This window comes from Nocardia sp. NPDC051750, assembly GCF_044453135.1.
In the GTDB taxonomy this organism is placed as follows: Bacteria; Actinomycetota; Actinomycetes; order Mycobacteriales; family Mycobacteriaceae; genus Nocardia.
In genome coordinates this window covers 267,368-320,070 of sequence record NZ_JBITCK010000009.1, presented here as the reverse complement: position 1 = coordinate 320,070, position 52,703 = coordinate 267,368, and the positions used below count along the sequence as shown (strand labels likewise).

Annotated in this window: 45 protein-coding genes (1 of these 45 cut by a window edge); 31 read left to right on the top strand and 14 right to left on the bottom strand. The window is 66.6% G+C overall.

Going from position 1 to position 52,703, the window contains the following annotated elements:
• Positions 1-187: 187 nt before the first annotated feature.
• Positions 188-1,984, bottom strand: coding sequence for a type VII secretion protein EccE (gene eccE, locus ACIA75_RS34950; protein ID WP_397111349.1), 1,797 nt, complete (start codon positions 1,982-1,984; stop codon positions 188-190).
• Between the two features lie 149 nt (positions 1,985-2,133).
• Between eccE (ACIA75_RS34950) and eccB (ACIA75_RS34945) the strand changes: the two genes are divergently transcribed.
• Positions 2,134-3,630: a type VII secretion protein EccB gene (eccB, locus tag ACIA75_RS34945; RefSeq protein WP_397111348.1), complete on the top strand. Its 1,497-nt coding sequence runs from the start codon at positions 2,134-2,136 to the stop codon at positions 3,628-3,630.
• Between the two features lie 202 nt (positions 3,631-3,832).
• On the opposite strand, the gene eccA is transcribed toward eccB (ACIA75_RS34945), so the two are convergent.
• The gene (gene eccA, locus ACIA75_RS34940) at positions 3,833-5,671 is read right to left on the bottom strand and encodes a type VII secretion AAA-ATPase EccA (RefSeq protein WP_397111347.1); all 1,839 of its coding nucleotides are present in this window, start codon (positions 5,669-5,671) and stop codon (positions 3,833-3,835) included.
• A gap of 279 nt (positions 5,672-5,950) precedes the next feature.
• Between eccA and eccD (ACIA75_RS34935) the strand changes: the two genes are divergently transcribed.
• Genes eccD (ACIA75_RS34935) through eccCa (ACIA75_RS34925) form a run of 3 tightly spaced genes read left to right on the top strand, consistent with a single transcriptional unit; the run spans position 5,951 to position 12,947 of the window.
• Entirely contained in the window at positions 5,951-7,438 is a 1,488-nt protein-coding gene (gene eccD, locus ACIA75_RS34935; RefSeq protein WP_397111346.1) for a type VII secretion integral membrane protein EccD, read from the top strand.
• Positions 7,435-8,835, top strand: coding sequence for a type VII secretion-associated serine protease mycosin (mycP, locus tag ACIA75_RS34930; protein WP_397111345.1), 1,401 nt, complete (start codon positions 7,435-7,437; stop codon positions 8,833-8,835). Before eccD (ACIA75_RS34935) ends, mycP (ACIA75_RS34930) begins: the two co-directional genes overlap by 4 nt.
• A 44-nt stretch (positions 8,836-8,879) precedes the next feature.
• The gene (eccCa, locus tag ACIA75_RS34925) at positions 8,880-12,947 is read left to right on the top strand and encodes a type VII secretion protein EccCa (protein ID WP_397111344.1); all 4,068 of its coding nucleotides are present in this window, start codon (positions 8,880-8,882) and stop codon (positions 12,945-12,947) included.
• 69 nt (positions 12,948-13,016) lie between these two features.
• Here the strand turns inward: eccCa (ACIA75_RS34925) and ACIA75_RS34920 are convergent, their stop codons facing one another.
• Positions 13,017-13,631 carry a GNAT family N-acetyltransferase gene (locus tag ACIA75_RS34920; RefSeq protein ID WP_397111343.1) on the bottom strand — a complete coding sequence of 205 codons (615 nt, stop codon included), beginning with the start codon at positions 13,629-13,631 and terminating at the stop codon, positions 13,017-13,019.
• Positions 13,632-13,634: 3 nt separating this feature from the next.
• Positions 13,635-14,441, bottom strand: a complete 807-nt coding sequence (locus ACIA75_RS34915) for a GntR family transcriptional regulator (RefSeq protein WP_397111342.1) — start codon at positions 14,439-14,441, stop codon at positions 13,635-13,637.
• A 171-nt stretch (positions 14,442-14,612) separates the two neighbouring features.
• On the opposite strand from ACIA75_RS34915, the gene ACIA75_RS34910 reads away from it, so the two are divergent.
• Positions 14,613-15,113 carry a DUF4254 domain-containing protein gene (locus ACIA75_RS34910; RefSeq protein WP_397111341.1) on the top strand — a complete coding sequence of 167 codons (501 nt, stop codon included), beginning with the start codon at positions 14,613-14,615 and terminating at the stop codon, positions 15,111-15,113.
• Between the two features lie 274 nt (positions 15,114-15,387).
• On the opposite strand, the gene ACIA75_RS34905 is transcribed toward ACIA75_RS34910, so the two are convergent.
• Positions 15,388-18,096, bottom strand: coding sequence for an AAA family ATPase (locus ACIA75_RS34905; RefSeq protein WP_397111340.1), 2,709 nt, complete (start codon positions 18,094-18,096; stop codon positions 15,388-15,390).
• A 320-nt stretch (positions 18,097-18,416) separates the two neighbouring features.
• Between ACIA75_RS34905 and infA the strand changes: the two genes are divergently transcribed.
• The 9 genes from infA to ACIA75_RS34860 all read left to right on the top strand — a co-directional run bounded on the left by infA (position 18,417) and on the right by ACIA75_RS34860 (position 24,493).
• Positions 18,417-18,638, top strand: a complete 222-nt coding sequence (gene infA / locus ACIA75_RS34900; RefSeq protein ID WP_003418601.1) for a translation initiation factor IF-1 — start codon at positions 18,417-18,419, stop codon at positions 18,636-18,638.
• Positions 18,639-18,743: 105 nt separating this feature from the next.
• Positions 18,744-18,857 carry a 50S ribosomal protein L36 gene (rpmJ, locus tag ACIA75_RS34895; RefSeq protein WP_025347279.1) on the top strand — a complete coding sequence of 38 codons (114 nt, stop codon included), beginning with the start codon at positions 18,744-18,746 and terminating at the stop codon, positions 18,855-18,857.
• Positions 18,858-19,046: 189 nt separating this feature from the next.
• Complete coding sequence (gene rpsM / locus ACIA75_RS34890) at positions 19,047-19,418, top strand: 30S ribosomal protein S13 (protein ID WP_030522614.1); 372 nt, start codon at positions 19,047-19,049, stop codon at positions 19,416-19,418.
• 10 nt (positions 19,419-19,428) lie between these two features.
• The gene (rpsK, locus tag ACIA75_RS34885; RefSeq protein WP_030522613.1) at positions 19,429-19,842 is read left to right on the top strand and encodes a 30S ribosomal protein S11; all 414 of its coding nucleotides are present in this window, start codon (positions 19,429-19,431) and stop codon (positions 19,840-19,842) included.
• Positions 19,843-19,864: 22 nt separating this feature from the next.
• A complete protein-coding gene (gene rpsD / locus ACIA75_RS34880; RefSeq protein WP_397111339.1) occupies positions 19,865-20,470 on the top strand; it encodes a 30S ribosomal protein S4 in 606 nt (201 codons plus the stop codon).
• A 99-nt stretch (positions 20,471-20,569) separates the two neighbouring features.
• Positions 20,570-21,628, top strand: coding sequence for a DNA-directed RNA polymerase subunit alpha (locus ACIA75_RS34875; RefSeq protein WP_397111338.1), 1,059 nt, complete (start codon positions 20,570-20,572; stop codon positions 21,626-21,628).
• Between the two features lie 124 nt (positions 21,629-21,752).
• On the top strand, positions 21,753-22,268 hold the full coding sequence (gene rplQ / locus ACIA75_RS34870) for a 50S ribosomal protein L17 (RefSeq protein ID WP_397111337.1): 516 nt from the start codon (positions 21,753-21,755) through the stop codon (positions 22,266-22,268).
• 258 nt (positions 22,269-22,526) lie between these two features.
• On the top strand, positions 22,527-23,348 hold the full coding sequence (gene truA / locus ACIA75_RS34865; RefSeq protein WP_397111359.1) for a tRNA pseudouridine(38-40) synthase TruA: 822 nt from the start codon (positions 22,527-22,529) through the stop codon (positions 23,346-23,348).
• 317 nt (positions 23,349-23,665) lie between these two features.
• Positions 23,666-24,493: an LLM class F420-dependent oxidoreductase gene (locus ACIA75_RS34860; protein ID WP_397111336.1), complete on the top strand. Its 828-nt coding sequence runs from the start codon at positions 23,666-23,668 to the stop codon at positions 24,491-24,493.
• A 33-nt stretch (positions 24,494-24,526) separates the two neighbouring features.
• Here ACIA75_RS34860 and ACIA75_RS34855 read toward each other — a convergent pair whose 3' ends face one another.
• Entirely contained in the window at positions 24,527-24,868 is a 342-nt protein-coding gene (locus tag ACIA75_RS34855; protein WP_397111335.1) for a metal-sensitive transcriptional regulator, read from the bottom strand.
• A 120-nt stretch (positions 24,869-24,988) separates the two neighbouring features.
• Here ACIA75_RS34855 and ACIA75_RS34850 point away from each other — a divergent pair, with 120 nt between their 5' ends.
• The 3 genes from ACIA75_RS34850 to ACIA75_RS34840 all read left to right on the top strand — a co-directional run bounded on the left by ACIA75_RS34850 (position 24,989) and on the right by ACIA75_RS34840 (position 27,404).
• A complete protein-coding gene (locus ACIA75_RS34850; protein WP_397111334.1) occupies positions 24,989-25,798 on the top strand; it encodes an S-methyl-5'-thioadenosine phosphorylase in 810 nt (269 codons plus the stop codon).
• Positions 25,799-25,811: 13 nt separating this feature from the next.
• Positions 25,812-26,399 (top strand): NADPH-dependent FMN reductase, encoded by a 588-nt coding sequence (locus tag ACIA75_RS34845; protein ID WP_397111333.1) that lies wholly within the window; start codon positions 25,812-25,814, stop codon positions 26,397-26,399.
• Positions 26,400-26,651: 252 nt separating this feature from the next.
• Positions 26,652-27,404 carry a hypothetical protein gene (locus tag ACIA75_RS34840; protein WP_397111332.1) on the top strand — a complete coding sequence of 251 codons (753 nt, stop codon included), beginning with the start codon at positions 26,652-26,654 and terminating at the stop codon, positions 27,402-27,404.
• Positions 27,405-27,431: 27 nt separating this feature from the next.
• On the opposite strand, the gene eccE (ACIA75_RS34835) is transcribed toward ACIA75_RS34840, so the two are convergent.
• Positions 27,432-29,150, bottom strand: coding sequence for a type VII secretion protein EccE (gene eccE, locus ACIA75_RS34835; protein ID WP_397111331.1), 1,719 nt, complete (start codon positions 29,148-29,150; stop codon positions 27,432-27,434).
• Positions 29,151-29,257: 107 nt separating this feature from the next.
• Here eccE (ACIA75_RS34835) and eccB (ACIA75_RS34830) point away from each other — a divergent pair, with 107 nt between their 5' ends.
• The 4 genes from eccB (ACIA75_RS34830) (at position 29,258) to ACIA75_RS34815 (ending at position 33,105) form a co-directional block, all read left to right on the top strand.
• Entirely contained in the window at positions 29,258-30,727 is a 1,470-nt protein-coding gene (gene eccB / locus ACIA75_RS34830; RefSeq protein WP_397111330.1) for a type VII secretion protein EccB, read from the top strand.
• Positions 30,728-30,817: 90 nt separating this feature from the next.
• Entirely contained in the window at positions 30,818-32,059 is a 1,242-nt protein-coding gene (locus tag ACIA75_RS34825; protein WP_397111329.1) for a hypothetical protein, read from the top strand.
• A gap of 66 nt (positions 32,060-32,125) precedes the next feature.
• Positions 32,126-32,590 (top strand): hypothetical protein, encoded by a 465-nt coding sequence (locus tag ACIA75_RS34820; RefSeq protein WP_397111328.1) that lies wholly within the window; start codon positions 32,126-32,128, stop codon positions 32,588-32,590.
• Complete coding sequence (locus tag ACIA75_RS34815) at positions 32,578-33,105, top strand: DUF3558 domain-containing protein (RefSeq protein ID WP_397111327.1); 528 nt, start codon at positions 32,578-32,580, stop codon at positions 33,103-33,105. The genes ACIA75_RS34820 and ACIA75_RS34815 overlap by 13 nt, the downstream gene beginning before the upstream one ends.
• A 79-nt stretch (positions 33,106-33,184) precedes the next feature.
• Here the strand turns inward: ACIA75_RS34815 and ACIA75_RS34810 are convergent, their stop codons facing one another.
• The 3 genes from ACIA75_RS34810 to ACIA75_RS34800 form a co-directional block, all read right to left on the bottom strand.
• Positions 33,185-33,715, bottom strand: coding sequence for a hypothetical protein (locus ACIA75_RS34810; protein ID WP_397111326.1), 531 nt, complete (start codon positions 33,713-33,715; stop codon positions 33,185-33,187).
• Positions 33,716-33,841: 126 nt separating this feature from the next.
• Positions 33,842-34,420, bottom strand: a complete 579-nt coding sequence (locus ACIA75_RS34805; RefSeq protein WP_397111325.1) for a hypothetical protein — start codon at positions 34,418-34,420, stop codon at positions 33,842-33,844.
• A complete protein-coding gene (locus tag ACIA75_RS34800; protein WP_397111324.1) occupies positions 34,417-34,731 on the bottom strand; it encodes a hypothetical protein in 315 nt (104 codons plus the stop codon). The genes ACIA75_RS34805 and ACIA75_RS34800 overlap by 4 nt, the downstream gene beginning before the upstream one ends.
• 279 nt (positions 34,732-35,010) lie before the next feature.
• Here ACIA75_RS34800 and ACIA75_RS34795 point away from each other — a divergent pair, with 279 nt between their 5' ends.
• Positions 35,011-35,493 carry a hypothetical protein gene (locus tag ACIA75_RS34795; RefSeq protein ID WP_397111323.1) on the top strand — a complete coding sequence of 161 codons (483 nt, stop codon included), beginning with the start codon at positions 35,011-35,013 and terminating at the stop codon, positions 35,491-35,493.
• Here ACIA75_RS34795 and ACIA75_RS34790 read toward each other — a convergent pair.
• Positions 35,488-36,930 (bottom strand): hypothetical protein, encoded by a 1,443-nt coding sequence (locus ACIA75_RS34790; protein ID WP_397111322.1) that lies wholly within the window; start codon positions 36,928-36,930, stop codon positions 35,488-35,490. The genes ACIA75_RS34795 and ACIA75_RS34790 overlap by 6 nt on opposite strands.
• A gap of 257 nt (positions 36,931-37,187) precedes the next feature.
• Between ACIA75_RS34790 and ACIA75_RS34785 the strand changes: the two genes are divergently transcribed.
• From ACIA75_RS34785 to ACIA75_RS34760, 6 genes are all read left to right on the top strand, one after another.
• Positions 37,188-38,078 (top strand): helix-turn-helix domain-containing protein, encoded by an 891-nt coding sequence (locus ACIA75_RS34785; RefSeq protein ID WP_397111321.1) that lies wholly within the window; start codon positions 37,188-37,190, stop codon positions 38,076-38,078.
• On the top strand, positions 38,075-38,281 hold the full coding sequence (locus ACIA75_RS34780; RefSeq protein WP_397111320.1) for a DUF397 domain-containing protein: 207 nt from the start codon (positions 38,075-38,077) through the stop codon (positions 38,279-38,281). Before ACIA75_RS34785 ends, ACIA75_RS34780 begins: the two co-directional genes overlap by 4 nt.
• Before the next feature lie 163 nt (positions 38,282-38,444).
• Positions 38,445-39,026: a DUF3558 domain-containing protein gene (locus ACIA75_RS34775; RefSeq protein WP_397111319.1), complete on the top strand. Its 582-nt coding sequence runs from the start codon at positions 38,445-38,447 to the stop codon at positions 39,024-39,026.
• A gap of 68 nt (positions 39,027-39,094) precedes the next feature.
• A complete protein-coding gene (locus ACIA75_RS34770; protein ID WP_397111318.1) occupies positions 39,095-39,490 on the top strand; it encodes a hypothetical protein in 396 nt (131 codons plus the stop codon).
• A gap of 2 nt (positions 39,491-39,492) precedes the next feature.
• Complete coding sequence (locus ACIA75_RS34765; protein ID WP_397111317.1) at positions 39,493-40,719, top strand: hypothetical protein; 1,227 nt, start codon at positions 39,493-39,495, stop codon at positions 40,717-40,719.
• Positions 40,716-41,666: an ESX secretion-associated protein EspG gene (locus ACIA75_RS34760; RefSeq protein ID WP_397111316.1), complete on the top strand. Its 951-nt coding sequence runs from the start codon at positions 40,716-40,718 to the stop codon at positions 41,664-41,666. The genes ACIA75_RS34765 and ACIA75_RS34760 overlap by 4 nt, the downstream gene beginning before the upstream one ends.
• A gap of 45 nt (positions 41,667-41,711) precedes the next feature.
• Here the strand turns inward: ACIA75_RS34760 and ACIA75_RS34755 are convergent, their stop codons facing one another.
• From ACIA75_RS34755 to eccD (ACIA75_RS34745), 3 genes are all read right to left on the bottom strand, one after another.
• Entirely contained in the window at positions 41,712-43,709 is a 1,998-nt protein-coding gene (locus ACIA75_RS34755) for an NACHT domain-containing protein (protein ID WP_397111315.1), read from the bottom strand.
• Between the two features lie 199 nt (positions 43,710-43,908).
• Positions 43,909-45,315 (bottom strand): type VII secretion-associated serine protease mycosin, encoded by a 1,407-nt coding sequence (gene mycP, locus ACIA75_RS34750; RefSeq protein WP_397111314.1) that lies wholly within the window; start codon positions 45,313-45,315, stop codon positions 43,909-43,911.
• Complete coding sequence (gene eccD, locus ACIA75_RS34745) at positions 45,312-46,754, bottom strand: type VII secretion integral membrane protein EccD (RefSeq protein WP_397111313.1); 1,443 nt, start codon at positions 46,752-46,754, stop codon at positions 45,312-45,314. The genes mycP (ACIA75_RS34750) and eccD (ACIA75_RS34745) overlap by 4 nt, the downstream gene beginning before the upstream one ends.
• Positions 46,755-46,952: 198 nt before the next feature.
• Between eccD (ACIA75_RS34745) and eccCa (ACIA75_RS34740) the strand changes: the two genes are divergently transcribed.
• The 3 genes from eccCa (ACIA75_RS34740) to ACIA75_RS34730 all read left to right on the top strand — a co-directional run.
• Entirely contained in the window at positions 46,953-50,987 is a 4,035-nt protein-coding gene (gene eccCa, locus ACIA75_RS34740) for a type VII secretion protein EccCa (protein WP_397111312.1), read from the top strand.
• Positions 50,984-52,420, top strand: coding sequence for a type VII secretion-associated protein (locus ACIA75_RS34735; RefSeq protein WP_397111311.1), 1,437 nt, complete (start codon positions 50,984-50,986; stop codon positions 52,418-52,420). Before eccCa (ACIA75_RS34740) ends, ACIA75_RS34735 begins: the two co-directional genes overlap by 4 nt.
• 132 nt (positions 52,421-52,552) lie before the next feature.
• Positions 52,553-52,703, top strand: partial view of a WXG100 family type VII secretion target gene (locus ACIA75_RS34730; RefSeq protein ID WP_397111310.1) — the start only. 185 nt of this gene lie beyond the right edge of the window; only the first 151 of its 336 coding nucleotides appear in the window; the start codon lies at positions 52,553-52,555; its stop codon lies off the right edge, out of view.

Sequence of the window (52,703 nt, the reverse complement as noted above, 5' to 3'; positions counted from 1 at the left end):
CACAAGCTCGATCAGCTCGCCATCGCGGTGGAGAACGCGCTGAACCGCGCGCTGGAAACCGATAAGAAGATCGGCGACGGTTTCGCCGCCTTCGCGTGAGCGGTTTTCGGTAAGCACTACGAAACGGCCGGTTGGATCGGGTGAGGATCCAACCGGCCGTTTTCGTATATCCGGTTCCGGTTCCGGTTCAGCGGGCGGCGAGAGATTCGCCGATGTAGTGCATTTCTTCCCGGGTGGTCACCATGTTCACTGTGGTCGTCACCGCCGGGGTACGCACCGTGACCCGGTTCGGCGCCGCGGGGTCCTGGATCAGCGACACGTCGGCATCGATCGACCCGGCCGGTTCGTGCGGTTGCCGGACGTGCACGATCGTCGCGCCGCCCGCATGGGAAACCGGCGGGACACCGTCGAATACGAGCACCGTGGTACTCGGATAGGGCGCCGTGGGCAGCGGCGGCGGACCGGGCGGATGGTAGGTGGCTCCCGCGGCGCGCGGTGCGATGGTGAGGACCTGCGGGGCGTCGAGGTTACGCACGATGGTCTGCCACGCTTCCGGCCGGGAGGTGTGCACGACGGCGTGCGCGCCGAGGCCGGTGGCCCGCAGAATGACCTGTTGCGCGAGGTCCAGCGAACCGATCACCTCCAGCTGGCGGGTTCCCTCACCGACCAGCGGCACGGCGATACCCTGCCCCAGATCATCGGCGCCGATGAGCTGTCCGCAACCGGCCGTGGGAACGGTGAATTCGCTCAGCGCGGCGAGGGTGCCCCGGTATGCCACATCCCGTCCCCAGCGGCCGGTATAGCCGACCGGAAGCGTATCGAGCAGGATGCGCAGTTGATTGCCGTAGAGCTCACGGAGTCCGGGCAGTGGCGGTTGCTCGGGCGGCTCGACGGTGTCGAACCGGACCACGGCATTGAGGACCACGGTATCCGCGAGTTCGGTATGTGGGTCGTTGCGGTTGATACCCGGCCGCAGTCGCAGCGTGACCGTGGTCGACAGGCTGGGTACCGCCCAGACATCGGCCAGCCCCCGCGGGCCGACCATATCGGCGCTGATCTGGTACTGCGCGAGGTGCCTGCCCTGGGATTCGAGCCATTTCGGTGACTCGGTGATCTGGTCCACCGCGATCCCGTGGGTGAGTTCCCGGACGGCCGTGTTCATTTCGGTCGCTGTCAGCACCGATGCGGCGATATCGTGGGCGGCCAGCCGGTTCGCGACTCGCCGGGTCGCGATGATCGCGGCGCGCAGCGCACCCGTGCCTCCGCCACCGCGGTTGTCCACGGCTTCGGCGTTCGCCAGCGGATCCAGGCGCAGCACCAGCCAGCAGGTCCGGTGCGCGATGGCCGGCAGCGGTCCGAGGATCCGGTCGTAGAGATGCGCGGCGATACCTGTTCCGGCGGTGCGGGCACCGGTGCTGACCACGTCGATACCGGCGAGGGTCAGATCGAATTGGTCCAGGCAGCGGGCGATTTCGGGAAGCGGCAGCAGTTGCTCCGTACTGAGCGAACCGGGGCGCAGCAGCGTCAGGGTGTCCGGGGGTGGATCTATCCGCAGCATGGTCAGCAGCAGATCGCCGTCCCAGCGCACGCCGTAACCGCCGCCCTCGGGTAGCGGTACATCGAAGGCGGCAGCCTGCTCCAGTCGTCCGGCCGAGATCCGCCCGCTCCGGGTAGCGATCCCGCCGATGCGGGCGATGAGGGTCCGGCCGCCGAGGGGGGTGAGGCCGATCAGGCCGACCGCGACTCCGGCGCCGAGCGAGTACCAGCCCGAATCGGTGAACGCCAGGACGACCCACGCGACCGCGGCCGCGGCCAGCACACCGGGGACGACTATGCGAAGGGGGAAAATACGGAACAACCAGAATTCGGGATCCCGCAGAGTGTCGTAGGCGGACGTCCGAATATTTACCGAATCCGAAGAAATCGGCGGCTCCGGATTTCCGGCCGCAGGTGGTGCGTCACCGGCCGCTCGATCAGCGTTCATCGTATCGTTCACAATTGTTCGTTCCTGCCTCGGCTGCATTCGGTTACCGATGTGCCGGCGGCGATTCCACCGATATGGGCCGACGTAACCGTCGGGAATTACGGTACCGTGTCGAAAGAGATTGCGGTCGATAGCGCGATGGAGTCCCAGTGCCAGCACAGCTGACTACCCGTGCCCAGGTGAACGGGTACCGTTTCCTGCTACGCCGTCTCGACCACGCCCTGGTACGCCGCGATGTGCGGATGCTGCACGACCCCATGCGCTCCCAGATCCGGTCGCTGCTGGTCGGTCTGGTCCTCGGAATCCTCATCACCGCCGGTGCGGCGATCCTGGCCTTCCTGCGTCCCCAGGGCGCGATCGGCGACGCCCTCATCGTTTCCGGCAAATCCAGCGGGGCGCTGTATGTGGTTGTCAAGAAAGAAGACGGTAGCCAAACCCTGCATCCGGTCCTGAATCTGGCATCCGCTCGGCTGATCACCGGCAGCAATGCCGAACCGCATGCGGTCAAAGACGACAAACTGGGTACGCTGCCGCGCGGCCCGCTGCTCGGTATTCCCGGGGCCCCCGCCGCGCTCCCGGGCTCGGCGCAGGACGGTGATTCCCATTGGTCGCTGTGCGAATCCATCCAGTTGTCCGCGGGAGGTAGCGCGGCATCGGCGGCGGGGGCGACCACCACGGTGGTGTCGGGTACCCCCGAACTCACCGACCGGGTCCGTGCCGCCGGGCCGGCCGAGACCCTCCTGGTGACCCGCGACGACAAAACCTACCTGGTCTACGACGGCAAACGCGCCGAGGTCGATCCGAAGGATTCGGTACTTTCCCGCGCTCTCGACCTGCCGGCTCATCGCCCGAGGCCGGTGGGTACCGGATTCCTGGGTGCCACCACACAGGTCCCGGCGCTGCGGGCCCCGGCCATCGACCGCGCGGGCGAACCGGGCCCGGGGCCGCTGTCCGAGGTGCCGATCGGCGGGATCATCTCGGTCGCCGGCGGTGCTACCGGCACCGAAATGTATGTCGTGCTCGCTGACGGAGTCCAGCCGGTGTCGCCCTTCACCGCCGAAGTGATCCGGTATGCCGACTCGCACGGGATGAGCGAGGTCGCGGTACTGCCACCCGACGTCCTGGACGAGGTCCCGGTGGTACATCGGCTGCCGGTCGATGATTTCCCCGGGCAGATCCCGGAGATAGTCGACGCCGAAGACGGCCCGGTCACCTGTATCACCTGGGCGAAATCTCCGGGGACCGCACCGGTGGAGACGGGGCCCGGCGACGGTCCGGGGGAGCGGGCCTCGGTGGGCCTGTTGATCGGGACCAGACTGCCGATCGCGGAATCGGCCGAACCGGTCCGGCTGGCGACTGCGGACAGCAGCGGTGACCGGGTGGACCAGGTGTATATCGAACCCGCCCACGGTGAGTACGTCCAGATCACCGGTCTGGAACCGGGCAGCCCCCGGCGCGGCAGCCTGTTCTACGTTGCCGATAACGGCATCCGCTACGGCGTACCCGATCCGGCGACCGCGAATGTCCTCGGCTTGGGTAACACCCCGCACCTGGCACCCTGGGCCATCATCGGCCAGCTCGTTCCCGGCCCCACACTGGATCCGCAAGAGGCGCTGGTGAGCCACGATTCATTGACGGAGGGCTGAGCCCGCCGGAGAACGGACCGGTTTCGCCGATCGGCCCCGAACACGGCCGCAAGATCCGCCGATTCGGTCGCGGACGGCTCGGTCGATCCAGCACCGCGCCGGGTCCCGGGGTGAGGGAGCCGGCGCGAACCGATCGGCTCGAACGGCCTATTTTCTTCGCGGCCGGGTCGATGCGACGCTTCGCCGGGAACTCCGGAGTTTCTCAGCCCGGGTCTGTCCACCCGATATTCAGCGATTCCAGGATGGTTGCCAGGGCGAGCCGCATATCCGGTTCCTCGATACGCCGCAGTACCGCCTCGTCGATCTCGGTGAGATCCAGGGATTCGTCGTTTGCCAGGCGGAACTCACGTTCCTCCTCGGCGGCTTCGATCACATTGCGGATGAACCGGCCGTTACCGGCGAGGTCCACGCCGCGGCGCGGCTGCCCGCTCTGATCGGTGCTCTCCATCGCGTACAGCCGGTCGCACGCCCGGACGAGAACCTTCAGCGCTTCCTCGGAAAGATCCGAATCGCGCTTCTTCGCGATGACCTCACCGATCTCGCCGAGCTCGGTCGCGCTGTACGACGGGAACTGCAAACGTTTGGCGAAACGTGAGGCGAGACCGTCGTTGGCGGCCAGCAACCGGTTGATCTCGCCGTCGTAGCCGGCGATGATGACCACCAGGCGGTCCCGGTCGTTCTCCATCCGGGCCAGCAGGGTATCCACGGCCTCGCGGCCGAACGCGTCACCGCCGGACAGGCCCGTCTGGATCAGGGTGTAGGCCTCGTCGATGAAGAGGACACCGTCCATCGCGCTGTCGATCAGCTTGCCGGTTTTGATGGCGGTGCTGCCCAGATGCTCGCCGACGAAATCCGCGCGCTTGGCCTCGACCATCTTCTCGGTCTGCAGCAGCCCGAGACCGCAGTAGATCTTGGCGACGACCCGGGCGATGGTGGTCTTACCGGTACCGGGCGGCCCGGTGAACGCCAGGTGCTGGCCGCGTGGTGCGCTGGCCATCCCCTTCTCGGCCCGGATCTTGGCCAGCTGGGCCGTCGACTGCAGCTTGGCCACCTGGGTTTTCACCGAGGCGAGGCCGATCTGGGAGTCCAGTTCGGCCCGGGCCTCGGCCAGCGTCTCCTTGGCCCGGTCCTGCACCTCGGCCCGGTTCATCTGCTCCATCGTGGGCGAGGAGGCCGGGTCCCATTTATCGGTCCGGGCCTCGATCACCTCGCGGTTGGTGACGGTGATCCGGTAGGTGCGGTCGCGCAGGGCCGCAGCATTGGCCTCGAAATCCGGCGCCTGGGAGTACACCTTCTCGAACAGGGCCTGCGCCTCGTCCTCGTTGCCGGTTTCGCGTAGGCACAGACCACGGCAGAACATGGCGGTGGAACGGGCGGCGGGGATCGGTCCTTGTTCGGCCGCCTGCATCCGGCGGATCGACTCCGCGAACAAACCCAGCTGGGCGCAGGCCGTCCCCGTCATGACATGTGCGCCGGCGGCGAGGTACGGGTCGTCCCATTCCGCCGATCCGGCCAGTACGGTCATGACATCGGGCCAGCGCTGCGTCGTGTAGTGCAGCACCCCCCGCACATACGCGATGATCCGGTTGTCGGGCTCGCGCTCGGCATCGTTGAGCTGGCCCCGGCGATACGCGTCGAGCTGGTCCAGGACCCGTTCGGCCTCGTCGAAGTCCTTGTCCCCGATCAGTTGTGCGGCCCAGGCCAGTGAGATCTCCGTCCGGCTGGCCAGCGGGTAATCGATGTAGAGGCCCGGCTGGAAGCGGCCCGCGAGCTCACGCGGTCGCAACCCCACCCGCCGCTGCTCGCGATACAGCGTGCTGTCACAGGTCTTCTGCAGGTTGAACAGCACATCCTTGGTGAGCTCGCCCGCGGCCGCCCGGCCCAGCCAGGCGTCGCACATGCCCGGATCCCATTCGGTGGCGCGTTGGAACGCCAGCTTGGCGTACTCGAGGTCGCGGGTGGACTCCTGGCCTTCGATGGCCAATCCGAGCGACAGGACTCCGGCGTCGAATGCGCGTTGAGCTTGGCGGTTGCCGGTCATTGCAGGCGCTCCCCGAATTCTTGTCTAGGCGTAAAGAGAACGATTATCTGGATACCAGACTACCGATCGCGCGCGCCTCGGCGCTCCGTTACATTAGGTTCGGTTGCCGGGAGGACGCAACGTGACGCCAGCCAGCTGAGAGTGCTCGACAATTGCCGAAGTTACTGATACAGAACGCGTTCCGCAGTGCGGTGTATCTCCGCAACATACCATTGATTGCGGGAATATGAATTGTCAATTGCTCAGGCATGAACTGTTGATCGGGACGTGGGTGGGGAGATGAGTACCGTGGTCGAAACGCCGAGTGCCGCCCGTGCGCAGGAGCCGGAACTGTGCCGGGTCTCGGTTATCGGAGGTAACACACAGGTCGATGTCGGGCTGCCGGCGACGGTGCCGATCGCGAGCTTCATCGGTGATCTGGTGGCTCTGATCGATTCGCGCAACCCCAACCTGCCGGAATCCGACGAGGATACGGGTCCGCTCGACGCCCAGCACTGGACTTTGGCGCGGCTGGGCCGGGACGCGATCGCACCGAGCCGGACGCTGACCGAGGCCGAGGTCTACGACGGTGAGCTCCTGGTCCTGCGTTCGGTCGGCGCGAAAGAAGCCCCCGCACTGTTCGACGATGTGATCGACGCGGTATCGCGTCTCACCGCAGAGGAGTTCACCGGTTGGTCCGGCGCCTCGGCACGCTGGATGGGACTGGTCGTCTCGGCGATCACGGTCCTCACCACTCTGGTCGTGCTGGTCGTCTCGCGGGGCGACGGCGATCCCCTCGCGCCGGGTCTGGCGTTGCTCGGCTCGGGTGTGGCCGCGCTGGTCGCCGCGGGTATCACCGTGCGCAAATACGGCGACGAGCTCACCGGTTCGTGGTTGTCGGCCGACGGGCTGATGTTGTTGTTCGGTGGCGCCGCGCTGGTCGTGCCGGGTGCGCTGGGCAGTCCCCATCTGCTGCTGGGCAGTTCGGTTCTGCTGGTGGCGGCGATACTCGGCTATCGGCTGACCGGGGTCGGCGCCACCCTGTTCTCCTGCGCCGCGGCGTCCGCGGTGATCGCGATGGTCACCGCCGGGATCTATCTGATCTGGCATCCGGGACTACCGAAGGTGGGTGCCGGACTGCTGGTCGCGGGGATCATGATCCTGTCGATGGTGCCCCGATTGGCCGCCCTCCTGGCGCGGCTGCCGGTCCCGCCGGTGCCGACCGCCGGGGCCGCGATCGACCCGGCCGATCACGAACCGCGGCCCACCATCGAGGGGATCGGTGCTATCGGCGCCACCGCGCTGCCGTCCGCCGCCGGACTCGGTGAGCGCGCCCGGGCCGCGAACCGATTCCAGACCGGCCTCATTGCCGCATGTACCGCCAGTACGGTGATCGGGGCGTTCGGCGTCGCCGACCCGCTGGGGCCCTATCGGTGGCAGGGCATCACGCTCGCGGTGATCACCGCGGTCATTCTGTCGCTGCGCGGGCGGTCGTTCGCCGATATCACCCAGGCCGCGACTCTGATCGGCGGTGCCTGCGTCACCTTTGTGATGTTGATCGTCGGATTGTCTTTCGGCGACAGCGATCTCATGCTGCTCTGCGCCGCGATCCTGCTGGCCTTCACCCTCGGGGTGGTCGGGTTCGGGGTGATCGGTCCGCATATCGAGGTCACCCCGGTGGTCCGGCGCGGGATCGAACTCTTCGAGTACGCGCTGATCATGGCGGTGATCCCGTTGGTGCTCTGGATGATGGGCATCTACGGTATGGCCCGGAACCTGAGCATATGAGTGCTCGCCCGCTGCTGCGTCTGGTCTGTGCCGCCACCGTCCTGGGGGCGGCGGTGGCCCTGCCCGACTCGTACGCGGCGGCCGTACCGCAGCCCGCGATCGACCCGGGTGCGCTCGCCGCGGCGCAGGCCATCAGCGGCCGGCCCGCACCATTGGAGCCCACCGAGCAGAGCGCGGTCTGTGCCGCACCTGTACTCACCGGTGCGCCACCGAGTGCCCCTCCGGTCTCGCAACAGGTGCTGAACCTGCCGGCGGCCTGGCAGTTCAGTCGGGGCGCCGGTCAGAAGGTGGCCGTGATCGATACCGGCGTGAACCGGCACCCGCGGTTACCGCGGCTGCAGCCGGGCGGTGACTATGTCTCCGATACCGACGGCACGGTCGACTGCGACGGGCACGGCACCCTGGTCGCCGGGATCATCGGCGCCCAGCCCAGCCCGGACGACGGGTTCGCCGGTGTCGCTCCCGACGCGGAGATCCTGAGTATCCGGCAACTGAGCCTGGCCTACGAGAAGAAGGACAACAACAACCGCGACGCACCGGGAAAGATCAGCACCGAGGGCTATGGCACCGTGCTGACCCTGGCGGGTGCCGTTGTCCGCGCCGTGGACCTCGGGGCCACCGTGATAAATATCTCCGAAGTCGCCTGTACCCAGGCCGGACTCGATACGGCCGACGGTGCGCTGGGTGCCGCTGTCAAATACGCCTACGACCGCAATGTGGTGGTGGTCGCCGCGGCCGGAAACCTGCAGAGCGACGGTGCCTGCCAGAACCAGAACTCCGGCTCCGGCTGGTCGTCGGTGGCCACGGTGGCCAGCCCGGCCTGGTTCTCGCCCTATGTGCTCGCGGTCGGCTCGGTGGACCCGACCGGGCAGGTTTCCGAACTCTCGCTGCACGGGCCGTGGGTGCGGGTGGCCGCGATCGGCCGCAATATCGTGTCGCTGGACAGTAAACCGGGTGGTACCGGCCTGATCGACGGTGTGCAGACGTCCGAGGGTGTCCGCTCGGTGGAGGGGACGAGTTTCGCCGCGCCCTATGTCGCGGGGCTGGCGGCGCTGGTGCGGTCGCGCTTTCCCGAACTCACCGCCCCCCAGGTGATGGACCGGATCACCCGCACCGCGCACGGCCCGGGCACCGGCCGCGACGACAAGATCGGCCACGGTCTGATCGACCCGCTGGCCGCGCTCACCGCCGAACTACCGGTCGAACCGGTCGGTGTCGGCGCCGCGGCCGGTGAACCCATTGCCGCACCGTTCCAACCGCCCGGCCCCGACCCGCGGCCGCGCTTGATTGCGATCATCGGCTCGGTGGTCTGCTTGTCCGGGCTGGGCCTCGGCGCGGCGGTCGCCTACCCGTTCCGCCGGCAACGGCGCGGACTGGACCTGGAATTGGACCCCTGACACGACCCGTTATCGACCGCCGGCTGCCGATCGAAGAAGGAACCATGGCTACCGAAGGCTTTGTGCGCCGCCCCCGTATCGCCCCACCCCGGGCTCCGGGTGGTGAGGTCGCACTGACGGCGCCGCCGGAGGTCCCGCGCGCCATCCCGGCGCCGCTGATGATGAAGATCATGCCCGTGGTCATGGTGATCGCGGTGATCGGCATGATCGCCATGATGGCGATGATGGGCCGAAATCTGCTGGCCAACCCGTTCATGATGATGTTCCCGATGATGATGATCATGTCGATGGTCGGCATGATGGCCGGGTATCGGGGCGGCGGCGGTAAACGCGCGGTCGAGTTGAACGAGGAACGTAAGGACTACTTCCGGTATCTGGATCAGATCCGCAAGGATGTCCGCCGCACCGGCGGTAAGCAGCTGGAATCACTCGGCTGGAGCCATCCCGAGCCCGCCGATCTGCTGTCGCTGGTCGGCACGCGGCGGATGTGGGAGCGCCGTCCCAACGACCCCGATTTCGGCCATGTTCGCGTGGGGTTGGGCAGCCACCGGCTGGCCACCAAACTCGCCCGTCCGGAAACGGGGCCGCTCGAAGACCTCGAACCGGTATCGACCGTGGCGTTGCGCCGGTTCGTGCGCACGCATTCGGTGGTGCACCGGCTGCCGACCGCCGTCTCGCTGCGGGCGTTTCCGGCGGTCAATATCGGCGGGGACGCGCGCGAGGCACACAACCTGGTGTGCTCCATGCTCATGGAACTGGCGACCTTTCACGGCCCGGATCATCTGTCCATCGCCGTGGTCTGCAGTGATCCCGACGGCCCGGTCTGGTCGTGGGCGAAATGGCTACCCCATCTGCAACATCCGGTCCAGCGTGACGGTATGGGGTCGGTGCGGATGATGTACCAGTCACTGGGCGAACTGGAGACCGCGCTGTCGGCCGAGTTGATCGAGCGCGGCCGGTTCATGCGCAATCCGCAGCCGACCCAGGGGCGGCTGCATCTGATCGTGGTCATCGACGACGGCTATGTGAGCGGTAACGAGCGGCTGGTCGCCGAATCGGGTCTGGATTCGGTCACCGTTCTGGACCTCACCGCCCCCGAGCACGGGCTGGCCGCCCGCCGTGGTCTGCAGCTGGTCTGTTCGGACGGTGAGATATCGGCGAAGAGCGCCGCGGGTACCGAGCGGTTCGCCACGGCCGATTCGGTGAGTATCTCGGAAGCCGAGGCGTTTTCGCGCGCGCTCGCCCGATACCGGCTCGCGACGGCCGCGCAGATCGTCAGCCTCGGCGAGGGCACCACCTCCGACCCGGGTCTGATGGCACTGCTGAAGATTTCCGACGCCGCTCAGATCGATCCGGCGCGGGTGTGGCGGCCGCGGACCGCCCGCGAGCGGCTGCGTGTCCCGATCGGCATCACTCCGGACGGGACGCCGGTGGAGATCGATATCAAGGAATCCGCCGAGAACGGTATGGGCCCGCACGGCCTGTGCATCGGGGCCACCGGGTCGGGCAAGTCGGAATTCCTTCGCACACTGGTACTTTCGCTGGTCACCACGCACTCACCCGACGCACTGAACCTCGTACTGGTCGACTTCAAGGGCGGTGCGACATTCCTGGGGCTGGATCCGCTGCCCCATGTCGCGGCGGTGATCACCAACCTCGAGGACGAGCTCTCCCTGGTCGACCGGATGAAGGACGCCCTCGCCGGTGAGATGAACCGGCGCCAGGAACTACTGCGCTCGGCCGGCAATTACGCCAACGTCAACGACTACGAGAAGGCGCGCGCTGCGGGCGTGCCGTTGGACCCGCTGCCCGCGCTGTTCGTCGTGGTCGACGAGTTCTCCGAACTGCTCTCGCAGAAACCGGATTTCGCGGAGTTGTTCGTGATGATCGGCCGGCTGGGCCGCTCACTGCATGTCCATCTGCTGCTGGCGTCGCAGCGGCTCGAGGAGAACAAACTCCGCGGCCTGGAATCGCATCTGTCCTATCGGATCGGTCTGCGTACCTTCTCCGCCAACGAGTCCCGCGCGGTCCTCGGTATCACCGATGCCTACCACCTGCCCGGCGTCCCCGGATCCGGTTACTTGAAGAGCGACGCTTCCGATCCGTTGCGGTTCAATGCCAGCTACGTATCCGGCCCGTACGAGGCACCCCAGGGCACCGCCACCGAAGACGGCAGCCCGGTGGCCCGGCAGCGACCGGCCCTGTTCACCGCGGCGCCCGTCGAGGCTCCCGAATCGGCGGATTCCGAGGTCGAACCGGACGAGGCAGGGGCAGCCGCGTTCAATCCGCTGCTGGAACTTCCCCCGCCACCGTCGGCGGTGGCCGCGACGCCGTCGCCGGAGAGCGAGGGCGTGCCGGACTCTCTGCTCGATGTGGTGGTCAAACGTCTCACCGGGCACGGCCGCCCCGCGCACGAAGTGTGGTTGCCGCCGCTCGAAGAATCGCCGACGGTGGATATGCTGCTGCCGGACCCGGATTGGCGCTCCCCGGTCAACCGGCACGGCCAGCTGTGGATGCCGATCGGCGTGATCGATAAACCGTACGAGCAGCGGCGTGATGTCCTGACCATCAATCTGGCGGGTGCCCAGGGCAATGTCGCGGTGGTCGGCGGCCCGCAATCGGGTAAGTCGACGGCCCTGCGTGCCATCATCATGGCCACGGCCGCCACCCACACACCCGAGCAGGTGCAGATCTACTGCCTGGACTTCGGCGGCGGCAGTATGGCCGGTCTGGTGGGTGTTCCGCATGTCGGGTCGGTGGCGGGCCGGCTCGACGTCGACCGGGTGCGCCGGACCATCGCCGAACTCACCTCGCTGATGCGCCAGCGGGAGGAGCGGTTCGCCGCGCAGGGTATCGAATCCATGGCCGAGTACCGCCGGCGCAAATTCGCCGCCCTGCAGCAGGGTATCGCCGATCCGTTCCCCGAAGACGCGTTCGGTGACGTGTTCCTGGTGATCGACGGCTGGGCCGCGATCCGCGAAGAGTTCGACGTCCTGGAACCGCAGATCCATGCCATTGCCGGACAGGGACTGTCGTTCGGTATCCACCTGCTGATCGGCGCGTCGCGCTGGGCGGAGATCCGCCCGGTGGTCAAGGATCAGATCGGCACCCGGATCGAGCTGCGGCTCGGTGACCCCACCGATTCGGAGATGGGCCGCCGGGTTGCGCACCAGGTCCCGGTGGGCCGCCCGGGCCGCGGTCTCACCGCCGAGCATCTGCATATGCTCATCGCCCTGCCGCGATTGGATTCCAACTCCGATCCGTCCGGCCTGGCCGAGGGTGTGGCGCGGGCGCGGACCGAATTGGCGCAGTTGTATCCGAACCGCCGTGCCCCACAGGTGCGGATGCTGCCGTTGCAGTTCGAGCGGGCGGAACTGCTCGAACAGGCGCGGGCGCGCGGTATCGAGAACAGCGCGACCAAGATCGTGGTCGGGCTCGGCGAATCCGAATTGCAGCCGCTGGTCATGGATTTCACCACGGAACCGCATTTCATGGCGTTCGCCGACGTCGAATGCGGCAAGACCACGCTCTTGCGCAATATCGTCATGGGGATCACCGAGAATTCGACCGCCGAACAGGCCCGGGTGATCATGATCGACTATCGCCGCACCATGCTCGGGGTCATCGAGGGCGACCAACTGGCCGGATATTCGACCTCCTCGCAGACCTGCGGCCCGATGATCAAGGAAGTGGCCGGCTACCTGGCCAAACGCATTCCCGGCTCGGATATCACACCGCAGCAGTTGCGGGAACGCAGCTGGTGGACCGGTCCGGAGATCTACATCATCGTCGACGATTACGATATGGTCGCCGCCGGCAGTGCCAACCCGTTCCAGCCGCTGGTCGAATTTCTGCCGCAGGCCCGCGATATCGGGATGCATCTCGTTGTCGCCCGCCGGATCGGCGGGGTGTCGCGCGCCCTGTTCGACCCCATCCTGGGCACGATGAAGAACATGTCGGTGGAAACGCTGATCATGAGCGGGTCCAAGGACGAGGGCAAACTCATCGGCGATGTCCGCCCGACCAAGTTGCCGCCCGGTCGCGGTGCCCTCGTATCACGCAGTCGCGGTATCGAAATGGTGCACATCGCGCACCTCGACCCACTCGGATAGCCCGGCCCGGTAACTCGGTTCGGTATCGGATGTCCGGCCGCCGCGGTCTCGCGGCGGCCGGACATGTGGTCAGCCGAGGACCGGCAGACCGATCGGGTAGTGGGCCTGCGCTGAAATCGGGAAGGTTTCCGGCCGGGAGCCGACCAGACCCTCGTCTCGCAGCCAGCCGTTGACATGCCGTTCGAAAAGCGCGCACGACGGACTCGGCCGGTCCGGGACGGCGACCCGGACCAGCCGGAACCCCGCGCGCCGGTAGTAGGCGTGGAGGTCGGCATTACCGGTCCAGGCGTCGAGCCGGACCCAGTGGCGTCCGCGGGTCCGGGCCAGTGCGGCGGCATGGGCGAGCAGTCGTCGTCCGATGCCTTCACCCGCATAGCGCAGATCCACGATGAGATAGTGCACGATCAGCGCATCGGCGAGTTCGGCCTCGGTCCACAGTTCGTTGTCGGCCTGATCGTTGATCGTGATCGTACCGGCCGGCTCGCCGTTCATCTCGGCGATCCAGGTCTCCCCGGCTGTTACTGCACGGTCGACCACATGCGCGAAATAGTCGAGCGATAACCCGGATGCCTCGGTGGACCATTGATCGGAGCCGCGGGCGGCTAGCCATAAGGCGCGTTGTTGCCGCAGGCGACAGATCAGGGACAGATCATCGAGGGCGGCCGGCCGAATCTGCACGGTCATGGGCTAGAACCATAGCCCGGACCGATCGGTCTGTTCCACTGTGCCACGAATTACTGTGGTGCCGGGGGCGTCACCGAGTTCATAGGCCAGCCGATTGCTGGTGGCGATGGACCGGTGCCGGGTCACCCGGGTGATCCGATCGTGGTTGGCGCCGATGCGCAGATGATCCAGCAGTACGGTGCCGCTGGCAACTCCGAGCACGGTCGCCTCCTCACTACTTGCCGGGCGGGCGACGATCGTATCCCGGTGTGCGGTCTCCCCGTAACCTCGGTCGGCCAGGCGCCGGGTCGTGCCCTCGGCGATATCATGGGGTGAATCAATCCCGGTGGCCTCGGCGAGATCTCGCGGATAGAAAGTCACCTCCCACGACCACGGCTCGTTGTCCAGGAATTGGACGACGGTGCGGGCGAGGACCCACGAATCCACCGGGACTCCCAGCAGAGATGCGATCGGCTGATCCGCCGGTTCCATCCGGGCGCTGAATTCTTTGGTCGGTGTGCGACCCGCGGCGCGCGCGATCTCTTCGAAGATATCGTGGGACGCGCGGGGCCGGTCGGGGCGGATATGGTCGGTTACCACGGATTCCAGAACTTCCCGGCTGCGCACGATCGTGCCCCGGGAAGTAGCCGTATAGACAAGATTCTCGGTGACCAGAACCTGGATCGCATTACGTGCGGTGGTCAGTGAAACCTGCATCTGCTCGGCGAGTTCCGAGTGGCTGGGGAGACGATCGCCTGGATGCCACTTGCCTGCGCGTATTTCCTCGCGGAGGTGGTCCGCGATCCGTCGATACGTCGGACCGTCCGCCATCGTGCTCCTCGGGTGGTCTCCAGGTAACGAAGTGTACGCTTTTCGTGTCGGGGGTGGCCGTTATCGCTTGACAGTACTCTTTCGCGGTTTATTGTAATGAACGTACTGACCCGGTGTTGTGCGGCGACGAACGGCGAGGCAACCGTGACAGGTTCGGATACAACAGTCGTAATGGCTCTTCCCAGTGCCCCGCGGGGCACTGATCCTTTGGCGCAGAACGGGTCTACCGGCCCACTGCCCAATTCCGATCTACTGGTGCGCGCCGCGCGCGGGCACCGGGTGGTCGGCGGGCAACTGCTCTGGTACGCCCGTGATCTGGCGGTACTCCACGAGCGCAGGCTGGTGGGGCGCGGGGGGTCGATCGTGACCGACCCCGACCGTTTGGTCGAGATCGACCGGCGCCGGATGGAATTGGTGCTGGCGATCGACGATTGGGTGGGACGTAACGTTCCGCAGCATCGGCTCGGCGTCACGCTGCACACCGAGACCGTGGGCGCGATCATCGATCGGCTGGCGGAATCGTCGGTGCGCGCGCACCACGCGCTGATGACGCTGGACGCCGATGACGACCTACTGCACGGCGCCTGGCATCACCTTGCCGAACTCGCCGACGCCTACGACGCGCTGGTCGGCGATGTGCTGGCGGGACGGCGCCGGCTGCCCGAATGGTGAGTGCGCCGCGGCCCGGCGGCTGTCCCCGGCGATAGCCGGGGCTCTGCCGGATTACGCATCACCCCGCGATCAACACCGGGGCTCCGGCTCACACTCGTTCGCAGGGCGATGCGCCAATGCTCAGCTCATCGGCGGGCCGGCGCTGTGCCGGGCGTCCCATGGCAGGCTCCGTGGCAGCGGTCCGTGCCGGGTACCGGCGTGACCCCGGTACCCGGTCGGCATGTGGTCCGTCGGAGACTCCGCGCCTGCTCGGGACTGCGGCGGGGACGGGATATCAGCCGCCGTGGTGCGGCTGATAGCTCCGGCCGAAATCGTCGGCCACGGTCGCTGCCAGCTCCACATACGCGCGCTTGGTTTCCTTCTTCAGGCGCGGTAGGTCGATCTCCGCACCCTCCGACATATGCGGGTCGAACGGGACCATGTGCACCGCCCGGCAGCGGGACAGGAAGTATTGCCGCAGTTGCTGGACATCGATATTCGGGGTGCCGTCGCGCGGTGAGTTGATCACCACGACGGCGTTCTGCACCAGATGGTGATAGCCGTGCAGCGACAACCAGTCCAGCGTCGCCGAGGCACTCTGCGCACCGTCGATCGCGGTCGGTGAGATCAGCACCAGCGAATGCGCGAGCTGCAGCACACCCGCCATCGCCGAATGCATCAGGCCGGTACCGCAGTCGGTGAGGATGATGTTGTAGAAGCGCTGCAGGATCCGGGCGACAGCGCGGTATTCGCCCTCGTTGAACGCCTCCGAGGCGGCCGGATCCCGTTCACTGGCCAGCACCTCGAGCCGGCTGGTCGCCTGCGAAGTATGCCGCCGCACATCCGAATACCGTTGGATCGCCGGATCGAGCAGCAGATCGCGCACGGTGGACCGGGTCTGCAGCGGCACCCGCTGTGAGAGTGTGCCGAAGTCGGGGTTGGCGTCCACCGCGATCACGCGGTCGCCACGGATGGAAGCGAAGGTCGAGCCCAGGCCGATGGTGGTGGTGGTCTTACCGACACCGCCCTTCAGGGAGAGCACCGCGATGCGGTAATCCCCGCGGACGGGTTGGCGAATCCGGGCCACCAGCTCCAGCATCCGCCGTTCTTCGGCGGACATCCCCGGGTTGATCTTCCCGCCGGACGCGTGGTGTACCACCTTGCGCCAGCCGCTGCCGGCGGCCTTCTTGGCGCGCCGCACCGACACATCTTCCAGCGAAGGCCCGCCTGGTCCGAGCGTGCCGTACTGCTGCGGATGTGGCGGTTGCCCACCCTGCTGCTGCCACCCGGCGGGGCCGGGCCCACCGTGCTGGGGGGGCGCAGGTGGTGCCGGGTTCTGCCACTGCTGGGCAGGGGGCTGATTCGGTTGCTGGTGCGGTCCGGGGGCGGGGTGTCCGGTCGGTGGACCGCCGTGCTGTGCCGGTGGTCCGGGGGGCGGGGCGGCCGGGCCGGACTGCCATGTCGCCGGTTGCTCAGGTGCCTGCCACTGCGGTCCGGGTGCGCTCTCCGCCGGATTCATCGGTGCGCTCTCGGGCGCGCGCCACTGGGGTCCGGGACCGCCCTGCGCCGGGTCCATCGGCGCGTTGTCCGGTGCGCGCCACTGCGGTGCGCCGGTATCGGCCGGTGTCATCGGATGGCCGGGGGTGCTGGTCAGCGGACCGGCCCCGGCGGCGGTGTCCGGCGTCGCGCGGCCCTGTTCGAACGGGTTCGCTGCGCTGTCGAGTGCGCCCGGGCCGCTGGTCTGCGGCCCGGCGTCCGGTGCCGCGCCGTCGGCGGCCGGGCCGCGGGATTCGGGACGATCGGCGAGTGGGTGCGCGCCGCTGCCGTGCGATATCGACCGGTCATCCGATTCATCGCGCTGTGCCCCGGGGCCCGGTTGGGCAGGATCCCGAGTGTCCGCCTGCTCGGCCGGGGACTCGGTCCGCGCGTCCGTCGGCTCCTCGCCGGGCGCCGGCGGCAGGTCGGGCAGGCGTCGCAGCGGTTGCTGTGCTACCGGGCCGGAGTCTGCGGCGGGGCCGGTCGACGGGTCGGGTAGCGGCGGGGGAGGCGGTAGGAACGAGCGTTCGCCGGCGGCCGAATCCGCGGCCCGGCTCGACCCGATCGCGGCATCGTCCTGCGGGCCGGGATGCGGCGGAATCGGATGGTGCGGCCGGAGCCGGTCGAATTCCGGAGCCGGTTCGCTCGGGTTGCGTGTCGGCAGGCTCGGCCGATCCGGCGCCTGCGGCATTCCCTGTATGGACCGTGCGGGTTCGCCGAAACCGGGGCCTTCGGCCGACGCGGCCGGCATACCCGGGCCGGGATACTGCGGCGGAGCCTGGGCAGCGGCCTGCTGGGTGGGCAGACCGGGCTGCTGACCATGGGGTGGCGCCGAGCGCGGATCGGGTCCGGGAGCCTGCTGGACGTCGGGCGGGGGACCCCACTGCGGGCCCTGCTGCGCGGGTCCCCACGGAGCCCGTCCGTCCGGGGCGTGCGTGACCGGCGCCTGATGCGGCGGACCGGGGACATTCGGCGGCCCGGGCTGTGGGAACTGCTCGGGCGGCCCGCCCTGGCCGGACTGCGGGAACAGGTCCGGGTTCGCGACGGGATCGGGCTGCCGGGGCTGGTCACCGGGCCGGGGGCCGTCGGGGGTTTGCGGCGCGGGCTGGGTCGACCACTGCGAGGTCGCCTCGGCCCAGTTGTTGCGCTGTGCAGGTCGCGGGCCGTTGCTGTTGGGCAGCAGCTCCCCGACTCGATCTTCGAGGGAAGGCTCGTCCTTGTTCTTGTTCCGGAACCAGCCCTTGCCCTTCTTCTTCTCCCCGTCCGGCTCGGCGCGCTCGTCATCGCGTCCGCGCCGGTTGAAGAAGCCGTTGGACGGTTCGGGAGTTTCCGGGATCACCTCGTCCTGCGGGAGGTTCTCGACCGGTGGCGGCTCGTAGTTGCGAAAATTCGTCTGCCCGACCCCGGTGACCTCGGTATCGGCCAGCCATGGCGGCAGCATGGGGAGGCCGTCGTTGCTGCGGCTCACCGGTTCCCCTCCTGGAATGGTCGACCCTCGGACAGCGGCCAGTTTACGCGACAAGTCCCATTCCACTCAGCGGCGGGGAGATACTGCCCGGGCCGCGTGACGGCGCGGCGGTGTACCCCTTTTTTGCCCGATTGCATACCTACCGGTAAGCTGACCAGGCGGTGTATCAAAGCGCCGCCTGTTCGTGTGCGATCGGTTGTGGTTATCCGCGCTGTGCGGTGTGAGCCGTTTCCGCGGTGAGCACTGAGGTGCTTCGGCCGGTGCATCGGGCAGTACCAGGTAATCAGACCAGGTTGAGTGTAACCGGGATCGCGGAGGATATGGCGAAGAAAGACGGGGCCATCGAGGTCGAGGGGCGGGTTGTCGAGCCGTTGCCGAATGCGATGTTCCGGATCGAGCTCGAGAACGGGCACAAGGTCCTCGCGCATATCAGCGGCAAGATGCGGCAGCACTACATCCGTATCCTCCCGGAGGACCGGGTCGTCGTCGAGCTGTCGCCGTACGACCTGTCCCGCGGTCGGATCGTCTACCGCTACAAGTGAACGAGTGAGCCCCGGCTCGCTCACCCGAGATTTCCCCGGTCGTGCCCGACCGGGGTCAACTGTGTTCACACCCAGGTGTGGCACACAACGAAAGATTGGACGGACGTGAAGGTTCAGCCGAGCGTCAAGAAGATCTGCGAGAAGTGCAAGGTGATCCGGCGTAACGGCCGGGTCATGGTGATCTGCGACAACCTGCGGCACAAGCAGCGGCAGGGCTGACACCGCGCCGAGCACCGAACGCGGTTCGGATTGGCACAAGAAGAACTCCCAGCGCCAGCCGCACACTGAGGATTTTTCCGGGTTTCACCCGGAGGGTGTGCGCGCCTACCCCCGGTACGGAGGCCGGGGCCCCACCAGACGAGGGGACGGACAGGGAGCAGACCTCCGCAACAGTTAAGGAACTGCCAGATGGCACGTCTCATGGGCGTCGATCTCCCGCGCGAGAAGCGCATGGAGATCGCACTGACCTACATCTACGGCGTCGGTCGTACCCGCTCCAAGGAGATCTTGGCCGCGACGGGCGTCAGCCCGGATCTGCGCTCCAAGGATCTCACCGATGAGCAGGTCACGCAGCTGCGTGACTACATCGAGGGCTCGTCCCTCAAGGTCGAAGGTGATCTCCGCCGTGAGGTCCAGGCCGATATCCGTCGCAAGATCGAGATCGGCTGCTACCAGGGTCTGCGTCACCGTCGTGGCCTCCCGGTTCACGGCCAGCGCACCAAGACCAACGCGCGCACCCGCAAGGGCCCGAAGCGCACCGTCGCCGGCAAGAAGAAGTAGGGGATAACAGATGCCTCCGAAGTCCCGGGCCTCCGGCCCGAAGAAGAGCCAGAAGTCGCGTCGCAGGGAAAAGAAGAACGTCCCGCACGGCCACGCGCATATCAAGAGCACGTTCAACAACACGATCGTGTCCATCACCGACCCCTCGGGCAACGTCATCTCCTGGGCGTCCTCGGGTCACGTCGGGTTCAAGGGTTCGCGCAAGTCGACCCCGTTCGCCGCGCAGCTGGCCGCCGAGAACGCGGCCCGCAAGGCACAGGAGAACGGCGTCAAGAAGGTCGATGTCTTCGTCAAGGGCCCCGGGTCCGGCCGCGAGACCGCGATCCGTTCGCTGCAGGCCGCGGGCCTGGAAGTCGGCACGATCTCCGATGTCACTCCGCAGCCGCACAACGGCTGCCGTCCGCCCAAGCGGCGTCGCGTCTAAGCGGGAAGGAAGGTAGAGCACAATGGCCCGTTACACCGGACCCATCACCCGCAAATCGCGTCGCCTGCGCGTCGACCTGATCGGCGGTGACCAGGCTTTCGAGCGTCGCCCCTACCCGCCCGGCCAGCACGGCCGCGCGCGGATCAAGGAGAGCGAGTACCTGCTCCAGCTGCAGGAGAAGCAGAAGGCCCGCTTCTCCTACGGCGTCATGGAAAAGCAGTTCCGCCGGTACTACGAGGAGGCCAACCGCCTCAAGGGCAAGACGGGTGACAACCTGCTGCGCCTGCTCGAGACCCGGCTGGACAACGTCGTGTACCGCGCCGGTCTGGCCCGTACCCGTCGCCAGGCCCGCCAGCTGGTCAGCCACGGTCACTTCCTGGTGAACAACAAGAAGGTGAACGTTCCTTCGTTCCAGGTGACCCAGTACGACATCATCGATGTCAAGGACAAGTCGCGGAACACGCTGCCGTTCGAGGTCGCGCGGGAAACCCAGGGCGATCGCCCCATCCCGGGCTGGCTGCAGGTCATCCCGGGCCGGCTGCGCATCCTGGTGCATTCCATGCCGGAACGCGCACAGATCGATGTGCCACTGCAGGAACAGCTGATCGTCGAGTACTACTCGAAGTAACAGCTGGGCTGCTGGTGCGGGCCGCTGTGCTGAGCGGTCCGCACAACCACTGGACGAGGCGTCAAATAGCGGGCGCCCACAACAGGAGGATTGATCCATATGCTGATTTCCCAGCGTCCGACCCTCACCGAAGAGGTCGTCGCCGACAACCGGTCGAAGTTCACCATCGAACCGCTCGAGCCGGGTTTCGGTTACACCCTCGGTAACTCGCTGCGGCGCACGCTGCTGTCCTCGATCCCGGGGGCCGCGGTGACCAGCATTCGCATCGACGGCGTTCTGCACGAGTTCACCACCGTGCCCGGTGTGAAGGAAGATGTCACCGACATCATCCTGAACCTCAAGGGCCTGGTCGTGTCCTCCGAAGAGGACGAGCCGGTCACCATGTACCTGCGCAAGCAGGGCCCGGGGACCGTCACCGCCGATGACATCGTGCCGCCGTCGGGTGTGGTCGTGCACAACCCGGATATGCATATCGCCACCCTGAACGACAAGGGCAAGCTCGAGATCGAGCTGGTCGTCGAACGCGGTCGCGGTTACGTTCCGGCGGTGCAGAACAAGGCGACCGGAGCGGAAATCGGCCGGATCCCGGTGGATTCGATCTACTCGCCGGTGCTCAAGGTGACCTACAAGGTCGAAGCCACCCGTGTCGAGCAGCGCACCGACTTCGACCGGCTCATCCTCGATGTGGAGACCAAGAACTCCATCAGCGCGCGGGACGCGCTCGCCTCGGCGGGCAAGACCCTGGTCGAACTGTTCGGCCTGGCCCGTGAGCTGAACGTCGAAGCCGAAGGTATCGAGATCGGCCCCTCCCCGGCCGAGGCGGATCACATCGCCTCCTTCGGGCTGCCGATCGAGGATCTGGACCTCACCGTCCGCTCCTACAACTGCCTGAAGCGCGAGGGTGTGCACACGGTCGGCGAGCTGGTGGCGCGTACCGAATCGGATCTGCTGGATATCCGTAACTTCGGCCAGAAGTCCATCGACGAGGTCAAGGTCAAGCTGCACGCGCTGGGTCTTTCCCTCAAGGACAGCCCCGCGTCCTTCGATCCGTCCAGCGTGGTCGGCTATGACGCGACCACCGGGACCTGGTCCGACAGCGGCACTTTCAGTGATGACAACGGCGGCGAGCAGGACTACGCCGAAACCGAACAGCTCTAGGCCACCGCAGGGGTAGGCACCCGCGTCGGCCTTGCGCCAGCGACGTGAGCGCGGTCCGCTGCTATGCAATTTGACATAGGACGCGACCGCCGCACACGCCGCACACACACAAGGAGAACCCACAATGCCCAAGCCCAAGAAGGGTGCTCGCTTCGGCGGGTCGGCGTCGCACCAGAAGGCGATCTTCGCCAATCTGGCCACGGCGCTCTTCGAGCACGGTCGGATCACGACCACCGAAGCCAAGGCCAAGGCGCTGCGCCCCTACGCCGAGAAACTGGTCACCAAGGCCAAGGCCGGTACCCTGGCCGACCGCCGCGAGGTGCTCAAGGTGATCCGGAACAAGGATGTCGTGCACGATCTCTTCGCCGAGATCGGCCCGTCGTTCGAGGGCCGCTCCGGCGGCTACACCCGGATCATCAAGACCCTGCCGCGTAAGGGTGACAACGCCCCCATGGCGATCATCGAGCTGGTCCGGGAACAGACCGTGACCAACGAAGCCGATCGCGCCCGCCGGGTGGCCGCGTCGCAGAAGGTCGAGGAGAAGGCCCCCGAGGCCGAGACCGAGACCACCGAAGCCGAGGTCACCGAGGCTCCGGCGGAAGAAGCCGCGGCCGAGGAGAAGGCCGACGACAAGGCGTAATTCGTCTGCCGGGGACGCGTTCGATTCGTGTGCCCGGTTCGTCGACGAGCCCGCCGCCCGCTATGGGCGTGCGGGCTCGTCCCGTATCCGGAGGAAGATCTGGTGAGCGAACACGAGCCGGAACCCACGGACGCCGCCGCCCAGGACGACGCGGCAGCGACCGGCCCGCGCGGCGCCGCGGCGGCAGGGTCGTCCGTGGGGTCGGTACGCGAGGGCGTTCGTGCCGACCCGGTGGCCGGAGTCGAATCGGCAGCGGCAATGCCCGAGACCCGGTTCCGGCTGGATATCTCCTACGACGGTACGGATTTCGTGGGCTGGGCGCGTCAGCCCGGTCTGCGGACCGTCCAGGGCGTGCTGGAGGAATCGCTGGGCAAGGTACTGCGGGAACCGGTGCAGTTGACCGTGGCGGGCCGGACCGATGCCGGAGTACACGCGGAAGGGCAGGTCGCGCATTTCGACAGCGGGGCCGAGGTGGATACGGACAAGCTGATCCACCGGATGGCGAAGTTCCTGCCCAAAGATGTCCGGATCACCGGAATCCGCACGGTCCCGGCCGAATTCGACGCGCGATTCTCCGCGATCCGCCGCCACTACGTCTACCGCCTCACCACCGCGCCGTACGGTGCGGACCCGTTGTCCGCGCGCAGCGTCGTAGGGTGCCGGCCGGTCGATCTCGAGGCCATGCGGGCCGCGTCGCACACTCTCCTGGGGTTGCACGATTTCGCCGCTTTCTGCCGGCGCCGGGAGGGCGCCACCACCATCCGGGAGCTGCAGCGCTACGACTGGGTCCGCGACGGAAACCGGCTCGACGCGTACGTGAGCGCGGACGCCTTCTGCTGGTCGATGGTGCGCAGCCTGGTGGGCGCGGTCCTCGCGGTGGGTGAGGGGCGGCGCACACCGGAATGGACGGCCGGGCTGCTCGACGAACGCCGACGTTCGAGCGCGGTAACGGTGGCACCCGCCCACGGACTCAGCTTGGTCGCGGTCGATTACCCGGCGGAATCCGAGCTGGCCGCCCGGAACGCGCAGACACGGGAGGTCCGGTCGGTCGGGACCGGCGGCTGCTGCGGTGGAGGGTAGGTAGAGGCGTACCTCTACGTCCGCCTCGGCCGGCCCGTTCCCGCCGGCCGCGTTGCCGCGACTGCCGGAGCTCGGGTGGAGCGGGAGCCGGCCGACCACTATCGCGCCAGGACGTGGTGCCGGTGAGCCCAGCGCCTGGAGGTGATCGGAGATGCGCCGGAGCGAGTTCGGCAGAAACATCCCGCTGCGGCAACTGCCTCCGATGAACCAGCGCCGGCGTTGCCCTGGATGGTCGGCGCGGGACCCGTTGGGCGGTGGCGACCTGGGGATAGGGTCGGTGGCGGAATGGTCCGGCCGACGACAAGGTTGCGATGACTATGGCGATTGATCTCGGACGTTACGGCGTATGGCGGTACTACAAGCTGTTCACCCCGGAGGTGGCGGCTGAGCTGGAAGGTCTCGGTTACGGGACGCTCTGGCTGGGCGGATCGCCCACTCCCGACCTCCCGGTGGTGGAGGATCTGCTGGCGGCCACCGAGACGTTGAAGGTCGGGACCAGCATCGTCAATATCTGGACCGCGCCGGCGGGGGAGATCGCCGAGTCCTATCACCGGATCGAGCAGCGGTTCCCGGGACGTTTCGTCCTCGGTATCGGGTGCGGCCATCCGGAGGCCGACAAACCATATCGTTCCCCGTACGAGGCGCTGGTCGAATATCTCGACGAACTGGATGCCGCGAAGGTGCCGGTGTCCGGTCGGATGCTCGCCGCGCTCGGGCCCAAGGTCCTGAAATTGGCCGGGGACCGCACCGCGGGCGCGCTGCCCTACCTCACCACACCGGAGCACACTGCTCAGGCGCGCAAAGCTGTCGGTGACGCCCTTCTGGTTCCCGAGCAGAAACTGGTCGTCGATACCGACCCGGAACGTGCCCGCGCCACCGGTCGCTCGGTCGTCGAGATGTATCTCGGATTGCGCAACTACACCACCAACCTGCGCCGGCTGGGCTACACCGACGACGATATCGCGAAGCCGGGCAGCGATCGCCTGCTCGATGTGCTCGCCGTGCATGGGTCGGCCGAGCAGGTCGCCGAGCAGGTCCGGGCGCATATCGAGGCAGGTGCCGACCACCTGGCCCTGCAGGCGCTGGGCGAAGATTATCTCGGCGCCCTGCGCGCATTGGCGCCACTGCTGACCCAGGGCGCGTAAGCCCAGGTAGTCGGAAGGGGCCCGGCGCCGGGTTCAGGAGCGGACGAGACGCGCGATCGCGTCCGTCGCCTCCTTGATCTTGGCCTGGGCCTCCGGGCCGCCGGCGACCGCGGCGTCGACGACACAGTGGCTCAGATGGTCCTCGAGCAGCCCCATCGCGACAGCCTGCAGCGCTTTGGTCATGGCGGAGACCTGGGTGAGGATATCGATGCAGTACTTCTCTTCTTCGACCATCCGCTGCAGCCCCCGCGACTGGCCCTCGATCCGGCGCAGCCGTTTCAGGTAGTCGTCCTTGTTGGTGATGTAACCGTGGCTCGAGTGATCATGAGCCGCCGTGCCGGTGGCGGGGTCGGCGGGGGTGGGGTCGGAAGTCACCGGATATCTCCTCTGTGCCGGTCGGAAGACCGTCAATACCCCCACAGGGTACATTCGCCCGGTGGTTCCTGTCAGGTGCCCGCCGTGCGCTCGCGGACGAGGCGCGCGAGAATCGATACTATGACTTCCCACCATCGGCCCGCGCTGGCAGTTATCGGCGGTAGCGGATTCTACGACTTCTTCGACGGCGCCGTGGACGCGGTCACGGTACGCACACCGTACGGCGATCCGAGCGCCCCGATCGCGGTAGGCACCGTCGAGGGGCGTCCGGTGGCCTTCCTGCCCCGGCACGGCAGCCGGCACGAATACTCCCCCCACACGGTGCCCTACCAGGCGAATATGTGGGCGTTGCGGTCGCTCGGGGTGCGGCGAATCTTCGCCCCGTGCGCGGTCGGCAGCCTCCGCCCCGACTGGGGGCCGGGCACGGTGGTGATCCCCGATCAGCTGGTCGACCGGACCTCGGGCCGGGCGCAGACCTATTTCGACGCCAACGGCATCCACGTCGCCTTCGCCGACCCGTACTGCCCCGACCTGCGTGCGGTCGCCGTGAAATCCGCGGACAGCGCCGTTCACGTGCACCCGCACGGCACCATGGCCGTGATCCAGGGCCCGCGTTTCTCCACCCGCGCCGAGAGCCGGTGGTATGCCGCACAGGGCTGGGACCTGGTCAATATGACCGGTTACCCCGAAGCTGTCCTCGCCCGCGAACTGGAAATGTGTTACGCAGCCGTCGCCCTGGTCACCGACCTGGACGCCGGTCTCACGGAAGGCGAAGGGGTGCGGGCGGCGGAGGTCTTCGCCGAATTCGAACGCAATATCGGACCGTTCAAACAACTCGTCCACGACGCCGTCGCCGCGGTCGCGGAGACGGACACCTGCGAACACTGCCGGGTGCACGCCGGGGTCGCGCTGCCCTTCGAACTGCCCTGAGCCGGGCGGCCGGATGCCGGGCTACCCTCGTGCCGTGGACACGCCGCTCCGACTCGAGGTGATCGTCGCCAGTATCCGGCCGGAACGTTTCGCGCCCGTGGTCGCGGACTGGTTCGTGCGCACCGCCGGTAGCCGGCCGGAATTCGACACCGGGGTCATGGACCTGCTGGATATCCCGCTGCCGCCGGACCTCAGCGAAACACCGGAGACCGCGGATTTCCGGCAGCGGCTGGCCGCCGCCGACGCTTTTGTCGCGGTGACCTCGGAGTACAACCACGGCTACCCGGCCTCACTGAAAACCGCGCTGGACAGCGCCAAACACGAATGGCGAGCCAAGCCGATCGGATTCGTCTCCTACGGCGGCCTCTCCGGCGGACTGCGCGCGGTGGAGCAGCTGCGGCAGGTGGTCGCGGAGATCCATATGGTCTCGGTCCGCGAATCGGTGAGCTTCCATCGCGCCCGCAAACGGTTCGATGCGGACGGAAACACCACAGACGGTGCCGCCATCGACGCCGCGGACCGCATGCTGACCCAGCTGGCCTGGTGGGGCCGGGCACTGGCGGCGGCCCGCGCCGCAGATCCTTACCCAGGCTCTACCTGAGCGCGGGGGTTTCGGACGTCTTGGGCCTTTCTTTCCGCCCTGCGGGACTCGCGGCCGCGCCGCATGTGCTTCGAGGGCTGAAAGCAGGGCCGGGCCAGAACCTTCAAGGGCCTCGCCGAACTCGGCGCCGTCGCTGAGCATGTTCGATCGAGTGTGCGTCGGGAAGCCAAGGGGCCGCTGGGCGCGCATGGGGCTATTACCGGTGCGGTGTGGCCGGCGGGGTGCGATGATGCCGGGCGGGAGGAGGATTCGATGAATTCGACAGATCCATCGGAGCCGCGGCGACCGGTATCGGCCGGTGAATGGCTGGTTCGGGCGATTGCGGTCGTTGTGCTCGTGCCGGTGCGGCTGGTGTGGGAGGCAGTGAAGCTGTGCGGCCGGGCAATCGTGACCGTGGCCGACTTCGTCATGGAGAAGCTGCTGGTACCGGTGAGCCGGTTCGTCTGGGAGCGATTGATCCGGCCGCTGTGGCGGTTCGTGCGAGATGTGGTGTTACGGCGGTTTCTGTGGGGGATGGTGCTGCGGCCGCTGGGTACGTTCCTGCGCCGTTGGGTGCTGCGCCCGCTGGCGTATGTGATCGACCAGTGGTTGTGGCAGTGGTTTCTGCGGCCCGTCTTGTACGCCTTCGTCGCGACCGTCGAGTGGTGGTGGCGACGGGTGCTGGGGCCGGTCTGGTACGCGATCGCCGTGACCGGCCGGTGGCTGTGGCGCTGGTGTGTGGAATGGCCGCTGCGCCTGCTGTGGCGGTGGGTGCTGCGGCCGGGCGGGAATTTCCTCGCGGCCGTCGCGTCGTACGGCTGGCGGGGTGCGACCGCGGTGGTCCGGGTGCTGATCGTCGTGCCGTGTGTGTTCGTGTACCGCTTCGCACTGCGACCTGTGCTGCGGGGGCTGGGAAAGGTATGGGCTGTGGTCGTGGTGCGCCCGCTCTCCTGGGTACGCCGCCGCGTCCTGGCACCGGTGAACCGGATCGCGGGCGACCTGCTGAAATCTGTTTTCGGCCGGTGACCTCGGCGGTGTGAGCTGCTAGCTCGCTCAGCGACGCTGCGGCTGGCGCTCGGGGCCGGGGCGGGCCGGGGGGCCCGGACGGGCCGGCGCGGGGCGGGCCTGCTGGGGTGCGGGCTGGCGGGTGCGGGGTTCGCCGATGTAAGTGTGTTCGCGGGGAATCGAGACCAGGTTCAGCGGGATCTGGGTGGTCGCGGTGCGGAGTACCACGCGGTTGCCGATCGCGCCGGGCTGCTGGATGGACAGGTCCGGTTTGGTGGCGGGCCAGCCCATCGGGTCGCCGGTGACGTAGATCGTGGTGATACCGGCATGCGGGGCCGGGGCGAGCACCCCGTCCACCACCGTCGCGGTGAAACCGGCGTCCGACTGGTGGGTTTCCATCGCCAGCATCAGGCGTTCGGAATTTCCGATCGTCTCGATCAGCTGGTACCAGGCGTGCGGCCGGTCCGTGCGCACCAGGATGCGCTCACCGACGGCCAGCGCCCGGAACACCAGCTGCTGGGCCAGATACAGCTCACCCGCGACGTAGACCGCGGAGATACCGGCGCCGACGATGCGCAGTGCGACACCGTTGCCCTCGTCGTCCGAGCCGATCATCTGCCCGCAGCCCGACGACGGCAGCGCGAGCGCGTCCAGGACCTCGATCGGATATTCGGCGGTCGGCACCACATCCTCCCGGTCCGGGATGCCGATCGGCAGGTGGGCGAGCAGGCTGTCGCGGTGCCGGCCGTTCACCGACACCATATTCTTCGTTTTCGTCTTCTCCGGCAGTTCGCGCAGGGTCGACCGCCAGGCCGCCCCGATGTGCACGGTGTCCGCGGTGGTGCCGGGGCGCAACCGGACCGCCACCGTGGTGCCCCGGGATTCCGCGACCCACAGCTGCGAGAGGATCTCCGACCCCAGCTGTTTCGGGTCGATCGCCGCCCCGATGTTCACGCTGTTGCCGAGTTCGGCGTACCGCCAGCGGTGGGTGAGGTCCCGGGCGTCGGCGCCGTGGAGAACCTGCCGGACCGCCGACCGGATCTCCGAGGCGGTCAATACGCGGGAGGCGCAACCGGCGTCTTCCAGCGTGCGCACGATCCGCTGGGTCGCGATGGTCACCGAGCGCGCCGCGCCCTCGTCACCGCCGCCGCGCCGGGCAGCGGCGCCGGGGCAGTCGACCATATCGAACCCGATCGCCAGCCAGACGGTGCGATGCGCCGTCGCCGGGAGCGGGCCGAGCAGCGATTCGTAGATGGGGCCCGCCGGTGTACCGGATCGGCTGCGGTGACCGTGGCTGATGATATCGATACCGCTGAGCAGGATGTCGTGCTGAGCGAGGCAGGTCGCCAGCTCGGCCATCGGCAGCAGATGCGAGGCGTGCACCGCGGTGCGGTCGATCCGGGTGAGCCCGCCGCGCGGCGGCAGCACCTCGACGACCGCGACGACCCGGCTCTCGTCCCAGTACAACCCGAGCGAGCGATCATCGGGGCCGCGGAAATCGTCGCTGTCACCGATCCGGTATTGGCGGTGTGCGCGGTAGTTCCACCAGGTGGCGATCCAGTCCAGCAGGACTCGGCGGCGGATCGGGATGAGCGGGATCAGCCCCACCACGACCGCGACTCCCAGCGCGATCAGCGGATTCAGCCCGACGATCAGCACGATCGTCGCCGCGACGAGCGCGAGTACCTGCGCGATGAGCAGATTCGGCATCGAGATGCGTCCGAACAGCAGGTTTCGCCTGCGTCCCGCTGTGGCTGGAACGGCCATAATGAGTCCCCCAGGTACCCGGTGTCGGCCCGATTATCGGCGGCCGAGCTGAACTACGTCCCCGGGAACTGTACTGTGTTCCGCGAGCACGAGCACAGTTCGGGGGAATGACGATGCCTTCAAAGCCCACTACTCGCTGGCAGATCAGCGGGTACAACTTTCTGGTTCGCCGGATGGAGCATGCGCTGGTGCGGCGCGACGTGCGGATGCTGCACGACCCCATGCGTTCCCAGGTGCGCGCGTATGTAGTCGGCCTGGTCCTGGCCATCGTGGTGCTGGCCGGATGCGGTGTGCTGGCCCTGCTGAAGCCGCAGGACAAGGTCGGCGACAACACGCTGCTCATCGGCAAGGAATCGGGCTCTGTCTATGTGGTTCTCAACGATGTCGTGCATCCGGCGCTGAATCTGGCGTCCGCCCGGCTGGCCGCCGGTGAGGCACCGGAAGCGGTGATCGTCAAGGAATCCGAGGTCGGCAAGAAGGCGCGCGGGCCGCTGATCGGTATTCCGGGGGCGCCCAGCGCGATCCACTACGACTCCGAGGGCAAGGGGCGGCAGTGGACCATCTGCGATGTGCTGAAGAACGACGGCAGTTCCGACCGCACCACCTCGGTGCTGGCCGGCGGTCTCGAACTCGGCGCGAAGGCCTCGCCGCTGGATCCGGGTAAGGCGCTGCTGGTGCAGGGGGAGAAGCACACCTACCTGATCTACGACAGGAAACGCGCCCGCGTCGATATGAACGACCGGCCGGTCACCGACGCCCTGAACATCACCGGTGCGACCCCGCGCCCGGTGAGTGAGGGCCTGATCAACGCGATCCCCGAGGTCTTGCCGATCGTCGCCCCGCCGATCGCCGACCCCGGCGGTGTCCCCGATTACGAGATCGGTGATCACCGGATCGGTGAGGTCGTGGAGGTGGGCACGACCAAGGAGTTCTATGTGGTGCTGGCCGACGGTCTGCAGCCGATCTCCCCGCTGACGGCGGATATCGTCCGCAACGCCAACCCGCAGACCTCCAGCGACTACACCATCGACCAGGCCCAGCGCAGCGCGGTGAACATGTCCTCGGCGCTCCAGGTGCAGAGCTACCCGGCGACGGCGCCGAGCGTCCTCGACGCCAAGGACCTGCCGGTGAGCTGCCTGTCCTGGAAACCGATCCCGGAGGCGGGCGAAAACACCGGCACCCGTGCCGAGTTGGAGGTGATCACCGGGGTGAGCCTGCCGATGGCGGACACGGCGAAACTGGTGCCGCTCGCGCAAGCCGACGGTTCGGGCCAGAACGTCGACTCGACTTACATCGCGCCGGGCACGGGTGCCTACGTGCAGACCACCGGCATCGAGCCGGACAGCAAACGTAAGGACAGCGTCTTCTATATCGCCGACACCGGTGTTCGCTTCGGGATCAAGAACGCCGACGCCGCGAAAGCCCTGGGTATGCCGGAGAAAGCCGAACCCGCACCCTGGCCGATCGTCGGACTGCTGGCGTCCGGGCCGACGCTGGGCCGGGAAGAAGCATTGGTCGCCCACGACGGCGTCGCCCCGGACCCGTCACCCGCGGATCAGCCGGTCGCCTCGAAATAGTTCCCGTGCCGGCCGACGTGGGGACGATAGAACCCCGGCACGTCGCAGGAACCAACGCCATATCGAATATGTCAATCCGAAAGAATCCCCATGCCAGAAGACCTTCTCGCTGATCCCCAGCACCTGGCTGGGTTGAGCAAAGCGATGGAAGAGATCGCCAACGACGGATACCGCATCGTGACGCTGACGCGGGAGCATTGCCCCGTCAGTGCTGCCGGTTTCGGCGGCGAGGTTTTCCAGCCGCTGCTGCAGCCCTTCACACTCGCAGCCGAAGCCACTTCGAACCGGCTGTCCGGTATATCGGGCGCGAACCTATCCACCAGTACCGAACTGAACAACGCCGCATGGCTTTATCACGAGCAGGATAAGCAGACCTATGAGGCGCTCAATGCGGCAACCATTGATATGCATACCGGCCAACCGGTTGCGGTTGACTCGGGCTTCGAAAACCCGGGCGTGGTCAAGGATTACTACGCTTCGATCTGGTACGGGAAGCCCAATATCATCAAGACGGATCCTCCGTCCGCGGCGCCCCCGGAGCTCGCGGATCTGATCTCCGAGACCACTGGTGTGCTCGGAGATGTCAACGACGCCATCAAGGATGTCACCCGGATGGCGGGTGAAGAGATCAATATACTCGAGACGGTTCTCAACCCGATCACGGTGAATTGGAACGAACTGCGCCGGATCGGCGAAACCTACAAGGTAGCCGGAAACGGCATGGAGGCTCTGGCGGCGAACCTCGAGGACGGACTCAGCAAGGTCGGGCCGAACTGGAACGGGCAAGCTGCCATAGCATTCGAGGATTGGGCGCGCCCGCAGATCGCCGCGATGAAGTGGGAGGGCCCGACTGGCCGCGTGATCTGCGATCTCTTCAATGTCATCTCCGACAGAATCCGCGAATGTATCCGGACGGCCTGCGAAAAGCTCAAAGACATGATTGTGTCGATGGTCGAATTCCGCAGCGTCAAGGATGTCTTGAAGTTCGTGGCAAAGAAGATCCCTGTCATCGGTACCATTGCCGAAGCCATCGATCTCAGCACCAAGATCTGGAAAGTCGTGGATATGGTGCTCGATATAAAACGAGAAATCGAGCACTTGCGCGACCGTATCACCGAGCTTCTGCAGTTCGTCACCGATCCGGTGGGCAAAGGGAAAGAATGGGTCCAGCAGAAGATGGAACCGGTGACGGGTGCCGTGGCGGATGCCGCGAAGAAGGCCGCACTCGTCAACGACATCAATTCGATCGCCCACGCAGAAGATACGCTCAACAGGCCGAAGGATTCCTACGAGATCGGCTCAGGACAGCAACCCTGGCAAGCGGCGACATAATGAACTCCCGATGCCATCGCACGTTCATCCATCAGCACGGAAGCGTCACCTGTCACCGAGGTACTTGTGTTTGAGTCCGATCTCGACCCCAAGTTGGAGGCCGTCGCCCGCCGGGTCTTGAACGCCGTCGGCGATCTGGAAACGGCGCGTCTGCGCCTCGAGCGCACGGAACTTGCCGAGCTCTGGAGCGAGCCGATTCCGGTCACCGAGGGCCTGTTGCAACGAATGGCCGACAGTCCGGCATCCTCCCCCGAACTGAAGGCTTATGCGATGAGGGTCGCCGCTGGTGAATGCCGATGGTGTGATATCGAGCGTCTGGCCATGCCCCTGCCACCGGAAGTCCCGGAGCTGAAGGCGCTTCCAGCATACGAGTGGAACTGGGGTGCTGCTCCGCCCGCGCCGCCTCCTCCGCCCCCACCTCCTCTGCCCCCCGTGCAGCGTCCCCGGGCAGGCCGGGAACAGGTGGTCGGTCCCAGCGATTGGCCCGATGACCTGGACGAATACCCGGAAGGCAAGTCATGGTTGGTGTGAACGAGCGCCTCGCCGCACTGGTGCTCAGCGTCGGCGTCCTGCTGGGCACAGGATGCGGGAACGGTGAAGATACCAGTGTGGATCCGTGCAGCATCCCGGACTCCGCGCTCTCCGAAGCAGGGTTGAAACCGGAATCGGCCCGTCCAGGAACGGACGGCGTCGATTTCGAAGACTGGACCGGCTGTACCTGGAAGGCCTCCGACGAGGAGTGGTTCACCTTCTGGCTCTACTATGGCTCTCCCGGTCTGGAAGAGTTCGGCACCGACCCCCGATATCAGCATTACAGACCGGTCGGGCCCGCCGACATCGATTCACGAAAGGCCACCGAATTCACCGTAAACCTGGATCCCGAGCGCCAGCGGTTCTGCCACATCGGGATCGAACTGTCGGACGGGATGGCTTTCCTGTGGTCATCGCTGTCGGTTCGGCGGGACCCCGGCGAAGCCAAGGGCGACGGGCTTTGCGCAGCGAATCAGCGGGTAGCCCAGCAGTTGAGCAAATACCTGCCGGAGTAGGGCACGCGTTCCTGGCCGCGGAATCGAGGTTTTCACGCACGCATGGGGTGAGGCGCCTCGCTGTGCGCTATGCGCCGAGTCACCAGATGTCGGCCCAGGTAGGGCGTTTGGGTACGTCGACTAACACGGAATTCTTGTGTACTACCACGGGGACCGAGGCGCCGGTGCCGAGCCGCTCGACCAGTGCGCGTGCTCGTGCCCCAAAGAATTGAGGGTAGGAGTACTGCTTACGTACACGGGCGTCGCTCCCCGATTCCGGGTGCGGAAAGCGGACCTCGACGCGAACCCGCCACAAATCGAAGTTGAGCGGACTGTGACTGTGTTTACGCCCCAGATCGGACTCGACCACCGTCGCAGACACCGTGGTCCCTGCGCGCCGTAGATACTTTCGGCGTACTCGCCAAGCTGCGGCCAGAACGACCATCCACGCAGCCAAACCGAGCGCCGCGCTAACCGGAAGAAATAACGCCAAAGCCGCTTCCGAACCCGTCGACCGGGCTATCGCCGCACCCAAGTACAGCGCACCTGTCATAAAGGCGACGGCCGCCACCGGGACGCCCAGTGTCCACACCAGTGACATCGGGCCGATCATTCGTTTGGCACCGTCCATACCAACTCCTCGAACTGCACTGGCCGGCAATTCAGCGACTGTAACGGCACCCGGCGACAGGAATCGACGGTAGGTCCGTCTTTCCCGGAAACGACGCCGTACCGGCGGCTGGTCCAGGTCCTGACCTCACGTATTCGGCCGTGGTGCTCTCCCCAGACGTAGCAGGTGTGGGTGATTCGTTTCGTCGAGTGCGAGCGCAGCGGTCCACAGCGAGGCATCGAGTGTGCCGGGTAACTGCCACTGGTCCGGCGGCGTCGCGGCGACACGGATGCGCACGGGATCCAGTTCGATCAGATTCCGGTCGGCAACTGCCCACCACTGGCGTCCGGTTGCGTCCATCACGACGGCGACGATCAGGTCGCCGACCCCGGGGAGCTGCCGGGCTGCCCGGCGGACCTGTTCGGGGATGTGCCGGTTCTCCGGCCGGTCGGCGAGCTGATCGGCGAACACCGGGAATACGAACCCGAAGCCGAATGTTTCGGGGCCGAGCTCGGTGCGCAGCTGCGCGGCCCGCAGGTGGATCGGATTGGGCTCGTCGGCACCGCGGTCACCGGTGAGATCGACGGCCGCGCATCCGGCGTGGATGGCTTCGCCGTCGAACCGGAACCCGTACAGCATCGGTCCGAGGGTCCAGGGGGTGGACAACAGGTAATGGGCGGTGATTTCGTCGATGGATTCCGGGTCGGGGTAGCGGATCGGGCTCATCGGCTGGTGTCCTGAGTCGGTCGTGCCCAGAACTGGTGCCGGATCTCGTCCCACAAGGCGGACAGTTCCGGGAATCGCTCCCGCATATCGGCGAGGTCGGGAGCTCTGTCCGGATCGGTGATCGCCAGCACTGTCCGGTCGTCGGAGATATTGCGTACCCGGATGATCCGGATCCGCTGCCGGTCGCGCCGCCACACGGCACGCCATTCACCCAGCACGGCCTGGTGGGTCCTGCCCGCCGAGACGTCGTGCCCGGGGCGGGTGCCAGCCGCCGGCCCGATTCGAGACGCTTCGGGCACTGCGGGTTCCACCGTGGAGCATCCTTTGCTGAACTGCCGCAATCGCCTGGTCAAGGGGTTTCTGTGTCGTTCGGTCACGTGGCTATGTTGCGCGGACAGCGTGGTATTCGAACGGCGCAGCAGAACAGTCGAATTCGATCGGACCGTCAGCCCAGAGTCCGGAACGTTGTGCCGGTTGCAGACGTCCGAATCGGACCGGATCCTGGGCCGTTTCGTACCGTCGGCAGGACCTGCGAACGCTTCGATCACGCTGCGCTGCTGTTTGTTTGAATTCCTGGCGGACCGCTGCCTATGCTCGCCCGCTATGAGCAAGAAGCGGGGGAGTCATCACGACGTCTTCTTTCGGGCGGCGTCATGTTCCGCAAGGAGAACGCCGCCAGCATTTTGCGCGTAAAAGTGGCCGAGGAGTTCGGCCCGGAACCGATGCAGACTCTGCAGCAGCTGATGAACTACGTGTTGCAGGCGGGTGAGGTCGGCCGGGCCGAGCTGACCAGGCTGGTCGAGGACTTCGGACAGATCCACCCATTGGTGAAGGATGCGGCGGTGACCACCGCAGAAATGCTGGAAGACCGTGGCCGAGTCGCGGCCCGGATAGAGGACTTGCTCGAGCTGATGACGGAGCGGTTCGGTGACTTGCCCGCCGACGCCGTCCACCGGATCGAATCAGCGTCTTCCGACCAGCTCCGAGCATGGATCAAGCGGGTACTGCACGCGAATACCGTTGACGATGTCTTCGGCGGAACCCACCAACGAGGCCCCGTCCCGAGCTCATAGTGCATTGAGTTCGGATAGATAGGAGCCGGGCGCCGGGATGAGATGCCGGCCGTTGTACAGGGCCCGGACCCCGATGCGTCCGGTGGGAGTGGCATGGGGAGCCTCGATGGCAATCGATGTGTTCACCGGAAGCGCAAGGAACTGAATGGCGAACGGCATCGAGTCGGACAGGTCCCAGATGGTTCGCGCAGACCACTCTCCGTGGTCGTGATCACGCAGGCAGCACAGCATCCAGCCGGAGGAATCCGGGTCGGTCGTGTCCCCGCGGGTGAGTAGCAGCGCGGGAATCGTTTCGTTCACGCATTCGGCGACAGCCACATACTGGTCGTCGGCCGGAAAATCCAACTGTTGCTCCAGGCCGAAGCTTGCCGCGACTTCTTTCTGATACCACAGGTCGCGCAGGGTCTGCTCGACGTGCTCCTCCCAGCGGTCGGTGCCGACGCGTTCCAGTAGTCCCAGCATCCCGTCGGACCGTTCGACCACGCGCAGGGTGCGCCCACCGACCCGGATCGTCTGGTCCGGTGCGAAACGAGTTCCCGTGGCAAGGGAATCCTGCAGATCGTCCAGGATCCACTGCACCAGCGACTCCTGTATGCCCGGTACGGCCGGCTCGGTGACACGGACGACGATCTCGGGATGCCCGTGCTGATCGCCGATCGACGTGCGATACAGACCCTCACCGAATTGGAGGATCGCGAAGTGCGCCATGGGCATGGAGTCGATGGATGCGGGTTCCGGCCCGAAATACATACCGTCGGGCGGGGTCAGGGCCGTGCCTCGGTGTGCCACGCCGGCCATGACACCGCCGGTCAATGGTTCCAGGTGGCGTTCGATGACCAGTCCAGTTTCCGGTGGCAGAGCAAGGAATTGGGTGACAAACGGGAGCGAGGCCGACAGCTGGAACAGCTCAATGGGAGACCATCCGGCGTGGTCGTGCTCCTCCACACAACTGATCGTCCACGCACCGTGTTGCGGCGAGTCCGGCCCGAGACGGTTGAGGCTAAGCGCCTCGCCTTCGAATGCACATGGCTGCGCGATCGCCACATCATCCTCGGCGACGGAGTCCGGTGCTTCCGGCAGGCCCAGTTTCGCGGCCGCCTCGACCTGATACCACATATCGCTCATCGCCTGATCGACATGTTCTTCCCAGATGCCCTCGGCAACACGTTCTTCGAGCCCGAGAGTTCGATCATCGCGTTCGCTGACCCGCAGCGCCCGCCATCCGATCCCGACTGTCTGCCCGGGCACGAAACGAGCCCCCTCCGCCACAGCGTTCTGGAAGTGGTCCAAAATCCAGCTCGCCGCGTAGGGTGTCGGCGGCTCATCGCGGAAAACCAGCGTGAACTCCGGATGGTCGGAGTCGACGCAGGTTGCGGTACGGAAGATCTGCACTCGCGTTGTTCTAACATCGATCCTGCCTCGTCGCCTCCCAATCATGGAGGTGGTGGCTGCCGCGCTGGGTGTTCCACTACGGAATGTCCGTTGCAGAACCGTGGGAATACCTGGTCAAGGACCTTCCATGGCGTTCGGCCATATGGTTATGTTTCTCCCGGGGAGCCGTATCCGAACGGCTCAGCGGGACAGTCCGATCGACGCAGGAAAGCTCGGGAGAGCGGGAACGTTCCGCCCATCGCAGGTGTATGAAGCGGGCCGGATGCGCGGCGGCTTCGTGCCGTTGAGGGGAAGGGGAGTTCGTGGTTCGAGACGATCAGCCTGGTTCTACGCTGCCGCGGCGGCAACTGGGGCGCGCGTTGCGGGAGGCGCGGCAGGGGGCGGGGTTCACGCTGGAACAGGCGGCGCAGGAAATGGAGATGAGCAAGACCTCGGTCATCCGAATGGAGAAGGGGCACAACGAAAAGGTCAAACTCCGGGATGTGGATGGGTTCGCGCGGCTGTACGAACTCCCAGATGATCAGATCGAAGAACTCAAAAACCTTGCGCAGCAGGGAGCCACGAAATCATGGTGGGCGGGTACGCATCTGATGAAAGCTGGATTCGACACCTATTTAGGGCTCGAATCCGCAGCGTCGGAATTGCATCTCTACCAATCTGCGATCGTTCCTGGTCTTCTCCAGAACCTGGACTATGCGAGGTATGTGGTGCGGCCCTTCTTTCCGGTCGATACTCCAGAAGATGTCGAGCAGCGGGTGGGGCTCCGGATGCGTCGGGCGGCAATCCTGACCAGGCAGCACCGACCGATACAAGCGGAGTTCCTGATCCACGAGAGTGCGTTGCACGTCCGGGTCGGGTCACCTGCAGTCATGAGCCGTCAACTACGGCATATTGCTGATATGAGTACTCGGCCCAACGTCACTGTGCGCATTCTGCCGTTCGCCGCGGGATTCCCCGGGACCTGGGCGCCGGTCCTGCCCTACATCATCATTGACTTCCCTCCGAACAGCAGGGAGTTCGGTAGCGAGCCGCCTGTGGTGCACACCGAAACAACCATGGGAACGATGTTTTTCGAGAGCAGCGACGATGTGAAGGTCTACCGGGATATCCATGAGTCACTCCGGGACGCCACACTGGACGAGTGCCAATCGAGGGATCTGCTCAGGCAGGTAGCAAGGAGATACGAGCAATGAGTACTTGCGCACCCGGCGCCGAGTGGTTCAAATCCTCCTACAGCGACTCGACCGGAGAATGTGTCGAGGTGGCCTGGTTCGATGCTGCGACTGTGGGGGTCCGGGACTCGAAGAATCCAGCCGGTCCAGCGTTGGCCTTCACTGCCGCAGACTGGGCAGCGTTCACGCTGGGGCTTCGGACGGGCCGGTACGCTTCTGCCTGACTTCGTGCCCGTCTCTCAGGTTTGGAAGTCGTTCACGCCGAGTCGCGTCCGATGACCCCTGTGGCGCATGCGCACGATCGCGTTGCCGTGCTGGGTCGGATTGTGAGCCTGTATCGTGAGGGCTGATTTCGTGTGGATAGTTCACACGCCGGGCAGGAGGGGCATGCGCGCCGCGAGGAAGAAGTACACAGGGGTATTGGGGATCTCCGTGGCTGCGATAGTGGCGGCCACGATGGTGGCGGGATGCGGGGACACGGTCGGTGGGGAACCAGCGGCGGAGGGGGCGAGCACCACCAGCGGGGAACAGCACGTCGAATGGAATCCGTGCTCGGAACTGTCGGACGAGGCCCTGCGAGCCACCGAAGTGGACCCGGCCAGCAAGAGCGCGGTATTCGACGCGCCCGGAGACAGGGCCGCGTGGCGGATGTGCACGTGGAGGGCCACTGATGGTCCGTATTTCGTTGGCGTCGGCGCCACCGTCTTCACACAGGACGACGTGTACAAGAACACTCAGGTGACCGGGATCGAGCCCGTGCAGATCAACGATCGCTCTGGTCTTACGTACCACCTCGTCGGTAATGAAGACCCGATCCGGCTCTGCTATGTCAGCCTCCCCATGCAGAAGGGGATGCTGAATGTCTATGCCAGCTGGTACTACAGCGAGCGCAGTTCGATCCCGGAATCGCCGCCGTGCGGCTTGGCAATCCGGCACGCGCAGACGCTCGAGCCCTACCTGCCGGAATGAGATGAATACGGGGCGGAAGAGTTGCGGTTCGGGTATGGCCGCAGGTAGTTCGAATCGGGGAGGGCGCCGTGGCTGAGCCTGGACAGGACACTGCGCAGACGACGTTACTGCAGCAGTGGCAAACGATGAAGACGCAGGCCGAGAGCGGTGAGCTGCGCATGGAAACAGATGTCAGCGACAAGCTCAAAGGCCGCTGTCACACCTTCAAATCGCGGCTCGAGCAAATGCTGGTCATGGCCGATCAGCTCCAGTACGTAGAGGGTTTCGGCGGTCTTCGATCCGCCGGCTATCTGCGGAACAAATTTGCGAACAAGGCTGTGACAGATACCGACTCCGCTGCGAATCGGTTGAAGACCGCGTTAGATATCGTCACTGTCATGGAGCAAACCTTCGAGCTGTGTGCGCGTCGGCTCGAGGAGACCGATGAATCGACATCCAGTGCGCTGGGTAATGCGGGGGTTTGATCATGGCTTGGTGGCGATCCGACGAGGCGGAGAGAAACAAATCCGCCGATGACCAGGTGGTCAAGGACCAGGACACCAAATGGGATCAGGACCGGGCCATCGTGGACGGGGAACTCGCCGGGCTGGTCAGCGAATTCGGCGGGCAGTTCGGGCCACCTGCGATCCTGCAGAAGGACGGGTTCGAGGGCATGACACATCAGCAGATCTGGGATGCGCTGCAAGGTGTGAATTCCGGCCTCATCAACGATAAGGCCAATGCCTGGCGGGCGCTCACAACCGAAGCGCGCGAAGCGAACAAGGAATTCCTCGACGGTGTGAACGCCGATCTCGAGGCCGGGTGGAACGGCCAGTCCGGCACCGCCGCAGTCAACGGGGTGCGGGAGTTCAGTACCTCGTTCACTTCGCTGGCCGCGAGTTTCCAGATTGTGGCGCACGGTCTCGATCTGATCGAAGGTTATCTTGCCCAGGCCAAGGCGTCGGTCGGAAAGCCGGATGACGAAAGCAATGTTGACTATGTCACCAACCTTCTCCTCCCCGACGACATCTTCAAGACTCCCCAGTACCGTGCCGACGAGGCCCAGGAGACCGCCCGCAATGTGATGATCAACTATTACGAGCCGGGCGCGGAGGAAGTAGACCGCAAGACGCCGGTGCTGCCCGAGCCGGTGAAGCCTGTCGACGACGGCAGTAAACCGCAGGGCACCGACAAACCCCAGGGCACGACGAACCCCAACGGGACCAGCACCGATCCCGGTACGAATCCGGAAGATCCGGGGGAGCAGCCCACGGGGGAGGACCCGCAGTCCACGGAACCGCAGAGCACCACGCCGCAGTCCACGGAACCGCAGTCGACCACCCCGCAGTCGACCACGCCGACGACCCCTTCTCTCACCACGGGCACCCCGACCACACCTGGCACACCCGCGGGCACCCCGTCCGGAACACCCTCCGGTACTCCGCAGGCCACCGCCCCGCTCATCCCCGGCCAGACCGTGCCCGGTGGCCCCGGTAAACCGGCCGGCACGCCTGCCACCACCACCGCGGCCAACACCAGTAACCGGGCCGGTCGCACCGGTATGCCCGGCATGATGTCGCCGGGAGGCGCGCGCGGTAACCGCGACGAAGACGACGAACACGAGACCCCCGATTACCTGATCTACGACCGGGGGAGCGAACTGCTCGGCACCCTGCCCCCGGCGCTACCACCGGGCGGGGTGATCGGCGGGTGAACGGCCTGCAGTGGCGTCTGAGTGGGGAGATGTTCAACCAGGCAGTGCGACGGCTCGACCGCGACCGGTTGCCGTATCCGATCCGGGTGCTGCCGCTCGGCCCCACCGAAACACCGCCCACCGCAGAGGAATACGAGCGCGTTCGGGTGGCGGCCGCGCAGCGGCTCGCCGCGATATCGGACGAAAATCTGCACCGAGCGTTGCGGACCCTGCTGGAACCGCAGGTCCGGGTCGAAGTACACGGCGCCTATGACCGCGGGTTCGAGCGGATCGTGCGGATACACGCCGGTGTTGCCGGGAAAACCGCAACCCTGGCCGTCCAGGAGCCCGGGCCGACCAAGGAATACGGCGGCGATATCCACCTGCTCACCTTCGCCGCGCCGGACCTGGCGGCCCGGATAGTGTCGTACCTGCCACGGTGCGCGCCGGGCCGGTTCACCGCGGTCCGCGGCACCCGCGCCGATATCGGGAAAGTGGAGTACGCCCGGCATCCCACCCGGATATCGCGTGCCGAAGAAATCACCCGGATCCTACGGCAGCCGCGGTCGGGGGTCGGCGAGGTCGGAGTGTTCGCCGGCCCCGCCGCCGATTCCCGCCCCACCGGAAACCCGCACGGCTTCCACTGGATGGACCATCTACCGCAGGACGGGCGATACCTGCTGGTCAAGCACAGCGCCGAAGAATTCACCCTCGCCCCCGGGTCGCCGGATGAATTCGTCCGCCGCCTCCAGGACGGCATCGGGAAGGCCCGGCAGGCCGCACCGCAGGCGGCCCACCGGCCGGCGATACGCCCACCCGCGCCGGATCCGCGCGAACAGCCCCGGCACGCGCCGGCCCCGCGGCAGATCCCCCAGCAGACGGCTGTCCGGCGCGAGATCTCCCAGAAGGACATCGACGCGGACGACCTCTACTTCCAGGAACGCAACCGACGCGGTTGGCTGGCCTGAGCTCGCCTACCGGGTCGTTGGACACCGTGCTGTCAGACGTCGTCTTCACTGCGTGTTCGGTGCAGGCCGCGTTGTCAGCCACTGCTGGTAGGTCTGGTGCCGGAACTGATATGCCTCCCCGGTCACTCGGAGCAGACCGGCGTCGCGCGCCCATTCGAGGAACGGCCCCGGTCGCCGCGAAAAGGTCGAGTCGAGCGCGAATATCAGCTTTGCGCACAGGTATCGCATGCTCGCGGGTGAAATAAAAAGTGCGGCAAAGAGAATGTATGTCAGTCCTACCGGGGGCAGCCGGATCAAACTGTCCGCCGACGCTTCCACTACCACCAGGTAGAGCAGCGTGAACATCAGCGTGAGAAATACCCCGATCACTGACGCGAGGGAGATCCCGACCAGCGCATCGTCACGGATTGCCCGCCGTTCGTCCAATATCGGACGTTTGTGCGGCAGCTGAGAAGCCAGCCGGACGACAATGGCGATCACAGGCCCGAACCCCAGCGTGCAGATGAGCCCGGCCAGGAATCCGCGGCCCGGCCCGAGTGCGTTACCGGCCACGAACCCGATCGAAATTCCGCATACGGTTCCCGCTACGAGCCCGATTCCCAGGGACACCAGCCAACCGCGAAGCTCACCCGGGCCGAAGAGGTGCGATACGGTCCGCCTGGCCGGGGTGCCGGGGCGCAGGCCGGCGGCGAATCCGACGAGGAACCCTGCGGTGAATTGGAGCGGCCCTCTGAGTAACGGAGACCCGAGCAACGACGCTCCGAAGATCGAGTCGAGCGGGAGAGACTGCGCTACCACGGGCGTAATACTGAACATTGTGCCCAGCAGGAGCCCGGCCAGGAGGCCGTGTACCAGGCGGCATCGGTTGCCCGCCAGCCGCCACACCTCGTCCAACGCGATATCGCTACCGTGCCGGTCGTGCATCTCGCGACGATCGCAGTGGCGCGCGAGGTTGTGCAACCACCGGTGGACCTGCGGCTGGTCGTACCGCCGTTTCCGGTCCTCTCTGGACAGTCCGGCCACCGCGGCCGGGATCAACGCCGCGAACAACACCTCACGAATCGACTCGAGGTCGGTCGCCCCGGTCAACTCGTCGGCACCCGCCCGGCGGTGTGTGCGCAGGTGAGCTGTCGACAGCGTCAACAGCCACGGGGTCCGTAGGGCTTCGGCGAGCGCGCCCGCGGGCTCGGCCCGCAGGCGATCGATCACCGGTGACCATTGATGTTCGTGGATGCCCTCCAGCTCGCGGCAGCGCCGCAAATACTCGACGATCTCCGGTGTCGTCAGGGGCCGCAGCGTGACCGCGGTCGCGGCATGCAGCCCCGCATCACCCCCGATGCGCAGCTCGCGGGCCTGCGCATAGGTTGCGGCGCGAGATATCACAATGACGGGCCGCCGTCGCCAGGGGTTCTCGTTCAACTGGTCGAGCGCGGCTCTGGCTCGCGCGGGTGGCTCATCGATCGGATCCATCTCGTCCAGCCCGTCCAGAACAGGAAGGATCCGGTCCGATTCGACCAGGGCGCGTGCGACTTTCGGTGCCAGGTGGTAGTCCGTCGCGAGCATGCCGGCCAGGAAGTCGGTGAAACCTCGGGTCGTTGTGTCCCAACTCGCAGCGTTGACCCGGACCGGAACCGGCGGCGGCCTGCCGTCATAGCTGTCACGGTGGTGGAGAATGTTCAGCAGCAGGTGCAGAGCGGTCACCGTCTTACCGGCACCCGCGGCACCGAGTACGACGAAACGCTCGGGGTCGCCCAGTTCTCGGTAGTAATTGCCGACCTCGGACAAGGTGCCGAACTCTTGCCGGTCGACACCGTGAGCCCGGATCAGCGCGTCGAAGGAAACCCTGATGCCCGCACCCGGGACGACCCCCAACTGCTCGAGTCGCCTCGACTCGGTGCGCCGGACCAGGTCTGCCAGATCATCGGCATGTGTCGTCAGTGCTGTCCGAGATGTGTCCGGATACAGCCACCGCCACAGCTTCGAAACAACCGATACGGCGACCGGGACGCTCCTCGCCGCTGCCGCGAACTCCCCGCCGGACATGCACAGGATTATTGACGAACTTCGTTGCCGGTGAGAACGAAAGTGGCTCTATACCAAGAAATTTCAGCTGATTATCAGGAATTGGCAGTAACCGGTCGGGTTCGTGCGCATGGTCACGCGGCCCGCCACGAATCGCTCCGCATCGGACCTGCCACCTAGCTGATCGGGGTACCGAACCTGGGCGGGTCTCCCAGCTCCCTCAGGCGTCGTCTTCGCCCACTCCGAACCGGCGCCGGGTAGGGAACGATGCCAGGTACCCGATGATCAGGCTGCCGCCGATGATTCCGCTACCGATGAGTGCCACATTGCGGGCGGTGTGATCCGGTGGTGTGGGCGGTGCGGGCACCGCGAGTTGTTTGCTCACTGCCGGATTCGGCTTCTTGGGGCGGAGCTCGTCGGGGACCTCGTTGGTCAGCGCGGCGACCGGGTCGATCGCGCCGTATCCCACGTACGGATTCCAGCCCTCGGCCGGTGCGTGCGCCGTCGCCTGGATGCGTTTCATGACTTCCACGGCGGACAGTTCGGGGAAACGCGACCGGACCAGCGCGACCACGCCCGAGACGTAAGGGGCGGCGAAACTGGTGCCGGCGATCGTCTGGTTCCCCTGCGAGCCGACCGTGCCGTTGATGACACCGGTGCCGATCGCATCCAACGACACGATGTTCTCGCCGGGTGCCGCGACACTCAGCCAGGGCCCGGGCACCGTGAAATCGGAGGGTGCACCGTTGGCGTTGATCGAGCCCACCGACAGTACGAGATCGTCGTATCGGGAGGGGGTGACATTGACGGTCGTCTTGCTCCACGGATCCGCGGCGGGGTCGAGTGGATCGAGGATGCCGGTATTGCCCTTGCAGTTGTCGTTGTCGGTATTACCGGCCGACGTCACGACCACCACGTTCTTCGTGTGGACCGCATAGTTCAGGGCCGCGCCGAGCGAACCGTCGGCGATCGGGCCGGCACTGCAGGCCACCTCGGAAATATTGATCACCGTCGCGCCGAGATCCGCAGCCCGGCGGATTGCCTGGGCCATGGTCGCGACATTGCCGTAGCCCTCTTTGGAGAGGTCCTCCGGTGATTTCGTGGCGTTGTGCCCCGCCTTCACGTACTTATCGCTGGTCTGCCGGATCGTGAGAATGGACGCGGCCGGGGCAACACCCGAAAAGCCTTGTCCGGGAACCTGACTCGCCCCGATGATGCCCGCCACCAGGGTGCCGTGCGCATCGCAATCCTCGGTGCCGTCACCACTGTTGGCCACGAAATCCCCGCCGGCGCGCAGACCCGGCAGCCGCGGGTGCCGGGCCACACCGGTATCGATCACCGCGACCACCTGGCCCTCGCCGCGGGAGAACTGCCAGGCGTGCGGTAGATCCAGGGCCGCCTGCGCTGCGGGCACCGTCGGGCCCTCGCCCCCGGATACCGTGCTGTTACAGGGGGTATTCGCTTTTCGTTCCGTCGCTTCGGTCGGTTTGGCCGGATCGCCGGACGGCAGCTGGCCCGGGTCGACGGCCGGTGGCCGGTCGGCGTAGGCGACCGTATGCCCGAACCCCAGCGACGCGCTCACCCCCAGCACCGCGGCGACGGCCGCGGTGCGGATCCCCCGGTTCACAGTCCGCGGACGAGGGAGTAGAGGTCCGCTACCCAGAACACGAGCGGCAGCACGGCGGCCACGAACGCGTATTCGATCAGTTCGGCCGCGCGCCGCATCGGCGGGGTCGCCGACTGGTTGGGGACGATGATGCCCAGGACCAATGCCGCGATCACCATCACCACGGCCGCCCCGAACGCCGCCAGCGGCAGATCGGCCACCAGAGCCATGGCTCCCAGCATCACCAGCAGGATGGACGCGCCCCCCACGATCAGGATGACGGCCTGTTCCGCGCCGGCGTAGGTGCGGCTGCGGAACATGAGCACCGCCGCGCAGACCAGCGCCAGCGCGATGCCCTGCCAGTAGAAACCGCCGTAGTCCGGATCCGTGGCCACCAGCGCGCCGACCACCGTGACCAGCGTCGTCGCCGTCACCAGGCCGTTCAGGTAGGTGCGCGCCCGCGCCGACTTCGCGTGCAGCGCGTCCAGGGTCGGCAGGGAGCGGTGATCGTCGGGGTCGTCCTCGGTGGGATCGATCGGGGTGCCGGGGGAGGGCACCGGCGGCAGCGGCAGCTTCGCCAGCATCATCGAGATCCGCGGGGCCAGCGACAGCGCGCCGAGCCCGACGGCCGCCACCACGGCGCCGACGGCCTCGAGCCGCTGTTCGGCGAGCATCCCGACCAGGGCCGAGGGCACCGCGAAAATGGCCACGGTCCCCGCGCCGATGAACAATCCGAGACCGACTCCGGTCACCCGCCAAGCCAGGATCGCTGTCGCCCCGAACAGGGTGGATCCGAGCAGCAGGTTCGCCCAGCTGTAATGGTCGGGCACGATGAGCATGCCGCCGGTGAAGGCGAGTGGCAGCGCGCAGCCGCCGAGCACCAGGGCGGTCTTCGGATCACCGTAGACACGGCTGAGGATCATCGCCGCGACCACCAGCAGCACCGTCACACCCAGCGCGATCGCCCCGGTGATCCAGCCCGGCATCGCGTCCGGCGCGGTCAGCAGCCCGATGCAGCCGGCCAGCATGGCGAGGCCGGCCAGCACCGACCCGGTCGTCCGCGCGGTACTCGGATTCCAGCCGCGGAAATGCTCGGCGTCGGCGACCGCGACGTTGTACATGATGTCATCGAACAACGGCGTCGGCGCCGTATTCGCGGAGTTCTCCAGCATCAGCAACTCACCGTCACGGATGCCCTGGTCGCCCAGGCTCAGCGAGTTCGACATCGGCGGCTGCCCGATCCGGGCCAGGACCCAATCAGCCGGTTCGTACCGTTCGCCCTGATTGTCGAATTCGTTGGTGCGGCTGTGGGCGGCGACCATATCGACGACGCTGGGAATGACCAGGGCCACCGGCACATCTACCGGAATGGCCATATCGACCTGAGTATGTTTGGCCAGAATGGTGACCCTGGTGAGATCCGGTGCGCGGACTATACCCCGCGAGGAATCTTCCTCCATGTGATCGAGTCGCGCATGCGTCACGCTTCCCCCAAGTTGGTTCGCTACCCTGCTGTTTCCCACATTCCTCACGGCTGATCGCGCGGGTTGCGTGCCCCCGTCGCGGCCAGCAGAATGCAGGACGAACTGTACGACATGTTCGCGCCTGCCTCTACACTGAGCCCGAACATCGCATTGCCACAAGGGGGATCTCGCTCGATGACCACGGTTCGGTTTCAGCGGCGCGCGCGCCGGGAAGTCCCGCGGACTCCAGGCGGCGAGGTGACGCTGCAGCCGCCACCCGAAATCCCCCGGGTAACCCCCGGAAATCTGCTGATGAAGCTCATGCCGGTTGTGATGATCATCGGCATGGTCGGGATGATGGCGCTGATGTTCACCCAGGGGGGTGGCATCGCCAAGAACCCCATGGGCCTGATGTTCCCGATGATGATGATGGTCTCGATGGTCGGCATGTTCGCCGGCCAGGGCAACGGGAAAGGCGCCAAGGCGGCCGAGGCCAACGAGGACCGCAAAGACTACCTGCGCTACCTCGACCAGGTCCGCAAGGATGTCGACGTCACCGCGACAGAGCAGCGCGCCGCGGTCGAGTGGAGTCATCCGGAACCGGGCCTGGTCTGGATGCTCGCGGGCACCTCCCGGATGTGGGAGCGGCGGCCCAGCGACAAGGACTTCTGCCACGTGCGCATCGGGATCGGTGGCCAGCGGCTGGCCACCCGCCTGGTCGCGCCGGAAACCGGCCCGGTGGAGGAGTTGGAACCGATCGCCGCGGTATCGCTGCGCCGGTTCGTCCGGGCCCACTCCACGGTGCCGGATCTGCCCACCGCGGTCGCGGTGAAAGGTTTCGCCACCATCGCGCTCGACGGCGACCGGGCCCAGGCTCGCGATATGGTGCGCGCGATGATGGTCCAGCTGGCCATGTTCCACGGGCCGGACCAGGTACTCGTCGCGGTGGTCTGCGGTCCCGATACCAGCACGGAGTGGGAGTGGACCAAATGGCTCCCGCACACCCAGCATCCGGACGCCCAGGACGGTGTCGGCACCCAGCGCATGTTCTTCGGGTCGATCCGCGAAGCGATGACCGGGCTGGCGCCCATTCTCGGCAACCGGGTCCGGTACTCCCGTAACCAGCCGACCAACTCGGCCATGGTGCACGTGGTGATCATCGTCGACGGCGGCCTGCTCGAGGCCGAAGAGGATCAGCTCCGCGAATCCGGCTTCGAGGGCGTCACCGTGATCGACCTGTGCGGCTACGCGCCGCGCCTCGCGGTCTCCCGCGGTATCGCTCTCACCATCCGCAACGGCGAATGCCTGGGCCGCGGCGCCACCGGTAACCAGGAACGTTTCGCCATGATCGACCGGCTCAGCCGGGAACAGGCCCAGCAGGTGGCCCGCCGCCTCGCCCCGTACCGGGCCGCGACCCAGCGCAGCAGCGATGTCGAGGTCACCGAGGGCGAAACCATCAACACCTGGGCCCAGCTCATGGGTCTCGGCGATCTCGGCTCCTTCAACCCGGAGAGCGCGTGGCGCCCCCGCTACGGCCGGGAACGTTTGCGCGTGCCGTTCGGTGTCGGCGCCGACGGTCTGCCGGTGGTTCTCGATATCAAGGAAGCCGCCGAATCCGGTATGGGCCCGCACGGTCTGTGCATCGGCGCGACCGGTTCCGGTAAATCGGAGTTCCTGCGCACCCTGGTGCTGAGCTTGCTCGCCACTCACTCGCCGGATCAGCTGAACCTGGTCCTGGTGGACTTCAAGGGTGGCGCGACCTTCCTCGGGCTCGACGGAGTCCCGCACGTCGCGGCCGTCATCACCAACCTCGAGGAAGAAGCCGACCTCGTCGACCGTATGCGCGACGCCCTGGCCGGCGAGATGAACCGCCGCCAGGAGAGGCTGCGGGACGCCGGTAATTTCGCGAATGTCTCGGACTACGAGAAAGCTCGTGCTGCGGGCGCCGACCTGGACCCGCTCCCGGCCCTGTTCGTGGTGCTCGACGAGTTCTCCGAACTGCTCACCCAGCACCCGGACTTCGCAGAACTGTTCGTGATGATCGGCCGACTGGGCCGCTCGCTGCACGTGCACCTGCTCCTCGCCTCGCAGCGGCTCGAAGAGGGCAAACTCAAGGGCCTGGAATCCCACCTGTCCTACCGGATCGGCCTGAAAACCTTCTCCGCCAACGAATCCCGTCAGGTCCTGGGCGTTCCCGATGCTTATAACCTGCCCGGCGTGCCCGGCGGCGGTTATCTGAAATCCGATTCGGGCGAAATCCAGCGCTTCCAGGCCTCCTACGTCTCGGGGCCGTATGTGGGTGGCGGGCCGCAGCGCGATATCTCGGTAGCCACCAGCGCCGGCGAAATCGATATCACCGCCCGGCCGTTCCTGGCCAAACATGTCGAATTCCGGGCCGCGGACCGGGTTCCGCTGGCTCCCGCGCCGATCGACGAGCCGGAACCCTTGGTCGAGGACGGTGAACAGATCTCCAACCTGGGCATGATCGCCGCCCGGATCCAGGGCCACGGCCGCCCCGCCCACGAAATCTGGCTGCCGCCGCTGGATGCCGCCCCGCCGCTCGACGAGCTCGTCCCGCGGTCGATCCTCACCGGCGAATACAACGCCGTCGCCAGCCTGCGCGCACCCATCGGCATCGTCGACCGCCCCTACGACCAGCGGCGTGACCCGCTGGTGGTGGACCTGTCCGGCGCGCGCGGCAACGTCGCCGTGGTCGGTGGTCCGCAGTCGGGTAAATCGACCATGCTGCGTTCGCTGATCATGGCCATGTCGCTGACCCACACCGCCGAACAGGTGCAGTTCTACTGCCTCGATTTCGGTGGCGGTACCCTCGCCAGCCTCGAAGGCCTCCCGCACGTCGGCGCGGTCTCCGGCCGGCTGGACCAGGACAAGGTCCGTCGCACGATCGCCGAGATGACCACCATCGTCCGCACCCGCGAACTGCGGTTCCGCCAGCTCGGTATCGAATCGATGGCGGAGTTCCGCCGGTTGCGCGCCACCGACCCGGCGAGCAGCCAAGCCGCCGCCGGGGCCCACGAGGACCCGTTCGGCGACGTCTTCCTGGTGATCGACGGTTACGGTTCCATCCGCCAGGACTTCGAACCCCTCGAACAATCGATCATGAACCTGGCGGTCCAGGGCCTCTCCTACGGCGTGCACGTGGTGATCGCCCTGTCGCGCTGGATGGAAGCGCGGCCGCAGCTCAAGGACCAGATCGGCACCCGGCTCGAACTCCGCCTCGGCGATCCGGCCGACTCCGAATTCGGGCGCAAGGTCGCCGCGCTGGTGCCGCAGGGTCGGCCGGGCCGCGGTATGACGCCGGAGAGCCTGCACATGCTCACCGCGCTGCCGCGGGTCGACGGTTCCTCCGACCCCGAGGACATCAGCCGCGGCGTCGCCGACGCCGTCGCCCGGCTCCAGCAGGCGACCCCGGGCCGTCCCGCCCCCCAGGTCCGGATGCTGCCCGAACAACTCGACCGCGAACAATTCATCCGCGCGATCGGCCCCTGGCAGGGACCGCCGGACCGCCGCAACGCGGCGATCCCGATCGGTATCAACGAGTCCGAACTGGCCCCCGCCGTCCTCAATTTCGACGAGAACCCGCACTTCCTCATCTTCGGCGACACCGAATGCGGAAAGACGACGCTGCTGCGCAATATCGTCAGCGGCATCATCGAATCCAACGCGCAGAACCAGGCCGCGATCATCCTGGTCGACTTCCGGCGGTCCCTGCTCGGTGCCTTCCCCCAGGAGCGGCTGGCCGCCTACGCCACCGGCGCCGAAGGTCTCAAGCAGAACATGCGTGATCTCGCGGGCCTGCTGCAGACGCGATTGCCCGGCCCGAACGTCACCCCGCAGGAATTGCGCGACAGGTCCTGGTGGTCCGGCCCGGATCTGTACGTCGTCGTGGACGACTACGACCTGGTATCCAGCGGTTCCGCCGGTAATCCCATCGCGCAGATCGTGGATTATCTCGCGCACGCCAAGGATATCGGCCTGCACCTGATCATTTCGCGCCGTTCCGGCGGCGCGGGCCGGGCCATGTACGAGGCGGTGATCTCGCGGATGCGCGACCTCGCCACCCCGGGTCTGATCATGAGCGGTAGCCGGGACGAGGGCAATCTGCTCGGAAATGTCCGGCCGAGCGCGATGCCACCCGGCCGCGGCACCCTCGCCGGCCGGTCGGGTGCCGAGCTCATCCAGACCGCGTGGATGCCGACTCAGGTATGACCGCAGTCGAGATCGCCCTGACCGAAACCCGGCTGTGGGCATGGAGCGCGAACACCCACGCCGATCTCGTGCCCTCCGTAGTGCCCGGCAGCGACGGGCGCAGCCTGGTGGTGGGCGAGCCGCTGGCACCACCGTCGATCGCGGTATCGCCGGTGCAGCTCATCACCGCGGACCGCATCGCCTACGACCCGGGTATGCCGAAACCACTGGACGCGCTGGCGACAGTCCTCGGCCACACCCTGGCTCAGCTGCGTATCCACTCACCGTGTCAGCGACTCACGGTGGTGCACCCCAGCGACTGGGACCCGCACCGCCTCTCCGTCCTGCACGCCGCGGCCGCGCGCCACGCCGGTCAGGTGGGTTTGCAACCGATAGCGTTGCGCGCGGTCGCCGCCACCCAGCGGGTTCGTGATGTGCGCAGTGTGGTTCTGGAGTTCGGCCCGCTGTCCACGACGGCCTCTACCGTCGTGCCGAGCGAGGCGGGCCCGCGCCTCGAATTCTGTGAGCACGAACCACTTCTCGCCGCCGCCGAGATCGCCGCGGACGACCGCGGTATCGCCGCGTTCCGTTCATTGTTCGAACGGCTCATCCACGGCTGCCAGGTCGATTCGGTCGTCGTGGTCGGCCGCACCGACGCCGATTTCCTCAATATCGTGTCCTCCGTGGTCGCCGAACTGTGCCGCGCCGAGCTGCTCGTCATCGCCGGCGCGGATCTGGTGCGGGCCCGCACCACCGACCCCGTCGACCAGCGGCCCAGCCTCCCACCGGCAGCCGCCGACGCCGAATGGCTGCAGCCACTACGGGAACGGGCCGCGGCTACCGCACCACCACGCTCGAAAACCCCGCTCTATGTCGGTGCCGCCGTGGTTCTCGCGGTCGCCCTCCTGGTCGCGGGCGGCGTCTTCATCGGCATGTCCGCCGGGGGCGACTCCGAGGCGGTAGCCGCCGGCCCGACCACCGCCGTCGAGCCCACCACACCCGCGGACTCGGACGAACCCGAATCCGGCTCCACGACAGTCGGCCCGGTGACGCTCACCGTCCCCGACGGCTGGCGGATCTCCAATCCGGCCACGGCATCCACCGACCGCCTGGTAATGGAACCCACCGAGGGCCTCAAGGCCCGCATCACGGTCGTCCAGGAACAGCTACGGGTCCCCGGTGCCGGCTACGACCAGGTCGCCGCGAACCTCGAAGCCAAAATCGCCGCGAGCGCACCGGGTTTGTACTCGCCGATCCGCCGCGACGTGGTCTTCGGCGGCCGCTCGGGCCTGGCCTACACCGAACATCCGGACGGCGGATCCACCGTTGACTGGCATGTTATCGTCGAGCACAGTATCCAGATCAGCATCGGATGCCAGTATCAGACAGGGGGGCACGACTCGATTACACCTATCTGTGAAAACCTCGCATCCTCGCTGGAAGTCACTCGATGACTCCGGCCGGGATTTTTTCTGAAATCCGATGGAACCGATTGGACGGGTACCACGTCCAATCATCATGAAGGACAAGTTCGGACCGTTTGCGGACGCAGGGGTCCGGATCCGAACTCGTAACGAGGAGGAATCATGTCGGTTGTAGCCGATCTGGCCGCAATGGAGACAGCTGCCAAGCACGTCGAAACCGTGAACGGGCAGATGCAGACCGAGATCGCCAGGGTCCGTGACATCGTTGCCGGGTCCGAAGGCAACTGGAAAGGCACCGCCGCCGCTGCCTTCG

Coding starts and splice junctions, on each gene's coding strand:
- eccD (WP_397111346.1), top strand. CDS start 5,951: ATGAGTACCGTGGTCGAAACGCCGAGTGCCGCCCGTGCGCAGGAGCCG.
- ACIA75_RS34825 (WP_397111329.1), top strand. CDS start 30,818: ATGCCAGAAGACCTTCTCGCTGATCCCCAGCACCTGGCTGGGTTGAGC.
- eccB (WP_397111330.1), top strand. CDS start 29,258: ATGACGATGCCTTCAAAGCCCACTACTCGCTGGCAGATCAGCGGGTAC.
- truA (WP_397111359.1), top strand. CDS start 22,527: ATGCCCGAGACCCGGTTCCGGCTGGATATCTCCTACGACGGTACGGAT.
- ACIA75_RS34910 (WP_397111341.1), top strand. CDS start 14,613: ATGGCTCTTCCCAGTGCCCCGCGGGGCACTGATCCTTTGGCGCAGAAC.
- ACIA75_RS34790 (WP_397111322.1), bottom strand. CDS start 36,930: ATGATTGGGAGGCGACGAGGCAGGATCGATGTTAGAACAACGCGAGTG.
- ACIA75_RS34765 (WP_397111317.1), top strand. CDS start 39,493: ATGGCTTGGTGGCGATCCGACGAGGCGGAGAGAAACAAATCCGCCGAT.
- eccE (WP_397111331.1), bottom strand. CDS start 29,150: ATGGCCGTTCCAGCCACAGCGGGACGCAGGCGAAACCTGCTGTTCGGA.
- ACIA75_RS34915 (WP_397111342.1), bottom strand. CDS start 14,441: ATGGCGGACGGTCCGACGTATCGACGGATCGCGGACCACCTCCGCGAG.
- ACIA75_RS34840 (WP_397111332.1), top strand. CDS start 26,652: ATGAATTCGACAGATCCATCGGAGCCGCGGCGACCGGTATCGGCCGGT.
- ACIA75_RS34775 (WP_397111319.1), top strand. CDS start 38,445: ATGCGCGCCGCGAGGAAGAAGTACACAGGGGTATTGGGGATCTCCGTG.
- mycP (WP_397111345.1), top strand. CDS start 7,435: ATGAGTGCTCGCCCGCTGCTGCGTCTGGTCTGTGCCGCCACCGTCCTG.
- eccA (WP_397111347.1), bottom strand. CDS start 5,671: ATGACCGGCAACCGCCAAGCTCAACGCGCATTCGACGCCGGAGTCCTG.
- ACIA75_RS34845 (WP_397111333.1), top strand. CDS start 25,812: ATGCCGGGCTACCCTCGTGCCGTGGACACGCCGCTCCGACTCGAGGTG.
- ACIA75_RS34805 (WP_397111325.1), bottom strand. CDS start 34,420: ATGAGCCCGATCCGCTACCCCGACCCGGAATCCATCGACGAAATCACC.
- rplQ (WP_397111337.1), top strand. CDS start 21,753: ATGCCCAAGCCCAAGAAGGGTGCTCGCTTCGGCGGGTCGGCGTCGCAC.
- rpsM (WP_030522614.1), top strand. CDS start 19,047: ATGGCACGTCTCATGGGCGTCGATCTCCCGCGCGAGAAGCGCATGGAG.
- eccCa (WP_397111312.1), top strand. CDS start 46,953: ATGACCACGGTTCGGTTTCAGCGGCGCGCGCGCCGGGAAGTCCCGCGG.
- ACIA75_RS34875 (WP_397111338.1), top strand. CDS start 20,570: ATGCTGATTTCCCAGCGTCCGACCCTCACCGAAGAGGTCGTCGCCGAC.
- ACIA75_RS34850 (WP_397111334.1), top strand. CDS start 24,989: ATGACTTCCCACCATCGGCCCGCGCTGGCAGTTATCGGCGGTAGCGGA.
- eccCa (WP_397111344.1), top strand. CDS start 8,880: ATGGCTACCGAAGGCTTTGTGCGCCGCCCCCGTATCGCCCCACCCCGG.
- rpsD (WP_397111339.1), top strand. CDS start 19,865: ATGGCCCGTTACACCGGACCCATCACCCGCAAATCGCGTCGCCTGCGC.
- eccD (WP_397111313.1), bottom strand. CDS start 46,754: ATGGAGGAAGATTCCTCGCGGGGTATAGTCCGCGCACCGGATCTCACC.
- eccE (WP_397111349.1), bottom strand. CDS start 1,984: ATGAACGCTGATCGAGCGGCCGGTGACGCACCACCTGCGGCCGGAAAT.
- ACIA75_RS34780 (WP_397111320.1), top strand. CDS start 38,075: ATGAGTACTTGCGCACCCGGCGCCGAGTGGTTCAAATCCTCCTACAGC.
- ACIA75_RS34815 (WP_397111327.1), top strand. CDS start 32,578: ATGGTTGGTGTGAACGAGCGCCTCGCCGCACTGGTGCTCAGCGTCGGC.
- infA (WP_003418601.1), top strand. CDS start 18,417: ATGGCGAAGAAAGACGGGGCCATCGAGGTCGAGGGGCGGGTTGTCGAG.
- ACIA75_RS34810 (WP_397111326.1), bottom strand. CDS start 33,715: ATGGACGGTGCCAAACGAATGATCGGCCCGATGTCACTGGTGTGGACA.
- ACIA75_RS34795 (WP_397111323.1), top strand. CDS start 35,011: ATGCTCGCCCGCTATGAGCAAGAAGCGGGGGAGTCATCACGACGTCTT.
- ACIA75_RS34860 (WP_397111336.1), top strand. CDS start 23,666: ATGGCGATTGATCTCGGACGTTACGGCGTATGGCGGTACTACAAGCTG.
- rpsK (WP_030522613.1), top strand. CDS start 19,429: ATGCCTCCGAAGTCCCGGGCCTCCGGCCCGAAGAAGAGCCAGAAGTCG.
- ACIA75_RS34735 (WP_397111311.1), top strand. CDS start 50,984: ATGACCGCAGTCGAGATCGCCCTGACCGAAACCCGGCTGTGGGCATGG.
- ACIA75_RS34755 (WP_397111315.1), bottom strand. CDS start 43,709: ATGTCCGGCGGGGAGTTCGCGGCAGCGGCGAGGAGCGTCCCGGTCGCC.
- ACIA75_RS34920 (WP_397111343.1), bottom strand. CDS start 13,631: ATGACCGTGCAGATTCGGCCGGCCGCCCTCGATGATCTGTCCCTGATC.